The 57,671-nt window shown below is 53.2% G+C and carries 40 protein-coding genes and 1 pseudogene (1 of these 41 running past the window's edge); 21 read left to right on the top strand and 20 right to left on the bottom strand.

Going from position 1 to position 57,671, the window contains the following annotated elements; all coding sequences use genetic code 11:
* On the top strand, positions 1-78 hold the end of the coding sequence (gene gltS / locus JIN87_RS19795) for a sodium/glutamate symporter (protein WP_200357349.1). Its footprint begins 1,137 nt before the window's first position; the window shows 78 of its 1,215 coding nt (coding positions 1,138-1,215); the start codon falls outside the window, past its left edge; it ends in the stop codon at positions 76-78.
* Between the two features lie 369 nt (positions 79-447).
* On the opposite strand, the gene JIN87_RS19790 is transcribed toward gltS, so the two are convergent.
* Both JIN87_RS19790 and JIN87_RS19785 read right to left on the bottom strand, forming a co-directional pair.
* Positions 448-969 carry a hypothetical protein gene (locus tag JIN87_RS19790; RefSeq protein WP_200357348.1) on the bottom strand — a complete coding sequence of 174 codons (522 nt, stop codon included), beginning with the start codon at positions 967-969 and terminating at the stop codon, positions 448-450.
* 46 nt (positions 970-1,015) lie between these two features.
* On the bottom strand, positions 1,016-2,137 hold the full coding sequence (locus JIN87_RS19785) for a hypothetical protein (RefSeq protein WP_200357347.1): 1,122 nt from the start codon (positions 2,135-2,137) through the stop codon (positions 1,016-1,018).
* Between the two features lie 162 nt (positions 2,138-2,299).
* On the opposite strand from JIN87_RS19785, the gene JIN87_RS19780 reads away from it, so the two are divergent.
* From JIN87_RS19780 to JIN87_RS19755, 6 genes are all read left to right on the top strand, one after another.
* The gene (locus JIN87_RS19780; RefSeq protein WP_200357346.1) at positions 2,300-3,367 is read left to right on the top strand and encodes a CNNM domain-containing protein; all 1,068 of its coding nucleotides are present in this window, start codon (positions 2,300-2,302) and stop codon (positions 3,365-3,367) included.
* Between the two features lie 183 nt (positions 3,368-3,550).
* Positions 3,551-6,175, top strand: coding sequence for a glycoside hydrolase family 2 TIM barrel-domain containing protein (locus JIN87_RS19775; protein WP_200357345.1), 2,625 nt, complete (start codon positions 3,551-3,553; stop codon positions 6,173-6,175).
* A gap of 123 nt (positions 6,176-6,298) precedes the next feature.
* Positions 6,299-6,829, top strand: a complete 531-nt coding sequence (locus JIN87_RS19770; RefSeq protein WP_200357344.1) for a sigma-70 family RNA polymerase sigma factor — start codon at positions 6,299-6,301, stop codon at positions 6,827-6,829.
* Positions 6,826-8,154, top strand: a complete 1,329-nt coding sequence (locus tag JIN87_RS19765; RefSeq protein ID WP_200357343.1) for a discoidin domain-containing protein — start codon at positions 6,826-6,828, stop codon at positions 8,152-8,154. Before JIN87_RS19770 ends, JIN87_RS19765 begins: the two co-directional genes overlap by 4 nt.
* Positions 8,155-8,201: 47 nt before the next feature.
* Positions 8,202-11,123 carry a PSD1 and planctomycete cytochrome C domain-containing protein gene (locus tag JIN87_RS19760; protein WP_200357342.1) on the top strand — a complete coding sequence of 974 codons (2,922 nt, stop codon included), beginning with the start codon at positions 8,202-8,204 and terminating at the stop codon, positions 11,121-11,123.
* An 18-nt stretch (positions 11,124-11,141) separates the two neighbouring features.
* Complete coding sequence (locus JIN87_RS19755; protein ID WP_200357341.1) at positions 11,142-12,566, top strand: DUF1501 domain-containing protein; 1,425 nt, start codon at positions 11,142-11,144, stop codon at positions 12,564-12,566.
* A gap of 50 nt (positions 12,567-12,616) precedes the next feature.
* Here the strand turns inward: JIN87_RS19755 and JIN87_RS19750 are convergent, their stop codons facing one another.
* From JIN87_RS19750 to JIN87_RS19730, 5 genes are all read right to left on the bottom strand, one after another.
* The gene (locus JIN87_RS19750) at positions 12,617-14,227 is read right to left on the bottom strand and encodes a sulfatase family protein (protein WP_200357340.1); all 1,611 of its coding nucleotides are present in this window, start codon (positions 14,225-14,227) and stop codon (positions 12,617-12,619) included.
* Between the two features lie 218 nt (positions 14,228-14,445).
* The gene (locus JIN87_RS19745; RefSeq protein WP_200357339.1) at positions 14,446-15,243 is read right to left on the bottom strand and encodes a ThuA domain-containing protein; all 798 of its coding nucleotides are present in this window, start codon (positions 15,241-15,243) and stop codon (positions 14,446-14,448) included.
* Positions 15,244-15,297: 54 nt separating this feature from the next.
* Positions 15,298-16,194 carry a c-type cytochrome domain-containing protein gene (locus tag JIN87_RS19740; protein WP_200357338.1) on the bottom strand — a complete coding sequence of 299 codons (897 nt, stop codon included), beginning with the start codon at positions 16,192-16,194 and terminating at the stop codon, positions 15,298-15,300.
* A gap of 115 nt (positions 16,195-16,309) precedes the next feature.
* Positions 16,310-17,599 (bottom strand): DUF1501 domain-containing protein, encoded by a 1,290-nt coding sequence (locus JIN87_RS19735; RefSeq protein WP_325176400.1) that lies wholly within the window; start codon positions 17,597-17,599, stop codon positions 16,310-16,312.
* 20 nt (positions 17,600-17,619) lie between these two features.
* Complete coding sequence (locus JIN87_RS19730; RefSeq protein WP_200357337.1) at positions 17,620-19,725, bottom strand: DUF1549 domain-containing protein; 2,106 nt, start codon at positions 19,723-19,725, stop codon at positions 17,620-17,622.
* Between the two features lie 325 nt (positions 19,726-20,050).
* Between JIN87_RS19730 and JIN87_RS19725 the strand changes: the two genes are divergently transcribed.
* From JIN87_RS19725 to JIN87_RS19710, 4 genes are all read left to right on the top strand, one after another.
* Entirely contained in the window at positions 20,051-21,430 is a 1,380-nt protein-coding gene (locus tag JIN87_RS19725; RefSeq protein ID WP_200357336.1) for an FAD-binding oxidoreductase, read from the top strand.
* Entirely contained in the window at positions 21,423-22,718 is a 1,296-nt protein-coding gene (locus JIN87_RS19720) for a (Fe-S)-binding protein (RefSeq protein ID WP_200357335.1), read from the top strand. The genes JIN87_RS19725 and JIN87_RS19720 overlap by 8 nt, the downstream gene beginning before the upstream one ends.
* A 100-nt stretch (positions 22,719-22,818) precedes the next feature.
* Positions 22,819-25,734, top strand: a complete 2,916-nt coding sequence (locus JIN87_RS19715; RefSeq protein WP_200357334.1) for a hypothetical protein — start codon at positions 22,819-22,821, stop codon at positions 25,732-25,734.
* A gap of 73 nt (positions 25,735-25,807) precedes the next feature.
* A complete protein-coding gene (locus JIN87_RS19710) occupies positions 25,808-27,343 on the top strand; it encodes a sialate O-acetylesterase (protein WP_200357333.1) in 1,536 nt (511 codons plus the stop codon).
* A gap of 85 nt (positions 27,344-27,428) precedes the next feature.
* Here JIN87_RS19710 and JIN87_RS19705 read toward each other — a convergent pair whose 3' ends face one another.
* From JIN87_RS19705 to JIN87_RS19695, 3 genes and pseudogenes are all read right to left on the bottom strand, one after another.
* Positions 27,429-28,649 (bottom strand): hypothetical protein, encoded by a 1,221-nt coding sequence (locus JIN87_RS19705; RefSeq protein WP_200357332.1) that lies wholly within the window; start codon positions 28,647-28,649, stop codon positions 27,429-27,431.
* Positions 28,650-31,975: 3,326 nt separating this feature from the next.
* Positions 31,976-32,479, bottom strand: a pseudogene (locus tag JIN87_RS29085) (TonB-dependent receptor plug domain-containing protein); the annotation flags it as partial.
* 576 nt (positions 32,480-33,055) lie between these two features.
* Entirely contained in the window at positions 33,056-34,873 is a 1,818-nt protein-coding gene (locus JIN87_RS19695; protein WP_200357330.1) for a sulfatase-like hydrolase/transferase, read from the bottom strand.
* A 521-nt stretch (positions 34,874-35,394) separates the two neighbouring features.
* Between JIN87_RS19695 and JIN87_RS19690 the strand changes: the two genes are divergently transcribed.
* Positions 35,395-36,333, top strand: coding sequence for a TIM barrel protein (locus tag JIN87_RS19690; protein WP_200357329.1), 939 nt, complete (start codon positions 35,395-35,397; stop codon positions 36,331-36,333).
* Here JIN87_RS19690 and JIN87_RS19685 read toward each other — a convergent pair.
* The 6 genes from JIN87_RS19685 to JIN87_RS19660 form a co-directional block, all read right to left on the bottom strand.
* Positions 36,330-38,756 (bottom strand): TonB-dependent receptor plug domain-containing protein, encoded by a 2,427-nt coding sequence (locus tag JIN87_RS19685; protein WP_200357328.1) that lies wholly within the window; start codon positions 38,754-38,756, stop codon positions 36,330-36,332. The two genes, JIN87_RS19690 and JIN87_RS19685, sit on opposite strands and share 4 nt — an antisense overlap.
* A 161-nt stretch (positions 38,757-38,917) precedes the next feature.
* Complete coding sequence (locus JIN87_RS19680) at positions 38,918-39,790, bottom strand: 1,4-dihydroxy-2-naphthoate polyprenyltransferase (protein ID WP_200357327.1); 873 nt, start codon at positions 39,788-39,790, stop codon at positions 38,918-38,920.
* Between the two features lies 1 nt (position 39,791).
* Positions 39,792-40,433 (bottom strand): HAD-IB family phosphatase, encoded by a 642-nt coding sequence (locus JIN87_RS19675; protein WP_200357326.1) that lies wholly within the window; start codon positions 40,431-40,433, stop codon positions 39,792-39,794.
* 102 nt (positions 40,434-40,535) lie between these two features.
* Positions 40,536-40,787 (bottom strand): type B 50S ribosomal protein L31, encoded by a 252-nt coding sequence (locus JIN87_RS19670; protein WP_200357325.1) that lies wholly within the window; start codon positions 40,785-40,787, stop codon positions 40,536-40,538.
* 27 nt (positions 40,788-40,814) lie between these two features.
* Positions 40,815-40,940 carry a type B 50S ribosomal protein L36 gene (ykgO, locus tag JIN87_RS19665; RefSeq protein ID WP_083794514.1) on the bottom strand — a complete coding sequence of 42 codons (126 nt, stop codon included), beginning with the start codon at positions 40,938-40,940 and terminating at the stop codon, positions 40,815-40,817.
* Positions 40,941-41,037: 97 nt separating this feature from the next.
* On the bottom strand, positions 41,038-41,601 hold the full coding sequence (locus JIN87_RS19660) for a YqgE/AlgH family protein (protein ID WP_200357324.1): 564 nt from the start codon (positions 41,599-41,601) through the stop codon (positions 41,038-41,040).
* Between the two features lie 152 nt (positions 41,602-41,753).
* Between JIN87_RS19660 and JIN87_RS19655 the strand changes: the two genes are divergently transcribed.
* From JIN87_RS19655 to aroQ, 3 genes are all read left to right on the top strand, one after another.
* Positions 41,754-42,509, top strand: a complete 756-nt coding sequence (locus JIN87_RS19655) for a Nif3-like dinuclear metal center hexameric protein (protein WP_200357323.1) — start codon at positions 41,754-41,756, stop codon at positions 42,507-42,509.
* An 87-nt stretch (positions 42,510-42,596) separates the two neighbouring features.
* A complete protein-coding gene (locus JIN87_RS19650) occupies positions 42,597-43,421 on the top strand; it encodes an RraA family protein (protein WP_200357322.1) in 825 nt (274 codons plus the stop codon).
* A gap of 51 nt (positions 43,422-43,472) precedes the next feature.
* On the top strand, positions 43,473-43,901 hold the full coding sequence (aroQ, locus tag JIN87_RS19645) for a type II 3-dehydroquinate dehydratase (protein WP_200357321.1): 429 nt from the start codon (positions 43,473-43,475) through the stop codon (positions 43,899-43,901).
* On the opposite strand, the gene JIN87_RS19640 is transcribed toward aroQ, so the two are convergent.
* From JIN87_RS19640 to JIN87_RS19625, 4 genes are all read right to left on the bottom strand, one after another.
* The gene (locus JIN87_RS19640) at positions 43,898-45,178 is read right to left on the bottom strand and encodes a hypothetical protein (RefSeq protein WP_200357320.1); all 1,281 of its coding nucleotides are present in this window, start codon (positions 45,176-45,178) and stop codon (positions 43,898-43,900) included. The two genes, aroQ and JIN87_RS19640, sit on opposite strands and share 4 nt — an antisense overlap.
* A gap of 138 nt (positions 45,179-45,316) precedes the next feature.
* A complete protein-coding gene (locus tag JIN87_RS19635) occupies positions 45,317-47,122 on the bottom strand; it encodes a hypothetical protein (RefSeq protein ID WP_200357319.1) in 1,806 nt (601 codons plus the stop codon).
* Positions 47,106-48,077, bottom strand: coding sequence for a S1C family serine protease (locus tag JIN87_RS19630; RefSeq protein ID WP_200357318.1), 972 nt, complete (start codon positions 48,075-48,077; stop codon positions 47,106-47,108). The genes JIN87_RS19635 and JIN87_RS19630 overlap by 17 nt, the downstream gene beginning before the upstream one ends.
* On the bottom strand, positions 48,074-50,230 hold the full coding sequence (locus tag JIN87_RS19625; RefSeq protein WP_200357317.1) for a hypothetical protein: 2,157 nt from the start codon (positions 50,228-50,230) through the stop codon (positions 48,074-48,076). The genes JIN87_RS19630 and JIN87_RS19625 overlap by 4 nt, the downstream gene beginning before the upstream one ends.
* Before the next feature lie 303 nt (positions 50,231-50,533).
* On the opposite strand from JIN87_RS19625, the gene JIN87_RS19620 reads away from it, so the two are divergent.
* From JIN87_RS19620 to JIN87_RS19595, 6 genes are all read left to right on the top strand, one after another.
* A complete protein-coding gene (locus JIN87_RS19620) occupies positions 50,534-51,628 on the top strand; it encodes a hypothetical protein (protein ID WP_200357316.1) in 1,095 nt (364 codons plus the stop codon).
* 232 nt (positions 51,629-51,860) lie between these two features.
* Positions 51,861-53,975 (top strand): elongation factor G, encoded by a 2,115-nt coding sequence (fusA, locus tag JIN87_RS19615; protein WP_200357315.1) that lies wholly within the window; start codon positions 51,861-51,863, stop codon positions 53,973-53,975.
* Positions 53,976-54,086: 111 nt separating this feature from the next.
* Positions 54,087-55,106 carry an aldo/keto reductase gene (locus JIN87_RS19610; RefSeq protein WP_200357314.1) on the top strand — a complete coding sequence of 340 codons (1,020 nt, stop codon included), beginning with the start codon at positions 54,087-54,089 and terminating at the stop codon, positions 55,104-55,106.
* A 152-nt stretch (positions 55,107-55,258) separates the two neighbouring features.
* Positions 55,259-55,951: a FadR/GntR family transcriptional regulator gene (locus JIN87_RS19605; RefSeq protein WP_200357313.1), complete on the top strand. Its 693-nt coding sequence runs from the start codon at positions 55,259-55,261 to the stop codon at positions 55,949-55,951.
* Positions 55,952-56,024: 73 nt separating this feature from the next.
* Positions 56,025-56,879 carry a fumarylacetoacetate hydrolase family protein gene (locus JIN87_RS19600; protein ID WP_200357312.1) on the top strand — a complete coding sequence of 285 codons (855 nt, stop codon included), beginning with the start codon at positions 56,025-56,027 and terminating at the stop codon, positions 56,877-56,879.
* The gene (locus tag JIN87_RS19595) at positions 56,872-57,639 is read left to right on the top strand and encodes an SDR family NAD(P)-dependent oxidoreductase (RefSeq protein ID WP_200357311.1); all 768 of its coding nucleotides are present in this window, start codon (positions 56,872-56,874) and stop codon (positions 57,637-57,639) included. Before JIN87_RS19600 ends, JIN87_RS19595 begins: the two co-directional genes overlap by 8 nt.
* Positions 57,640-57,671: the final 32 nt, after the last annotated feature.

Here is a 57,671-nt window from a genome sequence, read left to right as displayed (position 1 = left end):
GCCTTCTTCATGGACCTCATCAACGCCCTCGTCATCAAGTTCTTCCTAGGACTCCCCATGATGCAAGGCGTCATGTAGATTATTCATCACCACTTTGCGAGCAGTCGCGCGTCCTAACAACAGCGTACAAAGCGATGGGGAGCGCTCTCCCTGAAGTGTCCGTTGCGCGCCTCGCCGAAGCTTAACGCGAAGGCGGGTCCCCAACGGACACATGCCCGCGAAAAAAGCAGGCTCTACCTGCTACCTGCATCCGCAACCTGCCACACCACAGTTCCACCACTGCTCTTGGCGATGAACCCAAAAAACGTCTGCGCAGTTTGCTACGTAACGTTACGTTCAAAACTGCGCAACCTAATCAGCACGCAACAACCCCAACGGCCACAATCACATAGCGTCCCCAAAAGAAAAAAAGGGCTTCCCTCTGCAAAAAGGAAGCCCGCGTCACGACTAGTAAGTCGCGCTTTCCATAATCTCGGTCAGCTTGGTCGGAAAAGCTGGCATCGCTTGCGCGATCTTCAAATCAATGGCTGAATCGATCACACGGTCGATTTGCATGAATCGCGTCGCCTGAGCCGCGTCGAGCTCAGTCGAGATCTGCGCGTAGTACTTGCGGCGAATCTTCAAACGCTGCTCCGTCAGATCAAAGGCTCTGATCGTCAGCTCTGTCGCCGTCTCACCAGTCGTCTCAAACTCCAAGTCGGTGAAATAGTCCTTAATCAGATCGATTCGCGCGTTCTGTATCACGGCCATCTCTTCGATGTATTTCTCATAAATCGGCCAAAACACAGCCGCCTCATGAGGCTCGAATCGCATCGACTCGGAAATAACGATAATCCGGTCCTTCTTAACCGTTTCCCGAACCACATCGACGAAATGCTCTACATCGATATCCTCCTGAGCTTGTAACGAAACATTCGAAAGCAAGGAAGCTAACATTACTACTAACAAGACAACTTTGTTCTTTTTCATTTTCTACTATTTTTTGGATACATTTTAATCAATTAACAAAATAGAGTCACTGCTCCGCCTCCTGCTTTTCCTTCTCAATGTCCTCCAGGATGGCACGCTCCATCACCTCGAAGCTCCGAAGCTTCTGGATGATCTCACGCTTGCGCTTTTTCTTCGTGCGGATGAAATCGTAAAATTCGTCGATGTAGCGGATGGCCCCCTTCAAATCAGCCCCCTCCAGCAATCCCGAATTCTGCCAGAGGTCGTATATCTCATCCTTCTTTCGATCGTAGTGGATAAGCGTATCTTGGAGCGTTTCACGCGAAACGCCCATTCCGCGATAATGCCGATCCCTTACCGAAAGATTTGGAAAGTGCGGATCAACAATCGCATAAGGAGTATTCACAATTCCTGACAAATCAAAATCGTACGGAACAGGGATATACTCATCATCCTTTCCATTCGGGATAAACACCTTCCCATTGTGGCAACATTCCTCTTCCCCTGTGAAAAAGCTGAAGTCCGTATTGCCCACGAAAAACTGAAACAGCTCCGCTCGACAAAGGTCCTCATGCGACACCTTCGAAGGCAAAACATGCCGCCCTTCAAACATCGTCGCATCCATGCGCTCTCCCAGCGAGTCGTTATGCTCGATGAAAAACGCGACATGCTCGTCTACCTTCTCTTTCTTTCGCTCAGTATCCAGATACTCGATCCGAGCTAATCGAACCCGGAAACTGCGATCCGTTATGATATTGTAGGTGCGATAGCAGAGGTACTCCTTGTAAATGTAGTTCTCGAACGATGAAAAGCCATCGCGGCAATGCGACACGATCTTCACCTTGTCCAGGCCATCGAAAAGCGTCCCTTTCACCTGGGACTTCTTGAAATTTACCCAATAAGGCGGGAAATGACAGGTCGAGCGCAAGCGACGATACTTCCCCCGCGCTCGGATCTTCACATCCGTTGACTGAGCAACTCCCGCCTCGTCCTCCCATCGAACCACCCCCTCCAGCCACTCAAGATCGTCCCCACGCTGCTTTTTGAGCGAGGTAAGCGGAGCTTCCAAACGGATCAGCACCTCTTCGTGCGAACCGAAGAATTCGTAGTTCGGGGCTTGTGCAGCAGCCGACAAGCCCGAAATAAGCCAGAAAGCCGCCAAGCAAGAGACAATGGGTCTAGAGTACATAGAATTTAAATCCTAGACTCAACCTAGCACACAAATTGCAAAATGGGAAATAGGACTAAGGTCCTACCTCTAGAGCGTAGCAAAGGACACAAAATCGGGACAAAACCGCACCTCTCACTTTGAGTTGCCGAAACCCGGAGCTATATTCTTAGTAATAACTCAGTGATTGCTCTATTCGGATTCTTGATACTCGCCCTAGGCGTTTCCTTCCTTTGCTCCATCCTCGAAGCCGCGCTTCTTTCAATGCCTCCTTCCTTTGTCGAAACCGAGGAACGAAAAGGGACCGCATACGGTAAGCGGCTCGCTCAGGTAAAACGCGATATCGATCAATCGCTCGCAGCCATCCTCACGCTCAACACGGTCGCCCACACCGTCGGCGCCGCCGGGGTCGGTTCCCAAGCAGTCGCCCTTTTTGGCGAAGCCTATTTCGGTGTGATTTCAGCAGTGCTCACCTTGCTGATCCTCCTGCTATCGGAGATCATTCCCAAAACGCTCGGAGCCCAGCACTGGCGCTCTCTCTCCAAATTCACCACCTACACCTGCCACACGATCGTGATCCTTACCTACCCGCTGGTAGCCCTTTCCAAGCGGATCACCGCCCTGCTCCAAGCAAAAGGAAAAGAAAACGTCAGCGTAAGCCGCGATGAAATTGTAGCCCTCGCTCAACTCGGAAAGACCGAGGGCGTCCTCGCCGACAACGAATCCCGCATGATCCGCAGCCTCATTCGCTTCCGCGATCTCCGCGTAGAGCACATCATGACCCCGCGCACCGTACTGGGCAGTCTTTCAGAGGACGTCACCTGCCAGGAAGCCATGGACAAGCCGCAGATCATGAAATTCACCCGAATCCCGCTGTATTCGACCAATAAGGACAGCATAACCGGCTACGTCCTAAAAACTGACATCCTTCAACAAATCGCCACCGGAACCCCCGAAACCCAACTCAGCAAGATAAAGCGGAAAATCCGTTTCGTATCCGAATTCGACACACTCTCAAAACTCTTCGACGAACTACACGTGCAACACGAACACCTCGCCATCGTCGTCGACGAATACGGAGGCACCAGTGGCCTCGTCACTCTAGAAGACCTCATCGAAACCCTCCTCGGCCTCGAGATCGTCGACGAGTCCGACTCAGAGGTCGACATGCGAGAGCTCGCCCGCAAACGCTGGGAGAAGCGCGCCCTGGAAATGGGAATCATTTCCGAAGAGGAAACGACTTCAGATTAGTCACGGTTCCGCCAGGAGATTAAAGCTGCCAATGAGCATGCGAAAACTCTCCATCTCGCAACGGTTGCGTTTAAAAGAATAACTTAAAATCTACAGACGTAGATGTGAATAAAGTACTAGGATCAGTCATCATCCTAGAGGTCGCTTCCGCCTGTTCTGCTATGTTGCAAGCCATTGAACACTATGCACTCCAACAAAACGCTTCTCACCCCAATCCTGGCCTCCCTTCTCGCAATGATCATCGCCTCCGCCGCAATCTGCCGTCAGATTTCCGATTTCAACTACGACTGGAAGTTTCACCTCGGTGACCTTGAGCAAGCTGAGCAGAGCAATTTCGACGACAGCGAGTGGCGCTCTCTTCGTCTCCCACACGACTGGAGCATTGAAGAGGGTTACGCGCCCATGCTCGATCTCGAGGAAGACCAAAATCTCTCAGTCGAAAAATCAGAAAACGACAATAACCTCCCGACCGGAATCGAATCGCAAAAAGGCGACGTGTTTCGACGCACCGCCGCAAGCACCGGATTCGTTCCAGGCGGAATCGGATGGTACCGCAAGACCTTCGAAGTCGATAAAGCAGATCAAGGAAAACACATCAGCATCGAGTTCGATGGCGTCTACACTCGCTCCAAAGTCTGGATCAACGGGCATCTCTTGGGCTATCGTCCCAATGGATATATCAGCTTCACATACGATCTGTCTCCATACTTAAACTACGGCGGCAAAAACGTCATCGCCGTGCGTGCCGACCATTCAAACTACGTCGACTCCCGCTGGTACACCGGCTCGGGTATCTATCGCAACGTACGTTTGGTCACGAAGGCCGCAACTCACATTCCCCAGTGGGGAGTAAGCATCACGACTCCTGAAGTCACCTCAGAATCCGCAAGTGTCGCTTTCGCAGTCGATACGTATTCAGAAAACACGCTCAACGACGCGACACTCGAGCTCATCATAACGGACAGCCAAGGGAAGAAAGTCGCCCAATCAAAAGCAACCGTGGCGTCCCATAGCGGTATATCCACTACAAGCAGCGCTTTAAAACTTTCCTCACCTAAACTCTGGAGCATCGATTCACCGGAACTCTACACCGCTCAGATCAATCTCCTCGTAGGCGGCAAGACGATCGATTCCACCACAGAAAAATTCGGGATTCGCACCGCAGAGTTCGACTCCAACAAAGGGTTTGTGCTGAACGGGGAGCAGGTTAAGATCAAAGGTGTAAACCTCCACCACGACGCCGGAGCAGTCGGGGCAGCCGTCCCAATCGACGTCTGGCGTCGCCGCCTCGAATTGCTGAAGTCCATCGGCTGCAACGCGATTCGTACCGCCCACAATCCCTACGCCCCGGAGTTCCTCGACCTCTGCGATGAAATGGGGTTCGTCGTGGTTGCCGAGTTCTTTGACGAGTGGAATGAAGCGAAAGACAAGAACGCGACCCAGCTCGGGTCTGTCGATGCTCCTGATAGCTGGGACAACGGGTATTCAGAATACTTCGACGAATGGGCGGAACGGGACCTGAAGGACAATATTTACCGCGATCGAAACCACCCTTCCATCATCATGTGGAGCATCGGCAACGAGATCGAATGGACCTACAAGTACTACACCAAAGCCTACCACGAGGTGAATGGGAAGGTGAAGTACTACGAATTCGAGCCAAACTACGATCCCGCTGCTAACAAGGCAGCCTTTGACAAAGTTGCGCCCGAGAACGACGAGCTCGTTCGCATCGCCACAATGCTTGCAAAGTGGACACGCGAAACTGATCCGACCCGAGCAGTCACCGCCGGCCAAGTCCTCCCCGTTGTAGGTTTCGCGAGCGGGTACTCACAACTCCTCGACGTAAACGGCTTCAACTACCGGAACACCGAATACGATGGAGCTCACGCCGCCTACCCCGACGCGAAAATAGTCGGAAGCGAGAACAACGGTAACTGGGAGGAATGGAAGGCAGTCGCAGACCGTGACTTCGTAGCAGGCATCTTTACTTGGACAGGATTCGCCTACCAAGGAGAGGCGGGCCCTTACCCTAAGAAAGGTCTCAACATTTCCTTTTTCGATTTCGCCGGGTTTAAAACAGCTCGCGGGCACTTCTTCGAATGTCTCTGGGAGGAGGACCCTAAAGTCTACATCGGCACCTGCCCGCTCGCGGATTCAGAATTCCGATACGACGAAGAAAAGGGCTTCAGCGTAGAACTCGATACCTTCTGGCTCCGTCGCTGGACCTGGTACGATACCCGCGACTCCTGGAATTATGAGCCCGGCGAGAAGGTGGTCGTACAAGGCTACAGCAATTGCGAAGAAGTAGAACTCTTCCTCAACGGAAAGAGCTTCGGCAAACAAAGCGTTTGGGATCACGAAGACCACTTCGCGAAGTGGCTCGTGCCTTTCCAATCGGGAGAGCTCAAGATCGTCGGCTACAACAACGGAAAGATCGCCGACCAGTACACCTTGGAAACGGCCGGAGCGCTGAGCCAGATCACCCTCTCCGCGGATCGCAAATCGATGGATGCGAACCAAAACGATGTCGCACATATCGAGCTCGAGCTGCGGGACAAGAATGGCGTTCGTATTCCCAACGCCGACTGCGAGGTCACATTCGAGTTGTCCGGTAACGCTCAACTAATCGGCGTCGACAATGGTTCCGAGTACAACGTCCAAAACGCTAAAGCCGACAAGATAGAGACTTACAATGGCCGGGCGTTGGCCATCATCCAAGCGGGAAGCGACGCGGGCAGCGTTACGATCACAGCAAAAGCCAAGGGAATAACGTCCAACGAAATTCAGATCAGTCTGGCCGAATAGGACCTCCCGGGGCTGCTTCAGAGACCTCGCTGCAAGCGCTCCGCAAACACCTTCTAATCCCGTTTATTAGAAAACTTAAAATCACTGCGTCATATTCGCCGGCATTAGGGTATAATCCAGAGAATGAGTTTGCCCGACCCCGATTTTGACGAGTCCTTCGTCACTGAGATTACAGAATCTCAAAGCCTGCTGCGTGCCTACATCCTGAAACTTGTGGGATGCCGGCAGGCTATGAAGGATATTCTTCAGGATTCAAACGTGGTCATCTGGCGCAAACGCATGGATTGGGATCCGCAAACCCCTTTCCTGAAATGGGCCTACAGAATCGCTTACTTTCAGACCAAGGCCTGGCTGCGGGACCACCAACGTCAACGGCTGCGCTTCTCCAGCAAAACGCTTGAATTGCTGGCAAACGAGGAACCCAATCCCGAACGGCACGAAGACGTTTTTGACGCCCTCGAACTCTGTCTCTCGAAACTCAACGCCTCAAACCGCGAGATCCTCCTCAAACGCTATCAGGGGACCCATACCGTAGAAGAACTGGCCATTCAACACGAACGGTCCCCCAACGGCTTCTCGCAGCTATTGCGACGCCTCCGCACCAAACTGGCGCAATGCATCGAAATCCAACTTAACCAAGCAGCCCAATCATGAGCGACAACTCCGAGCCCCGATTCGATACCCTTGTCTGGAAGTTTCTGGACAATGAAATGACTGAAGAAGAACTCGCAGAGCTTGAGACCTTGCTCGTAGAGAATCCGGACCTGCGATCGCGCTACCAATCGCTCGTATCGATTCACGATGGACTCGACTCAATAGCGCTTCCTGAGACTGAGCCGCTCGAATTCGAAAATGCCTCCGAATCCAAAACCTCCAATCGGTGGTCTCCGCTCGTCACCTTCGCCCTGGGCGTTGCTGCGAGTCTCGCTATCGTATTTCTTGTATCCAATTTTACTGAAGAGGAGCTAAGTTCTGGTGTGACACTCCTTGCCGAGGAAAGCCCAAGGTGGAGTGGGTACGAAGTCGAAGTAGGAGAAATCGTAAACTTCAAGACGATGAACCTGCTTCAAGGTGCGGTTACCTTTCAGTTCCCAGGCAACACGCAGGCGACAATTGAAGCACCGGCGTCTTTCCAACTGCTAGACAACGAAACGATCGAGCTCCAACTCGGCACTATAACCGCTATACACAACGGTGAGCCGGGCACATTTAAAGTGCAAACCCCTCTGGGGCTCTTCACCGATCTCGGTACTGAATTCGGCGTCTCTGTCGGAAAAGGAACCCTCAACTCTATCGTCACCGCTGAAGTTTACGATGGAGAAGTCGTTCTCGAAACGAAGGAGACCACTGATCATATGCTCAAGGGAGATGCGCTCGCTCTTGTCGGCGATAACCTAAGCATCCAAAAATCCGATACCCTTTCCGGAAAACCTGTAAAGGTCCGCCAACGCTTCGCCCTCTCACCAGATTCCGGCAAACTTAGTCCAACAGTAAACCTTGCCCTCGGCAAACCTGTCACCGCGAGCAGTTTCTACAATCGCCCGAGCAACGGGGAATCTTTTTATCCGACCGCTGTCACCGATGGACGACTCGCAGATTCGGGAAGCCCGGGTGATTGGTCCTTCTGGCTCGCCGAGAATCACCAATCCGGAGAGTTTACAGTTGATCTGGAATCGATAGAGACAATCCACCGTATCGAACTTCAAAATACGCGTAACAGATGGCACAACGACCGAGGGACAGACACCTTCAGAATAGAGACATCCGTTGACGGCGAAAACTTCACCTACCTACTCGAGGGACAGCTTCAATCCATCGTCTCCTACGATCCGTCTTCCTATGCCTTCGAAAGCTTCACGTTCGAAGCAACACAAGCCCGTTTCGTCCGATACATCATCACCAAACATATACCAGATCCAACCCCTAACCCGGGACTTTCCGGTTCAAGCGGTGGCCTAAATGAAATCCGAATTTTCTAAAAAGCTTTAAGTCCTTCTTACCCGTGTTGCCAAATTTACCCCAACCTATGTCAAAAAGACTTATCCCCCTCATCGCCCTTTCGGCGTGCTCTAGTGCCTTCGCGAACCTAGATGAGATCAATTTCAACCGCGACATCCGCCCTATCCTTTCGGATAAATGTTTCTATTGTCACGGCCCGGATGAAGAAACCCGCGAAGGCGATCTGCGACTCGATATCAGAGAGGACGCAATCGAAGCCTACGCCATCGTTCCAGGCGATGCAGAGGATAGCGAGCTGGTCTATCGCATCTTCACTGAAGATCGCGAGGACATCATGCCTCGCCCCAGCAACAACAAGCAGCTTAGCGAAGACGAAAAGCAGCTACTCGTGCGCTGGATTAATGAAGGGGCGAAATACGAGGAACACTGGTCCTACGCAGCAATCGAAAAGGTCGCGTATCCAAGTATCGACGACATTGTTAAGAACGAGCTCGAAAATCGAAATCTCTCCAATTCGCCTGAAGCTGACAAAAACACTTTAATCCGACGCGTATCACTCGACCTCATCGGGCTTCCTCCTACTCCCGATGAAGTAAAGGATTTCCTGGCAGACAAATCCCCCAAAGCTTACGAGAAACTCGTCGATCGCCTGCTCGCATCACCGCACTATGGAGAGAAGATGGCAATCTCATGGCTGGATGCGGTACGCTATGCAGATACTGTCGGGTACCACGGAGACCAGGAACGCGATGCATCGCCCTTCCGCGACTACGTCATCGAGGCATTCAACCAAAACAAGCCCTTCGACCAGTTTACCATCGAACAACTCGCAGGCGACCTTCTCCCCAACCCAACGGTAAAACAAAAGATCGCAGCGAGCTATAATCGCCTCAACCAAATCAGTGCGGAGGGCGGGATCCAAAACAAGGAGTACATCAAGAAGTACCAAGCCGAACGGGTTCGCACCACTTCAACCGCCTGGCTCGGCTCAACACTGGCCTGTGCGGAATGCCATGACCATAAGTTCGATCCGTTCACGGCAAAAGACTTCTACAGCATGGCCGCATTCTTTTCCGATATCCTGGAAAAGGGAGCCTACACAGGGGACGGTTCCTATCAAGAGGACATCCAGCAGTATCTAAATTCTGTCTACGACTCCGATAGTTCATTCGGCCCGGAACTCACAGTCCTCAACGAAACCTTTCACCAAGATCCCGAGTCAGTTAAAAAACGCATCGCTCAAAGCGAGAAAAAGCTAGCAAGAGGATCCGCTAAAGCGAAGGCGGAGTTTAAGTCATGGCTACAATCGCAAGCGGAACTCCATAGCCGCAATGTCCTCGATTCGTATCCACTCTCGGATGACTCCAAAAATGTTCAGGCCAAACTAGACCTTCCAACCGACTTACCTCCTCTCTCGGACTGGGCTTCACTACACTTCGAGGCCAAAGCAGGAGGATCCGCTCCCGCTATCGGGTTGAAGATCGACTATCAAGTTGGAGAAGAGAGTTTGACCAAGGGCTATACTTGGGGACCGACCTGGCTCATCAATTCTCAAGGGGCCGCCCTTGAGCAAGTGGGTGAAAAGCTCCGAAGAGGAATGTGGCTTCCGCTGGAACTCTCCGTGCGAGATATGGGCCTTCCTGAAGAAGCGATCGTGCTATCAATCACTCCGCTTCGTCCTTATCAGGGTGCCGTCAAAAACCTAGCCCTGAGGACGCAATATCTTGGCTCGATCGATGAGAGCTTAAGCCCTGAGGGACAAGAGACACTGCAGAACCATTTGGAAGGCGAAAAGGTCGATACCTCGAAGCTCCGAAGAGAGTTCTTCTTAAACCACTCGCAGGAGCTCAAGGAACAACGCACCGAGATCGCCGCTTGGAAAGAGGAACTCTACGGCGAGCGCTACACACCTTTAACCATTAGCGCCAAACCGAGAGAGGTTAAAGTCCTGCCCAGGGGGAATTGGATGGACGAAAGCGGCGAAACAGTCCTTCCGGCCAGCCCCACTTTTCTCCCCAACCCAATCTCATCTACAGACGACAAGAGGCTGACTCGTCTCGACCTGGCCGAGTGGATCGTTCATCCAGACAATCCCCTCACCGCCCGTGCGTACGTCAACCGTCTTTGGGCTCTGTTCTTTGAGAACGCTCTCTCCGCAGCTCCCGAAGATCTCGGCTTGCAAGGCGTATACCCAACGTATCCAACTCTTCTAGACTGGCTTGCCGCAGAATTCATCGAATCAGGCTGGGACGTGAAGCACATCGTCCGCGAGATCGTGCTTTCACAAACCTATCGTCAATCCAGTCGAGCAACTCCCGAGGAAGCGGCAGCTGATCCAAAGAACGAACTTCTAGCCCGGCAAACCCCAATCCGACTGTCTGCCGAAATCATCCGTGACAACGCCTTGCGAATAAGCGGCCTTCTCAATCCACAATTCGGAGGGAAGAGTGCACGACCGTACCAACCAGATGGATACTATGACAATCTGAACTTCCCCAAGCGAAGCTACATAGCCGACCAAGACGATTCCCAATATCGACGCGGAGTCTACATGCACTGGCAACGCACCTTCCTTCACCCGATGGTATCCGCCTTTGATGCAGGAGGACGAGACGAGTGCATCATCAAGCGAAACCAATCGAACACCCCACTGCAAGCTCTGACCTTGCTCAACGACCCAACTCAAGTGGAAGCGGCTCGAGCCTTCGCCGAGTCTCTGGTCAAAGAACGGGGTAGCGAAGAGAAACGAATAGAGACAGCCTATCTACGCGCCCTAGGCCGCGAACCATCGCCCTTGGAGATTTCAACTCTAAAAGAATTCCTCAACCGGGAACGGGAAAGATTCGAAGCAAGCCAGAACGATAGCACTCCCTTCCTCGAAATCGGTCTCAAAGCAACGAACGAAAGCGACAGTCAAACTGAGCTTGCCGCCTACACCAGTCTTTGCCGGGCGATCCTCAACCTGCACGAAACCATCACACGCTACTAACCCCTAAGCCTGATCAAGATGTCCTATTTCCACAACTACGCTCCGCACCTAAACCGTCGCACATTCCTGAAGAATTCACTGTCCGGAATCGGCCTTCTCGCCCTAGGCGATCTGCTTGGAGGAGAAACGATCGCTTCGGCCAAGCTCCCGAAGATCGAGCACGGCATGCACCACCCCGCAAAGGTGAAGCGCATCATCCACCTTTGCATGGCTGGCGGTCCATCTCACTTGGAAACGTTCGACTACAAGCCGATCCTAGAGAAACTTCACGGTCAAGCGATGCCGGAGTCCATAACAGCCGGCCAACAAATCGCCCAGCTGCAAGGCAAAGAGCTCAAGGTTAAAGGCCCTGCCTACGGATTCCAACGACATGGCGAGTGCGGCATGATGGTCAATGATCGCTTCCCGCACATTGGTTCCGTAGCGGATGACATCGCGGTGATTCGCTCCATGTACTCCGAGCAGATCAACCACGACCCTGCCCACACCTTCATGAATACTGGGTCGATTATCCCGGGGCGTCCAAGCATGGGAGCCTGGACCCTCTACGGACTCGGTAGCCTTTCGTCCGACCTTCCTGGATACGTCGTTCTCACCTCTGTGGGAGGCGGCCAGGGTCAACCCATTTCCGCACGCCAGTGGCACAACGGCTTCCTTCCAAGCAAACACCAAGGCATCCAGTTCCACTCCAAAGGCGATCCAGTTTATTACGTTAACAACCCGCAAGGAATCAGTCGCGAATCCCAGGGAGACCTCATTGAAACGATCAATGGCTTAAACTCCCACCTTGCCTCGCAACGCCATGATCCCGAGATCGCAACCCGCATCGCCCAATACGAACTCGCCTACCAAATGCAGGCCTCGGTTCCCGAGCTCGCGGATTTCTCCCAGGAGCCTCAGGCGGTTCTCGATATGTACGGTTGCGAACCGGGCGACGGATCATTCGCCTCTAACTGTCTCATGGCACGCCGTCTGGCAGAACGAGGGACCCGTTTTATCCAGCTCTATCATCGTGGCTGGGACCACCACAACAACTTGCAAAAAGGGTTCGCGACCGCAGCCGAATTGACAGACCAAGCGACCGCTGCACTCATCAAAGATCTCAAGATGCGAGGCATGTTCGATGACACACTGATCATCTGGGGTGGAGAGTTTGGACGCACTCCTATGTCACAAGGCGCTGATGGCGACGGACGCGACCATCACATCAAAGGCTTCTCAATCTTCCTCGCCGGTGGCGGCATCAAAGGTGGAACTGTCTACGGATCAACTGACGAATTTGGATACAATGCCGAAGAGAATCCAACCTCAGTACACGATCTCCATGCAACGATGCTTCACCTCCTAGGCATCAACCACAAACGGCTCACCTATCGTTATCAAGGCCGCGACTTCCGCCTCACCGACGTACATGGTCACTTGATAAAGGGCATACTCGCCTAGCTCCAAGCTAGATCACTTAGAGCCAGCGTCGCAGCGTCCGGAAGTCTTGCCTACTTAGCCTTTTTCATTCGCTCCCGAGCAGCCTTGCGTTGCTCCTCGGAGTGATAGTGCCGATCCACCGTCGTCAAATCCTGGATGGTGTTCTCCGGCAATTCGAAAGTCTCGCGCAATCCATCCAACTTGGCATGCATCGCTTTCACAACCTCCGCGTATTCGGGATTGTCATACTCGTTGCGCATTTCCTTCGGATCAGTTTCCAGGTCATACAGCTCCCACTCGTCCAACTCGTAGAAACGCATCAGCTTGTAGCGCCCATCGTAAGCGCCTTCGTGCTTATGGATCATATGCCAGCCTGGATACTCGTAGTAATGGTAATAGTGAGCATCACGCCAATCGGCAGGAGTCTTGCCCTTGAGGATCGAGACAAGGCTGCCCCCTTGCATATCCTCCGGAGCAGCCACGCCTGCCATCTCCAAGAACGTCTCCGCAAAATCGAGATTTGAAACGAGGTCCTTGTTGACGCTTCCGGGCTCGGTCACTCCTGGCCAGCTAACGAGGAGCGGCGTCCGGTAGGATTCATCATACATGAAACGCTTATCGAACCAGCCATGTTCACCGAGGTAGAACCCCTGATCTGAAGAGTAGATGAATACCGTATCCTCGGCGAGGCCGAGCTCCTCGAGATAGCTGCGCAACACGCCAATGCTCTCATCTACGGACATGATGCAACGCATATAGTCCTTAACGTAACGTTGGTACTTCCAGCGAACAAGATCATCCCCTTTCAACTTTGCCTTCAGAAAAGCTTCATTCTTCGGTTGATAGGCTGCATCCCATTGCTCTTTTTGCTCTGGCGTCATACGCTTATGGATACGATCCGCCAGTTGACCTCCAAGGTCGCGTTCCAGAATCTTCAAATCCCTGCCGAGATCCATTGTCTTCGCGATCGACTGATCTTGCTCCCGAGCAGCGGTGCCACGGCCCGAGTAATCATCAAAAAGCGTATCGGGTTCAGGCAAGGTCACACCGTCAAACGTATTCAAGTACTTCAAGGCAGGCGACCACTCGCGATGCGGGGCCTTATGCTGCACCATCAGCATGAAGGGCTTGCTCTCATCGCGTTGCTCCTTCAGCCAGTCTTTGGCTTTGTCAGTAACGATTTCCGATACGTAACCATTCACTCGATACGTACCATTCTCATTGATAAAGTCCGGATTGTAATAGTGTCCTTGTCCGGGCAAAATATCCCAGTAGTCGAACCCAGTTGGCTTTGAGCCGAGGTGCCACTTGCCGATAATCGCCGTTTGGTATCCCGCCTGACGCAAGAGTTTCGGGAAGGTCTGCTGGCTGCCGTCGAACTCGCTGGTTTCATTCGTCATGAAACCATTCAGGTGACTGTATTTTCCGGTAAGAATCGTGGCTCGACTTGGGCCACAGATCGAATTCGTAACCATGCACCGATCAAATCGCATACCCTGCTGGGCAAGCTTGTCCAAATGAGGGGTCGGGGCGACATCTGCCAAAATCCCGCCATAAGCGCTAATCGCTTGAGTCGCATGATCGTCCGAAAAGACGAAAACGATGTTCGGTCGCTTCGCTCCAAACAACGAGCTCCCTAAACCGATGAAAATCCCCAGTAATACGATTTTTCGAAGTAGCATATCGATAGATGATAGAAATCAGCGAGCAAGGTTCTCATGCACGCACTCAGGTAGGTAACAAATTACGCCCAAAACAAAAGGCGCACAAGCGCGTTCAATCAAGCCCCATGAGGCTGCTTTACCGCGGATTTCAGATCATACATAAGCGTGTTCCGCCTCTTCCCTTGGAACACCGGATCTCCCCCTCCCTCACTCGTACTGTAGAGTAGGTTCGCGACTCAACGAAACCCAGCTTCACCGTCGGCGTGCACCGAACCACCCTTGAGTTCTATCGTCTCAGGAGCCTTCTCCACAGGAACGTTAGGAGCATCCATCACGCTGGTCCAGCGGCTCGGGTTGTATGCCCACTTAACTGCATTGTAGATCACGCGATGAATCGTCTCGTTGTGATAGATCGGGTACGTCTCGTGCCCAGGACGGAAATAGAAGATTTTTCCATTGCCGCGATGCCAGCAACAACCGGAGCGAAAGACCTCCCCTCCCTCAAACCATGAGATAAACACCTGCTCATCCGGAGCTGGAATCCCAAACGGTTCACCATACATCTCCGTATTCTCGAGTTCGATACACTCGCCAATTCCTTGCGTGATCGGATGACCGTGATTCGTCACCCAAAGCCGTTCACGCTCTCCCGCCTCACGCCATTTCAGAGCACAGGAAGTCCCCATCATACGCTTGAAGATCTTCGAAAAATGCCCGGAGTGCAGGACGATCAACCCCATCCCCTGAAGCACACGTTTCTGAACACGATCGACCACTTCCTCCGATACATCTCCATGAGCCCGATGCCCCCACCAAATAAGTACATCGGTCTTTGCGAGACGTTCTTCGGTAAGCCCATGCTCTGGCTCTTGCAGGGTCGCAGTTGAGATGCGGAGTTCAGAATCCGTATCCAAACTCCCGATTCCCTCTGCGATCGCAGAGTGAATGCCATTTGGGTAAATGGAACGAACCAGCTCGTTCTCCTGCTCGTGCACGTTCTCGTTCCAAATTACGACAGAAATCTCTTTGCTCATAGATGGAATCCGAGACTAGCCACAGCACCTCAACAAGCGAGCCCACATTTCCAGCTAGTGAACAATCTTCAAGTCCGGGATCGCCTTTTGGAGCGAGCGAATCCCCGCCGTAGTCACCTGAGTCCCACGCACGTAGAGCTGCTTCAAGCCAGCGAACGAGCGCAGGCTTTTTAGTCCTGCATCACTCACATCAGTCTCAAACAAGTTCAGATACTCAAGCGATTCCAATCCCTCGAAATGGGCCAAAGCTTCATCCGTTATTCGGGTTCTCCTCAGGTCGACATAGCTCAGAGCTTCGAATCCATTGATCCCGATCAAATCCTGATCTCGAACCTTTGAGCGACCGTAGTTAAGCTTCACCACAGACGACGCGATAGGATCCAGCTTCCGTAACGCATAGGCTTCCCGCTCATCCGCATAGGTGTAGGTCAATTCAAACAACTCTGCATCGTGGTTAACTGTATCCACTCTTAAGCCCAACTCTTCCAGTGAATGCACGATCCCAACGACAGAAACCGAATACTCGTAACTGGCTGGAGGCAAAGGCAGCTCGTCTGTGTACTTGCTGGATACCGATTCGGCAACTGCACTATCCATCATCGAGCCACCCATCACATCGCCAAAATTCGCTCCTTCCGCGATCCAACGCCTTAACAATTCTTGCTCGGCCTCGGTTAGGCCATCGCCTTTTGAAGGCATATAATCCGGATCGTCCTCCGGATAGGTCGTCATGTAATACACAGGACTCTCATCTGGATCTCCCGGAATGACTACATCCCCGTTTTCGCCTCCTTGCATGATCCAAATCGGAGAATCCAAACGGAGGTCACCCTTCTGCTTTTGCGAGCTGTGACAACGGAAACACTTGTCCTCGAAAATCGGAAACACCTCTTCGTGAAAGTTCACCGTCCCGTTGGCGTGAAGGGAAGCTACCCCCAACACAGCTAGCATGACAATAGCTGTAGGGCTGGCGCTTGCGCCACGCCGCCGGGCCCTACTCACTGTGCACTTCGGCGCGACGCAAGCGTCGACCCTACATTCCGAAATCTTAACCAATCCCATTCTCCTACCCAAACAAATCCATCACCGGACGTCCTTTGTCCGCCACGCGGAAAGGTCGCCCCGTTGAAGAAAAGACAGTCTTCTCCGTCGGCAGTCCCAATGCATAAGCGATCGTCGCGTTGAAATCCGGAACCGTTACCCGGTTCTCGATCACATTCTTACCGCTTTCATCCGTCTTTCCGTAAACCTGCCCGCCTCGAATCCCCCCACCTGCAAGCACACAGGAGAAGGCGGTAGGAGAATGATCTCGTCCATCGTTGCCGTTAATTTCGGGAGTACGCCCAAACTCTGTCGCTAGAACCACCATCGTTTCCTCCAGCATACCGCGAACTTCCAAGTCCTGCAAAAGTGTGGACATTGCCTGGTCCAGGACGGCCGCGTTTTCCTCGACTCGCTCGAAGTTGTTGGTGTGCGTATCCCAATTACCGAGGGTTACTTCTACGAACCGTACGTCATGCTCAACCAAACGCCGAGCAAGCAAGCACCCTTGTCCAAAGGCGTTCCCACCGTAGGAGTCACGAAGCTGCTTCGGCTCTTTATCGATTTCGAATGCGGCAAGGTCCCGACTTCGCATAAGCTTGAGAGCGTCGTCGTACATTTCCGAATACGCTTCCACTTTTTTGTGACTATAGCGATTGTGAAACTCTGCATCGAAGGCTTGGGTGAGCGACACTACATCTCTAAATTCGTCCTCGCTCACTCCTCGACGGCGTTTGCTATTCTGCAAACCCGCTTCCGGATTTCCAATCACCAGAGGAGCGAAACGCTGTTCCAGGAACCCGTTGCTGCCGCCAGGATTGGAACTACCAATATGTACAACCCCCGGGAGATTCGGGTTACGGTTTCCATCAAACTTAACGAGCCAGGAGCCAATCCCAGGATGCTTGATCGTCCCGCGTTTCGTGTAGCTCGAGTGCATGAAGTAGCGGCCTTCTTCATGAGCTCCCTGATTCGAGAACATGGAGTTAACAACTGCAAACTTATCCATGTGCTGGGATAGTTTCGGCAGATAGCCGCTCATCCTCAGGCCCGTGACATTTGTTTTAATGCCACGCGTTGCCCCTTGAAACTCGGTGCCAGGTTTCAAGTCGAACGTATCCAGGTGGCTCATACCACCTGCCATGTAGAGATAGATTACATTTTTCGCCGTAGGTCTCACGATCGGGTTCGCGCCCGCTAAGGGCGTGCCTCGAATCGCGGCAGGCATCAAGCCCACCCCCAGAAAGGCCTTGGCAGAATATGCCAGGAAGTCCCGGCGATCCATCTCACTGATTTTCGTAAATATCTCCTTCACTGTTTTAGCCCTCCTTCTCCCTATTGGATAAAACGAAACTCCTGCGAATTCAGCAAAGCCAACATCACTTGCCGATAACCTTTGCTATGCCCGTAAGCGTCAATCTGCTCACCGACCAGCTCCCGTTCCCGATCTGTTGGCGAGCGTCCATAGAAGCTCTTGAATACGACATCCATACGCTGCTTCCCTTCCAAGCCTCGCAGTTCGCGGCTGAGCACGGAGCTCTGGTTACTGATCATGTAGTACAAATTGCCATTCAGAAGGGCAAGCGCCTGAGGGATCGCCGCCTCATCCGTGGAACTCTCGATGATCTCCCGATCCGATTCGCCAAACTGGCGCAAGAAGTGGCCCGCTGGAGCCGGAGAAACGACCTCAGAAGCTCGGACCAAATTGCGACGGGCCTTTTCGAGCTGCCTCGCTTGCTTTCCCTTTCGGCGGCTCGTCGAGCTAGACATCATCTCATCATTCATCTCGACCATCGCTTCTCTACGATCAAAGACTTCGGAGCCGGAAACCTGCGCCAACAACGCATCCATCGCTTTGTTCTTCTGCAGGCGGATCTCTCTAAATTGCGACCGAAGCTCGTTTCGTTCCCGGTCCGTTCTCGCAGCGTTGATCTGAGTCTGGAAGAGCTTTTCCGCTTCCAAGTACTTTTCCTGAAGAGCTCCCAATCGGCGTACGATCGCGTAAAGCTCACGTCCATCGAGCTTCTGCACTTTCGCGACGTGGTCCTTCATCTGCGCTTCGTTTACCCGAAGGTTCTTTGTCTGCACATCGCCCCCCAGTTTCTGGTCGAGGTCCGGAACTGACATAGTCAGCACAGAATCCCAAAGCTGCTCCGCGCTCATGCGGCGTAGCGTCGGCCCCGGAAAGAAGTAAGGCTCTCCGGCAACTGGCTCTTTATCGTAAGCGAAACTTTGATACGTCCGCGTACTGAAGATCGCCTTCAAAAAGCGCTTCATATCGTAATCGTACGAAACCATCAGGTCTTCGAGAAAACGCATGAGTTCAGGGTGGGACGCAACGGTATCCTCCTTAATATCGTCTACTGGCTCGATCAGCCCGACGCCCATCGCTTTCTTCCAAAGGCGATTCGCAATTGTCTTGGTGAAGCGAGGATTCTCGGGAGAAGTCAGCCATTTCGCGTACACTTCCTGCGGATTGTCTCGCTTGCCCACTTTCGCCTCCGGACCAAAGGGAGTTTTCGCCGCCATCTTCTGATTCGGCTTCGCATCCTCGTATTGATAATCCTTTGGCAACTTCAGTGGCTTGTTGTTCACCGTCACTTCCGTACCCAGCGGCTCAAAGATATCCCGAATCACTCTTCGCTCGTTTATCGTACCGCGACGATTATTCCCCTGGGGACCACCATTCGCTCTAAACTCCGCCCTGCGTATGAAGCGAGCAGCCTCTTGAAACTCCTCAAACTCGGGAATGTTCCGGTAACCTCGCGTCGCTGAATCAACGCCAAAAGTATAGGCCGCCATGTGGTAATACTCCCTCTGCGTCCATCGATCAAAAGGATGGTCGTGACACTGGGCGCATTGCATCCGAGTGCCGAGAAACACCTGAGCGGTGTTGGACATGTTATCGAGCGGCATCCCCGCATCACGCAAATAGTAGCCCACGGCAGGCTCATCCCACACAAAGCCACTCGAAGAAATCAGCTCCCGAACGAACTCATCGTAGGGCATATTCTCTCGCAACGACTCCTTAACCCAGTCCTGGTAGGAGACCATCACCGTCCGCCGTCCACGCGACTGGATTCGCAGCACATCCTCCCAGTAATTGTAAAAGTGGCTCGCATACCCGCTGGAATCGAGGAGCTCGTCAATCAGCCGCGCACGCTTCTCAGTCGAGAGCGACTTTTCAAAGCGAGTCAACTCGTCGTAAGTGGGTATACGCCCGACAATGTCCAAATAGATTCTTCGAGCAAAAGTAGCGTCATCAACTTCCTCATTTCGCTCCAGTCCCTTTTCCTCGAGAGTCTCTCGGATATAGCGATCTATTTGAACCGCAGCCTCCGATGTGGGCAGCCCAGCTTGCTTCTTCTTGGCCAACGCCAAGTCGCACAGGGCCAAAGAGGATAGAAACGTAACAATAAGAGAGACGTGTACTGCCTTCATAGCGGGGTGTAATTTGATTAGGGTTTCGACTCGCCAACACACACGACTCGACGCGAATCATCACTAGCGGCAAAGGCTTTACAAATTCGCGTGAGCGTAACTTATACGACCGATTAGAGGCTGAAGACAAATTCAAATCCCCGCAAAAACCCTTATATTTCGCCCTTTTCACGTGATTCCCCCATCACGCAGCATGGACGCGTAGGACAAATGACCGACAAGCCCAAAACCGCGATCCTCTATCCGATTGAACCAGATCAAAAACAGCAGGACGACGTTCCTTATCGCCTGATCTTCGCTTTGTCCTCAACTTCGAACTATCAAAATGGTAGCCCCCATCCCACAAGCCCTCGAATCGCTGCTTAGCCCGGAACAAATCCTTAGCTCCGCCGAAGACCTCATCGTCTACGGATACGATGGCACGGCCGGACTCAAGCAGCGACCTTTAGCAGTCGTCTTCCCGGAATCCGCCGAAGACGTATCCAAGGTATTACGACTCGCGGCGGAACGCGACATTCCAGTCACAACCCGCGGTTCAGGGACCGGATTGAGCGGTGGAAGCATTCCCTCCGAAAATGGGATCGTGCTTTGCCTTCAACGAATGAACAAGATCTTGGAGTTCGACACAGCAAACCTCACCATTCTCGTCGAGCCAGGCGTCGTTACGGAGACAATCAATCAAGCCGTATCCAAAGAAGGCCTACTCTATCCACCCGATCCAGGTTCAATGAAAATCTCCACAATCGGAGGAAATGTAGCCAATAACTCTGGAGGGCTTCGCGGGCTCAAATACGGCGTCACGCGCGACTATGTCATGGGAATGCAAGCCGTTCTCCCAAACGGCGAAACAATCTGGTTGGGCAACAAGTGCGTCAAAGACGTTGCCGGATACAATTTGAAGGACCTATTCATCGGTAGCGAAGGAACCCTCGGGGTGATCACACAGATTCTACTCAAGCTCGTGCCACGCCCCGTCGCTCGCCGCACCATGCTTGCGCTTTTTGACTCAATGGAAGACGCAGCAGCGGCAGTCTCGAAAATCATCGCGGCTAAGATAATCCCCTGCACCCTGGAGTTCGTCGATCGATTCACTCTCCAATGCGTCGAAGACTTCGCTCAAGCCGGCCTCCCCACTGATTGCGAAGCAGTGCTTCTGATCGAGACAGATGGGCACCCGGCTCAAGTCGAAGAGGAAGCCGAGCAGATTCAGAATATCCTTGCCCAATCCAACGCTCGCGAAACGAAAACAGCCAAAAACGAGGAGGAAGCCAACCAACTCGCCACCGCCCGGCGCAGCGCCTTCGCCGCTCTGGCCCGCATTCGACCCACTACCATTCTCGAAGACGTCACCGTCCCTCGCGACAAACTAGCGGAGATGATCCGCTTTGTGCAAAAGACCGCGGAAAAACACGATCTAAAGATCGCGAGCTTTGGACACTTTGGCGATGGGAACCTGCACCCCACAATCCTCGCAGACGAACGTGATGCAGATGAAATGAAACGCGTGCATCAAGCCCTTGAAGACCTATTCGAGAAGACTCTCGAACTAGGGGGTACCATCACCGGTGAGCACGGAGTCGGACTCGCAAAAAAGGCTCATCTTCACGATCAGTATCAAGATTACAGTTACACGCTCTTGAAGCAGATTAAGAAAACCCTTGATCCTCAAAACCTCCTCAACCCGGGCAAAACCTTCGATGTCTAAGCTTCGCCTAGCTGAAATGGATTACTCCGTCCTGCAACAGTGCATGCACTGCGGGATGTGCCTTCCGAGCTGCCCGACATACAACACGACAGGACTCGAACGCAACAGCCCTCGTGGACGCATCGCCCTTATGCGATCAATCGCAGATGGAGAGCTTGAGCTAAAGGAGGCGTTCGCCGAAGAGATGAACTACTGTCTCGGTTGCCTAGCGTGCACTTCGGCGTGTCCAGCGGGAGTCGAATACGCAAGTCTCTTTGAGGCATCCCGAGCAGACATCGAAGAGAATAGAATTTTGGATACATCTGAACGTAGATTCTGGCGATGGATCACCATAAGAACTCTCTTTCTTCACCCGAGGCTCCTTCGGCTGACGGGACGCGCGCTTTGGATCTATCAGAATCTCGGGCTCGAAAAACTCGTCCGCGCCTCCGGCATCCTTAAACTTCTACCCAAAAAACTCCGAGAACTCGAACCACTCGCTCCTCGAATCCGCGAATCCTTCACTCATGAGTTGGTTGCGGAATCCGAATCGCCTCCCGAGAAGCCACGATACCGTGTGGCCCTTCTTACCGGTTGCGTCCAAGACCTCATTCTAAGCGAACTGAATCGCGATACGGCGGATGTTCTGCTGGTCAATGGATGCGAAGTATTAACGCTACCCAACCAAGCATGCTGTGGGTCGCTACACAGTCATAACGGCGAAGAAGAACTGGCCAAGCAACTCGCGCGGAAAAATATCGACAGTTACGATCTCGAGAATGTAGACGCCATCATTAGCAACGCCGGCGGTTGCGGCAGCCACTTAAAACGCTACGCTCATCTTCTGTCTAATGATTCTGAATACGCTAACAAAGCAAAAACCTGGGACTCAAAAGTGAAAGACATTCACGAGTGGCTCTGCGAGATCGGCTTCTGCCCTCCTGGTCCACTCCCCGTGGCGAAACAAGTAACCTATCACCCCTCCTGCCATCTCAATCACGGACAAGGAGTTCGCCAACAGCCGGTCGAAATCCTCAAAGCGATCCCGAATCTAACCCTCGTTCCACTTACCGACGCAGACACTTGTTGCGGCAGCGCTGGCATCTACAACCTGACTCAGCCCGAGCAGGCGGGCCAGCTGCAATCGCAAAAAGCGAGCCACATCAGAGATACTCGAAGCGATATCGTCGCCACTGCAAATCCCGGCTGCCACCTTCAAATCCAGAACGCAGTTTTCCCAAAAATCGAAGTACGACACCCGATTTCCCTCCTCGCCGAAGCATACCGCAATTGCGCGATTTCGGACTGAAGAAGAACTGCAATGACCTGAATACTCCCCCTATATCCGAAAACTCTCCATCTAATTCGGGTTGAACCTCCCGAACGCGAAGCGGCTATAATAAGGGCTCATGCAGCCTATCACAAACCGCCCCTCCCCCCTTCGCTTCGCACTGTCCTGTTGTTCTATCGCCAGTTTAACTGCGTCTTTGTTCGCAGCCGAGGTAACGATTGACCTAACTACCAAACGCTACCTGAGCGACGTCTCAGAGCTTGATCGGGCTAAGTACTTCAACATCCACACAACCTGGGATACCCGCCGGTTGGAAGGAGAATGGCGGGAATGGGCTGAGGACATGAACATCAATTTCGGCCGCGGTTTCTGGGGCCCCTACGGAGAACACAAGACGGGTGTCCCGTATCCAAGCGAAGATGACGCGAAAACCGCCGGTGCCGCCGCGATCGCCAATTCCCGCAACGCATCAAAATATCCCTATCGCACCAGACGAAACGTTCGCACCCAACACCCAAGAGACGCCTTCAAACTTGACGACGACTTCGCCGCCGCGGGCGAATGGGCAGCCAACTATTTCAAGTACTACTTCGACGACGAGTCTCGCCCCGAATTTTTCGAGCCCATGAACGAACCCTTCGTTCACGCCGATGAGTTTGGGACGAACGACCAGGTTAAGGTCCGCGAACAAATGGCGCAGCTCTTTGCAGAGGTGGGTAAAGCCATGCACGCGAAAAACGTCCCCACAAAAGTGGTTGGTTACTCCTCGGCATGGCCTTCTATGGAGAAGTGGGACTTCGACCATTGGGAAACTCGCATGAAGATGTTCATGGACATCGCGGGAGAACACATGGACGCTTTTGCCACCCACCTATACGATGGCATTAATGTACAAGGGCAAGATTCCCAGCGTTCGGGCAATAACTCGCGCGCCATTCTCGACTTGATCGAAACCTACAGCTTCCAGAAGTGGGGCATCGTCAAACCGCATGCGATTACTGAATACGGAGGTATCGAAGACGGCTACCCGGACGCCTACAGTCCAGAGAAGAGCGCCCAATCGTTACGTTCAATCAACCACATCATATTCGAGCTCTTCAACCGGCAAGACCGACTTGAGATATCGATCCCCTTCATTACGGGATTTGCGGAATGGTATTTAGCCGCTCCCAACTTCCACCCATACACCCCCGCTCTCTGGCGCCCCGTTCCCGAAGAAATTCAGGTAACGAAGGACAACGAAGGAAATATCACCTCTTTCACCGTCGGCAGCTTCCAGCTAACCGAAAAAGCCAGGTTCTATGAACTCTGGCAGGATGTGCGTGGCAAGCGAGCGTTCGTCTCCTCAGACAATCCCGACGTGCAAGTAGATACGTTCGTCGATGGCGACACTGCTTACGTTTGCCTCAACAATCTGGACGACGAGATCGAACACACTATTTCACTTTCAATACTCAAATCAGTAGACGACTTCGAAAGCGTCCGAATCAAGCAACTTGAAATTTACGACCTGGAGGCTCCCGACTACTCCGATGAAACTTCCAACACCGCTCCCGGTTCGATAACACTCTCGCCTCACGGGACCGCTGTATTGGCATACAAATACAGTGCACCTATCCGTTTTGAAAAAAAGGTCACGGTAAAGGAATATCACCCGAACTCCTACCTTCAGCCAATCTCCACGAATCAAGCGATCACATTCGAATTCGATGGGCTCGAAATCGACGAAGGGACCGCATCACTACGCATGGGAATTGGGCGACCACACTCCCGTTCCAAAAAACCAACGATCACCCTAAACGGAAACGCCCTCACCGTCCCAGATAATTACGCAGGCTACGATCAAACAGGACGCGATGACTTTTTTGGCGTAATTGAAATTCCAGTACCTTACAACACACTCATCCAAGGAACCAACACTCTCGTTGCGAGATTCCCCGATACAGTCGGTCACGTCAGTAGCATGATCCTAAAAGTGAATACGCTCGGGGACTATGACCCGACACTCAACCTCGGCATAGCTGACAAATCAGGACAACTTGAAGTCCAAGCCCAGGGCCCCGAGGGTTTGAGGGTGAAGATCGAATCTTCAAACGATCTGGAAACCTGGGAGCCACGAGCCATAGGGCACATATCTGATGGCAAGTTCACACACTCGGCAGAATCTGACTCCAAATTCTTCCGTTCCTCCGACGCTGGCCCCCGCGAAGAAGTTCCGCACCCCCAAAGCGCAAACCTTCTCTACGCCACCTTGATCTCACAGAGGAGCCAAATTCTCCTCGAGTACACTCACGAAATTGACAACCCAGCACAGGAAGCCGCTGCCCTTGAAATCATCATTGACTCACAGCCCGTCACCATAGACTCAATCGGACGCCAAGAAGACGATCCCCAAACGATCCTGATCACCCTCCCTGCCCAAGTAGAATCCGGGAAGGAAATTCGGCTCAGCTACACCCCGACTCTCAAAACATCAGACGGCGGAGACATCGTTCCCATTTCAGATTGGCCAATCCCCAACCCGATTATCGTAGACGGAAACCGTATCAAAGCTTCGAGCAATCACGACGGAGAGCGAGGCAACGGCTCCGGATGGACAGTCGACGGAGATGCCAGCAAAGTCTCAGCCTCATCGACTGTCGTTCGCGAAGGGGACCATAGTATTAACATAACGTTTCCAGCAGGCTCTTCTCTTATCAACCTTCGAAACGAGGGTGGCACGTTCAACATACAGGGCGGAGAAACGCTCTCATTCACCGCCCACCACCGAGCCGCCAATATGAGCGGAGGAGACTCCTACCAAACCGAACTTTCGATCTACGATGCCGACAGCCACCAGGTCCTGAACGGCAAGCGCGCGTGGAAACGCACCGATACCGATACGTGGAACACAACCGAGGCGGAATACACTTTCACCTCTGGGGAAGCCGGCACCTACTACCTCGGGTTCCGCATCTATGCATCAGCCAACGAAGGTAACCTCACCTACGACCTACACATAGACGGACTCAGAGCGGAAGCTGTCGATCCTTAAGCAAGAGCGCAATTTCCGTTGTCAGTTCCGGGGGGCGTGGACTAAGTCGAGTTTAGAAAACCCACTCCCCCCTATGAAACCGACCATTTCGCTCATCGCAGCCTCCTTTTTACTCACAATCCCGGCGATCGCTGACATTTCCCTACCCAATGTCTTCACCGACCACATGGTCATTCAACGCGATCAGGAAAACCCGATCTGGGGGACCGCTGAGGCAAACGAGAAGATAAAGATCTCAATCGGCGGAAAAAAAGTATCCACAAAAGCGGACAAGGAAGGCAACTGGCGGACCGAACTTCCAGCATTTCCAGCAGGTGGTCCCCATACCATAACGATCAAAGGCAGCAGCACTGTATCCATTGAAGACGTGCTCGTTGGCGAAGTCTGGTTCTGCTCCGGTCAGTCAAACATGGAATGGCCAGTGCGCCTATCTTACGGAGCAGAGGTCGAGGCAACAGCTGCCAACCACCCTAAAATCCGTTTTCTTCACGTCCCCAACCATGGGACCGACCAGCCTCAAGACAATTTCGAAGGGCAATGGGAAGTTTGCTCACCTGATACCGCACCACACTTTTCCGCCGTAGGTTACTACTATGGCCAAACCCTTCACGCTGCCCTCGGAGTCCCCATCGGACTGATCGACAATGCCTGGGGAGGTTCAGCGGCCGAGGCTTGGGTACCACGAGAGAAGCTGGAAAACGATGGTCGCTTCGAGGAAATGCTGAACCACTGGGATGAGCGAGTAACAAACTTCGATCAAGTCGCCTACGAGGATTACGTAAAACGCTATAACGAGTGGGCCGCTTCTGGCTTTAAAGGGGAGCCCATGGAATGGAACAAGACAGTACACCCCATAACTGGCCAGCACCGTCCTTCAAACATCTACAACGGCATGGTACATCCATTATCCGGATACGGAATCCGTGGAGTAATCTGGTACCAAGGTGAGTCAAATGGAGACAGAGCGGAGCAATACCGCCATCTGTTCCCACTCATGGTTGAAACATGGCGAGACAATTGGGGGCAAGGCGACTTCCCCTTCTACTGGGTTCAACTCGCTGATTGGCAGGAAGAAGTCGATACTCCAGGAGATAGCGGCTGGGCCGAACTCCGCGAGGCTCAAACCCTCTCGATGGACGTGCTCCCGAACTCCGGTCAAGCTGTAATCATCGACATCGGAGAAGGCCGAGATATCCATCCAAGAAACAAGAAGACGGTTGCGAGCCGACTCGTTCGTTGGCCGCTCGCAAATATTCACGGACACGACATATCGTATCAAAGCCCTAGATACAGCTACTCCGAGATCAACGGAAACCGAATCCGCGTCACACTCGATCATGTGAGCGGAGGCGGTCTTTGGGCCTTCGACACTCAAGAGATCAAAGGATTTTCAATCGCTGGCGAAGACCAGAGCTTCGTCTGGGCCCAAGCAAAGATCATCGACCAAAACACAATCGAAGTTTGGAGCGACGAAATCGAGCTGCCAGTAGCCGTCCGCTACGGTTGGGCTCAAAACCCAGTCATAAACCTCTTCGACCGCAACGGGCTCCCCGTCACCCCCTTCCGCACCGACGACTGGCCCGTAACGTCGACAGGCAAGGTCAAGTAACACCGACCGCAAAAAGGTTTGGTCTAGAAGGTCGCGAACACTGTCTCAATTGTAATTGAGTTGAGGCAGAACCTTATGCACTGCACTAGAACGAGCAACCTGCATAGAAGCGAAGATCACGGCCCCAGCCGTCTTCAATGACAGCATCGTCGAAGTTACGCTGACCGTATCCACCAAACAGAGCGAACCATACATTGTTCTCGAGGACTCTGCGGATGACGAGGTTAGCCTCACTTTCATCCCGATTCACATGATCTGCGTGGATCAGCAAACCGTAGAAGACCCACCCCTTTTTCTTGTAAACGCCTTTCCAGTGGAACGAGTCGGTACCAACTTCGTACTGGTTCGTGTACCACATGAAGCTCATGTCGATCTCGTGCGATGTTCGGAAAGGAGCGAGGTAGGACGCGGATGAGCCAACATGGGTCCAACCTGCATTCCAGAAGTAGGAGTCTTTCTTGAAACCAACAGTAGCTTCGATCACCTCCGCTTCGTGCCCCGCCAGAAAGCCTCCTGAGTCCCCGTCTTGCCGATCATAGCGAAAACGGGCCGACCACTGTCCCTTCGCATTGTCAGGACTGAGGACACGTGAAACCTTGAAGCCGAAATTATTGTACAAGTCCTTCGCATAATAATCGTATGCTGTCAGTGAATACTTTCCAGCTTGATAGTCGGAAGACAGAAACTGGACTCCTGAATCGCCTCCACTTCTTCCCAAACGCTTACTGAGCGTAATGAAGTCACCATTTACCGGCGAGGGTCCACCTTCCCGACTCGACCAAGAACTGTAGCGTTCGATATGCCCAACATCGAGCGACAGCCCCTCTGCCAGATCAGTTTTCCAAACACCCCCTTCAAATGCCTGCACCTTGTGCCGAGCATTCTTGTAGCTGGGAAAGAAATCGTAGTGGTCTAGAATCCGACCGAGTTTCAACACCGAAGAACGATCCATCTCCGAACTGAAATCATACTTTAGGGACAAACCATTTAACACTGTTTCATCATCATTAGAAAGCCAGTAAGCGGCATCCGCTCGTCCCTCTTGATAGATCTGGTTCACTTGCACAAACTGTCCGTCCAGCTCAAGCCGTTCGGCAGGACGCCACCCGAAATCAACAGTCGCCGAAACGCTGCCACTTGAACCTTGGTTGTCGTTTCCAAAATCGCGCCCCATCACCAAAGCCTGCGTCGAGAGCTTCACCGTGTGTTCTCCAAGCTCTAAACCTTCGCTATTCTGCACTATCGGAAAAGACAGCAGCATGGCGGTCGCTAGAAAATAAATTCTAAAAGATGTTCGCGTATCCATTTTTCTATTCAAATTCCGGAGGGCAGAATTCAATCGAACAAAGTTCTCCCCAAACATAGGAGGACAAACAGCCGCTCTTTCACTCTACCTGCCTCAGTTACAAAATCAGTCTGCTAGTAACACGGCCTATCCTACGGAAAGTGTGAGTTTTGTCATGTCACCTAAATAAATGACTTTACCTCCCCACCAAGAATAGACAGGCCGTCCCCACGAACAGGAACGGCCTGGTTTTTACCACAACCCAAATCTACGTTTGGGTAATAGACTAGAACTTACGACTAGAAGTCGAAGGTGTTGGTGATCGACCAAGTGCGGTCGGACGGGATGCGGAATCCTGCTGGAGTTCCGTCCGGTTGAACACTCAACGGGATCAACTTGTCGTCAGCGAAGAGGTTACGAATGTTGAGCTGCATCTTCCAGCGAGTACCGTTCTTTAGCTTCTTCGTGTAGTTGGTGAAGAAGTCGATCTGCGTATCGTCTGGCCCCATGTATGGGTTATCCAAATCGTAGCTCAGGGAGCCATCTTCGGTCTCGATCGGAGCGTATCCAAGGATCGGATCATCACCCCAACGCACTGCACCACCAATGTTCAGGCCTTTCAGACGACCGTCCTTGAATCCATAGCGAGTCACCGCGTTAAAGCGCCACTCACGCAACTCGGAACTCGCAGTCGATTCGAGTAGCTCAGTAAGGGCATAGTTCGAACGGAACGCGCTTTGCCATGTCTGCTTGATAGACGGACCGCCACCGGACCAAATACGGATGTCGCCCGCGTTGGTTTCATTGAACCACTTATCCACGAACGCTACCCACTCGATCATCGCCTCACCCCCAACATTCTTACGAACAGCGTGTGTTTGGGCAGCGTTGAAGGTTAGGTTCCAGTTGTCGTTGATACGTGCATGGAATTCGTATTCCCGGCCCTTGGAAACTGCGTCCTGGGTGTAGGTCAAACCAGCCGGATCGATCGTGTGATAGAACTTCGGCTCGCCTCCCGGATCATCGAGACTCCAGGCCTCGGTATAATCAGGAAACTCGGTGTGAATCGCGTCAACGAAGTCACGCCAGTCTGCGATCGCCTTGTCCTCGAACTCCTGGTCGAAGATACCGTCTGGATTCTTCATGTTCCAGCGCCAAGCCTTCTTGTCTCCTACGCCGGCGAGCGTCCAACCATTGTCGATATTGTACTGGTGAACGTTGGCCCAGTTTTCACCCCAAGCAACAAAGCGTCCGACCATCCAAGTACCAGGGATGTATGAGGAGTTGCTGAGATTTGAGGTTGTCTCATAATCTGTAATCTTGAGGGAGTACTTGCGGTCCTTGGTAGAGATGCTGATCGCCTTGTCTACAGTGTCACCTGTTGGTACATCCAACGGATGCCCGAACATGTCTACGCGAGAAGCGGCAGGCTGGAAGTTCTCCGACTCGTTGTAGCTGAGGCTGACATTCACCGGCAACCAATCCATGCCAGGAAGCGCGTCGACGTGAGTCACGATGCTATAGCTGGTGGATGATTTGGAATCCTCACGTGGATCAGCGGTAAAGCGGTACACCTCAGGGCTCACGTCAACAAAGCCGACAGGCCCGCCAGCAATCGCTTCAGGCGAATCAGGTTCGATACGTGGAGCTCCAAACACATTGGAGGAAGTATCATCCGTTCTTACACCGTACATACCAACGATAGAGTCGTTGAGGAACCAACCTTGCCATACAGCGACTTCAGATTGGACAGTGAGTTCAGACAAATTCGCATTGCCCGTCATTGTATCCATGTTGTCCCCCTGGAGGGCATCGACCACGCCAAAGGAACGCGTAGTCCAACCGGCATAGTTATCCCAGTTTTCGGACTGAGTGCTAACATCGCCGTCAGGAGTGATCCACTCAGCGCCAGGATCAACATTGGCAGTCCAAGTTGTATCGAAGTAGCGAACATCCGCAGTGGATGGGAGCAACTGCATCCCGGTCAGATTGGAAAGATTCAAGCCAGCTGCAGAATCGTAATCAAACAAGGCCGGTCCGATGTAGTGGGTGGTGTTTGGCTGATTCGCATTATCTGACCAACGCACAGCGCCTGTGTACTCGTAGTAAGCCTCTTCCATGCGGTAGCGATGGAAAGAACGCGTATCCGTAAATACATTCTCCTCCGACTTCACTGCATTGACGCGATGCTTGCCAAAAATACGAGCTAACCAACCTTCAGAGTGATCTCGGAAATCGTATTCGGCGAACGCGGTAATACGGTAAGAATCACGATCCTTGGTAGCGAATCGGTTTCCACTTTGGAACGCATCCGAGATAAACGGGCGTCCAGCATTCGGGTTTACCGATCCATCTGCCAAGTGGCTGTTTGTATCCACATAGATTGCGTCCTTAGTGCTGAGGCTCACACGACCTTCAGTGTACTGCTGATCGTAGTAAGATATTTCGAAACCTACCTTATCGTTCAGGAAGGTTTGCTCCAGGCTGAGATTCAAAGCATCCCAATCAGACCACTCGTTCTTGTTGGGACCATCGATCAACTTGTTGTAGAAGTTGAAGATCGATGGATCACTCAAATGGTAGTCTTTGTAGAGTCCGAATTCGTATCCAGGCAGTTGAACGTTGTTGGCATAGCCACCGTATCCACCAATCGAGGTCATTCTCGTGTACGGGTAATTGTCGAAGGCGTCATCAACTTCACCATCAGGACCAAGAGCTCCACGGAAATGTGGCTCGGTTATGAGAACGCGATCAAGACCTCCTCCTGGAGTGTCGTAGACGAAGAGAGGTCCACCAAAGAGCTGAGCGTAGTTTCCAAGAACCGGAGTCCAGTAAGGATTCAGCATATCCTCGCCATTTACGTTCACTTCCTTGTTCAGCTGACCATGCCCCAGCTCATCGAGCTCACCCAAGCGAACGAGAGCAGGGTCAAAGACTCCCTTTCCTACGCCTGGAGTCGCCGGATAGTTGCCATCTTCATCACGACCAACCGGATTGAAAAATGGCGTGATGTGGTCCTTTGGCGTTAGGACACGCGGACGGTTACTTCTTACGTTACCGTGCTCGAAGTTCCCCTTCAAAGAGAAGCGTTTACCGTCGCCGTTCAAGAAGTTCGGCTTCCACTTCGCAGCAAGATAGATTCGCTCACGATCGTCGAATGCAGGATCCTGACGGAACTTCTGGCGATCACTGACGACAGCGACCTTGGCTGCCAGCTGATCCTCGATAAGAACGAAGTTCGTACGAGCCATTGCTCGCATGCTACCGTACTTGCTGAATTTCAGCTCCAGTTTTTTCTCATCACTGAAGTTCGCATCTTGTGTCGTGGCGTTGATGACACCTGCTGGGCTACCGAGTCCGAAGAGGATCGCACTCGGACCGCGCGACATGTCCACACGATCGACAACGTATCCATCCCACGGTACATCCGAGAGGAAGAAGTTCCTTGTATTGTCAGCACGAGCCAATCCACGGACACGAGTGTTTCCGTTCGGATTGTTGAACGTGTCACGCTCGCTCAAGTTGCTATCGCCGCTAGCGCCACTGAAATTTCCGTGGGTACCGCCAACTTCCATACTTGGCGTGTAGGCGAGCAAAGTCTCGTTATCGACAGCGCCAAGATCATCAAGAAACTCCTTGGTGATAACGGTGACAGCTGCGCCGACGTCCTTCAGATCAGTTCGAATACGTGAACCAGCAAGAGTACTGGTAGCACGGTAGCCTTCATCTTGAGAACCATCTACAGTAAATGGAGAGAGTTCGAAGACCTCTTCCTCTTCATCCTCTTGAGCAAGAAGAAGCGAGGGAGCAATGAGCGCCGCTCCGAGTGAGACCGAACCGATTCCACGCATAATGGATCGACTCCGCACACTATTAGGGTGGGTTTTTCTAGTCATGGTTTTGGGTTAGTTCTTGTTACCGAGTTACCCCCAAACCACTGCAATGCAGACACGATGAAGTTGGGCACACATGGCGCCTGCATAAGGGATGCATGTTGGGGTAGTTTTTCTTAACTCAGTATCGAGACTAACAAACCCCCAGCTTTCTCTCAATGAGGCTGATTGTCGCTCAATTGTGCTAATTTTCGCACCAATTCTCATTCTTTAATTTTCACACCTAAATTTAGGAGTTTTTGCGACAGGCCCCCACAAGACTCCTGAAATCTCCTTTCCACATTTTTCTAAGCAAGAAAAGGCCCGTCCTCGGTTACTCGAGGACGGGCTAAGCAGTCTAGCTACCGCTAGTTAGACAACCTAAAGCGACTCGCAGCCCGTTACTAAATTGAAAGAATCGAGCAAAGTTGGAAATCGTCATATTATTAGAGCAAAATAGCGAAAAGACAGGCATGCCACAATGATACCCATTACCCTTAAATTGAGTTATTTTCTCGCTCAGAGAAATCAACCTGCGCTCAACCATCAATCACTCTAGAAGGAATAAAAAGCGCCCTGCGTCGCCCCGTCCCCGATAAATTCAATCGCCTTAAGCGACTCGAACACCCCACCATCCGCAGAAAGAGACTTCAATACACAGCTCAAGACGCCATCTCCCTTCGCCAAATAAATGCGGCCAAGCTTGGTGCGATTTCCCTCCGTCAAATCTCCTACGAGACTCGACTTTCCGACCTCGATCTTCACTCGAGCCCCTTTCTTTCCCCCTGCCACGTGAAGAATCACCGAGAACCAGCCCTCTTGAACGACATCGACACGATGCGCCTGCCCATCGCCCACCCGAGCCCACCCCGTCGTGGCGTGGCTACCGTATTTGACTGACCCATACAGCTCGCTCGGAGCGCATGCGAACACGAAGCTCGCCCGGTCTTCATCCACCCCGATTCGAAAAACCGGGGCTTGGAACGCACGTCCGGAGTCACGGATGGATTCAAACGTATCCAACAGTTGGCGACTCATCCGTTCGCTCACCTCCGGCTCGACCTTTGAAAGATCCCTCAACTCGCTCGGATCGTTCTCAATGTCAAACAACTCGATCCTCCCGCCACGCCTAACAAGCTTTCGATTTCCCTCACGCAAAGCCAAATCCTGCACTTCACCCTCTAGCAACTTAGCGCTACTCAAAAAGTCGTAACGATGACGCCCACCGGGAACCTGAGCATGGTCAGAAGCGATGAACAAAGAGCGAGGGGGCAGCTCCGCCCCATGCAGCATAACAGGTAGCAGAGAGTGACCACGCAAAGGAGCGTCCCCCTTCCGCGCATCCGGCCTTTCCCCAGCCAGCTCCAGAAGAGTCGGAAAGATGTCCACCACATGAGAGAGTTGCGTCGACTCTCCTGCACGAATCCGCCCCGGCCAACGTGCGAACAAGGGCACTCGAACGCCATTCTCATAAACCGTTCCTTTGTTTCCCCTCAACTGGCTCGGGTTTCGCAGTTCCCAATCCTTCCCCACATGATCCGCCATGTCCTTGCGACCCGAGTTCATGATCGGACCATTGTCGGAAAAGAAGAGAACAACCGTATCATCAGCCAATCCCGATTCATCCAACGCTTCCAAAACACGCCCAATGTTCCCATCGAGCTCCTCGATCATTCCCGCAAACTCGGCTAACGACTTCGAGTATCCACGTTTCCTATACTTCGTTACCCTCTCCTCAGGAGCATACCATGGCCCATGCGGAGCCAACATTGAGAGATACAAGCAAAACGGACGGCCATCCCCGGCCTTCGAGCGAGCTCGCAAATACTGCGACGCCTTTTCCGCAAGGGACCGCCCAGTCCACCCCTTTGTACGCACCTCCCCCTCTCGAGTGTAGAAGATGCCATTCTCATGCCTGTAAAGATGGGCCAACTCCCCTTCCTCAAAGCCCCTATCCCAAGGCAAGTAACCATCAGTCTTCCCGCTATGCCACTTGCCATAAAAAGCTGTCGCGTAACCCAATTCCAAGAGCCGTTCGGCGAAGGTAGTCTCGTCAAGATTCAGATAGTCCTGGCCCCCATGCACGCCCCACACGCCCGTCTCCAAAAAGTGGCGCCCCGTCAACAAACTCGCCCGAGTCGGCGCGCAAGTCTGGTTCACGTAAAACCGGCTGAACTCGAGCGACTGGGAACGAAGCCTGTCCAAGTAAGGCGTTTCATAGACATACGGATTTCGATAACCGAAATCATCTCGCCCCTGGTCATCAGTCAGAACGATCAAAATGTTAGGACGCTCCTTCGCCACACACACAGGAGCGTAGGATAGCAGAAAAAGAATGGGGCCGACAAACAGAGCTCGGTAGAAAGGAGTCACAACAGCAGATGGGGTTAACGAAGACAAAATATAGAACAAAACTATATTCTCAAACACCGGACGCCACAATTAGACTATTGGTCAGAACTTTGAGCTCATTTTCGAAACGAAGGAGAAGGAGCTAACTTACCCAAAAACCAAAAACCCGCCGACGCGCTCGGCATCGACGGGTCAAGAAGTCTAGCTACCGCTAGTTAGACAACTAATGTGACATCAGCAGATATACTGACTGACCGCTGACTTGATTTAGGAAAATTAGATCGAGAGCAAACCATTAGAGAAGTATTTCTCACTAGCCCCGTTAAACAATTCGCCTTCTCGAACATATCCTCCTCATGAATCGCGACTTACAAAACAGCTTCTCAAACTCGATTTTCTCGCCCTTCCTTGAACATTCAGCGGAACAAAAGCGCACTATTTCAGGTTTCGAGTCTTTTTCGAAGCGCAACCGGGAAACTGAGGCAGCTTCCAACGACTCAAATCTTTACCCGACGCACCTGATCGCCTTACGCTAAAAATCGATGATACCCCAAAATCGCCGATCCTTTCTCAAGACAGGAGCCTTGCTCACTGCCGCCTCGATCCTCCCCTCCGCAAGTCGCGCGGCCAAGCACAACAGCCCCCCAAAACTGAACCTTTTCTCCAAGCATCTCCAGTTTCTCGACTACCAAGAGATGGCCAAAGTCGCAAAAGAGATCGGGTTCGATGGGATCGACCTAACAGTTCGCCCCCGCGGCCATGTCCTTCCTGAAAAAGTGGATACGGATTTGCCTCGAGCAGCTGAGGCAGTTCGAGCAGAAGGGCTCGACCTAAAAATGATGACGACCGCCGTGGACGACGCGTCCAAGCCACTCGACCGACTGGTCCTCAAAACCGCTGCAAGCGAAGGAATAACCCACTACAGGATGAACTGGTATCGGTACAACAAAGAGTCGCCCCTCCCCGAGACACTCGAACGTTGCCGACAAAAGATTGTCGCCTTAGGCGAGCTCAACAAAGAACTGGGGCTTACCGGTTGCTACCAAAACCACTCCGGGTTCCTTGTTGGAGCCTCCATCTGGGAGGTTTGGAAAATCCTTCAAGGATCTCTTCCCAGCCACATGGGAGCTCAGTACGATATCCGGCACGCCACAGTCGAAGGAGGCCGCTCCTGGCCAAACGGCTACCGCCTCATATCCCCACGCATCCGATCCATCGCGATCAAGGATTTCAGATGGGAAGGAAAAGGCAGCAGTACTAAACTTTTCAATACACCGCTGGGAGAAGGCATGGTAGACTTCAAAAAATACTTCCGCCTTCTCAAGACCTCGAACATCGAAGTCCCCATCTCCATGCACTACGAATACGATCTCGGAGGAGCGGATAAAGGGAAACGAGAACTATCCATCAGCCGCGACGCAGTCTACGAGGCAATGAGAAAAGACATCGCCACATTCAAACGCCTCTGGAAAGAGGCTTAACGATAACGAACTGAAACCCGCAAGCCAACACTCGTGGGCTCCTCAACGAACACTGGGCGTGATGGGTAATAATTGCTCGAACCGGTGCTAACATGATAGCGCTTTTCCTCGCCAAAGAGATTTTCCACAAAGAGCGATGCGACTAACTCCGACGATTGCTTCAGGTCCCAGCGGTAGCTTAGGGATGCATTGAAATGAACGTCACTTTGGTAAGCGTCCTCCGCATCCAGAAAGCCCCGTTCTCGCTCGAACTCGGTCCGTTGTCTCTCGAACGCAACCAAGTCGTCTGCGTCAAGACTCGAGGTATCAAAAGTGTCATACGCTCGTTGATACATCTCAATCTCGTCATATGATCCCTCATAGTCCCAGTTCATACGTGCCGACAACCTTACGATCAATCGATCATCTAGGAATTTCGAAGTGACGATCAGACGCGTCGAATTGTTAGACCAGTTATTCAAGCCACTACCGTAGCTTTCCAATAGAATGGGAACGTCCCCTCCAGTGTAATAGAAATAGTCCGAGAACGAAATGTTGTTACGATTTTCTCCCGTCTTTAGCTCCGGGTTCATAGCCATATCGAGCAAGTCGATATACGAATGATTGACTATAAGCTCTGTGTTTCCCCACTGAAACCGCCCCTGCAACTCAACACCCCACAACTGCAAATCGCCAAGAAACTGCAAATCCTGTCCCGTGTAGCCAACAGTGTCAGAATCGTTGTAAAACGCATTCACATCCAACAGGAAGGAATCACTTACTAACTTTGTGAACGCGACCTCCAAGCTATCGAGCGACTCATGATCTCGACCTGACATCGATTCAGATCGGTCGTATTTATCAAACAAATACTGGGCCCGTAACGGCATCATTCGCAAAGACCGCTGTGCACTAATGCGAAGCGTGCTCTCCTCAGAGAAATCTGCTATCCAAGACAATCGCGGAGCAAACATCGTATCCGAAATCTCTGGAAAATCCAAACGGTGGGCATAGACGATACGCGCCCCAGTTCGGAGGTCGTAGGTGACTTCGCTCAACTGTGTAAAAGTATCAAAGTCCAATCCGCCACCAACCTCTTCCAGAGCATCCAGAGAGGGACGTCTCGACGCATCAGGATACTGGAGGTAAATGCTCGTATCCGCATCACTCACCAAATGTAGACCTTCCCGTACCCAAATGTGGTCAGAGTTCTTTCCCCAAGGAGCATGAACGCCAGTCCGGTTATACTCGAAGCCCGTCGCCACCTTCAAAGACTCACCGTCATCATAATCAAATAAAGCGGAGGCAACAAGCCGCTCCTGAGAAAACGCGTAGTCTCGAATATTGTTAGGATGGTCCTCTGGCCAATCTACATTCCTGAAGTCGTAGCGAATATACTCCTGCGCATCCAAGCTGGCTCGAAGCGTCAATCCCCACTTGTCGTTTAGTTCCGATTCGTACTCTGGGCTCACCACGAAATTCCGAATAGAGCGTTTTCGCGTCGGCGTATCCGAAACGAGATTACCGTCCTTATCCGAAAAAGCAGAATACGTAGTGAATGTATGCGATTGTCCGGATTCGGTGTAGCGCGCCCAAACCCTAAAATTTCTCCCATCATCCAGATCTAAGTGTAATTTTACCTGAGGCTCGTCCAAAGTGTCTCCTAGGTACGGCTGCGGCCCTTTAACATCCGTGGGTCGCTTACCAACGTAACGAATATCGGAGGCCGCATCTGGTCTCAGTTGGAAATAGTCTGGGTTCTGCAGTCCGTCCGACTCGCGGACGGAACCAAAAAAGTAAGAGCTCCAGCTGCCAAGTTGCTTAGCCGCCTGAAAACTGAATCCCTTGCCGTGATACTCCGGCACATAGGAGACACTCCACTCGCTTACACCGGAGACTTCCCTCGCCGATTTTGTGATGATGTTGATCACCCCTGCTATTGCGCCAGATCCATACGTGACCGAACCAGGACCTCTCACAACCTCGATACGCTCGATGTCACCAAGCTCCCATTGATCCAGCTCCATCATCGCGCCTTCGTAAACGTTGTTGGTAACGTTCACCCCGTTCACAAGCAGCAGCAACTTGTAGTTCTCAGCGGCAATTAAACCGCGAATCCCAATCTTGTCTCCAGCTGTGTGCGTCATCAGCATCATTCCCGGCACATGCTCCTCCAAAACCCCGGCAATGTTTCGGGCCGCCGAGAGCTCGATTTGCTCGCGTTGGATCGTTGTGATCGCAGAAGGCGAATGCTTCGCAACAAAATCAGTCAGGCTGCCCGTTGTAATCTTTACGTTCAGCAGTTCTTCGAAGCTAAGATCGAAGAGGTCCTGAGCATCACTAGCGGCAAGACAGAAGGATCCGCCTACGAGCGATATGTACACAGCAAACAAGCGCCGGACATACAGCGCCCCCCCATAAATAACTGTTCTTCCTACAAGCATCGGGATTCGTCGTTACTCCAAGCAAAGTCGCACAGACTCGCCGATATCGATCGAAGAAACATCTAGCGATTTCGCTCAGAAGCTTATCAGTCTATCTACGAATCCGAAATCAACAAGGCTCGGAAAACAATCCGATGTGAAAATCCTGTTAGATTCTTAAGCTAAACTCCCGCAACAATCGATCCCGCGCTGAGCACTCCGTACAACAAGAGAAACGCGGCAGTTTTGGCCAAGACCCCGTTCAGCGCCTTTCCTTCTGTCGTTTCCAAAGCCGCAGCAAGCCGCAGCCCCAAGGGAAGGATCAACAATGGCAAAGCATGCCAAGGTTCGCCCGTCGAAGTCACATAAAGAGCTAAACACAAGTAAGCTCCCACCAACTGCACACGATACTGGGCCAAGCCAAAGTTAGCCCCCCAGCGAGCGATCAAGGTCATCTTGTTCGCCGCTTTGTCAGTATCTCGATCACGGTAGTTGTTCACCACCAAAATGTTGTTCGCTAACAGGCCCAATGAGAGACCGAGCAGCCCCGCCTGCATGGTAAGTTCTCCCGTGATGACATAGACCGCCCCCATCGTGGCAACGAGACCGAAGAAGAAAACCACAAAGACATCACCGAGCCCCTTGTACGCCAGCGGGAATGGGCCACCCGTATATCCGTATCCAAAAACAATAGACACGATTCCAACCACTAACAACTCCCAGCCTCGATAAGCGACAAGATTGAGTCCAATCAGAAACGCGACGAGGAACACCAAAAGCGACACGATCAACATCGCCCTAGGCTCGATCCTTCCGCTCGCAACCAATCGCTCAGGCCCCAGCCGATCCTTCGTATCCGCTCCACGGATATGATCGTAATAGTCGTTCGCCATGTTGGTGGCGATTTGCACGAGAACTGAAAAGACCAGGCAGATTACAACCGGCCACCAATCGAAAAATCCCATTCGCTTGGCTTCCGCGGTTCCCATCAAAACGGGCACCACCGCAGCCGGCAACGTCTTGGGGCGAGCAGCGTCTATCCAGTCCTTAAGCATCCTAAGGGAGCAACGCTGGGATCTCGCTCAACTTGTAAACGAACTGCTTGGCTTCCGCCTTCACCTTTGTCCGCTCCAAGTAGCCGCCGTAACCGATAAAAAGGTCCACAAATGGCTGCGTCTCCAAATCACTGGAACCATCCCCTACCATGACCGCGACCGATTCGGCATACTCCGCACGATCCGCATCGATCACCTTCATCTTGCCGCCCATGCGAGAAGTCGGGCAATTTCCGTCAAATCCGGCATAGTTGCCGTCAGCATCAAAGATCAAATCAACCGCTCTCACCTTATCGATCCCAAGGAACTTGGCGAAGGGAGCGATCGCTTGGGTTAGGCCGCCACTGACGATGATCGGCTCCCAGCCATCCTCGCGAAGCTTGGCCAAGCACTCAACCGCTGTCGGTTCAACCGTATCTATATAGAGCTGCCCCATCTTCTCGCACTCTCCAGCCGTCGGCTTGATGAGATCCAAACGAGCGCCGTAAACGTCTTCGATCGCGATATGGCCGTCCATCGCCCGGTTGGTCATGTTCTCGCACTCGCGAAACGTATCTTCACCGCGAAAACGGGCGAGTTCGTCGATCCCTTCGATCGAGCTGAGCGTGCTATCACAGTCTATGAAAATGAGTTTCTTCGGCATGGCTGAAATTTCGGGCTAAGACATCAGTAGATGCTTCGCGCGAGACAACAAAAAACCCCCGAGAAGCTCTCGAGGGTTTTGGAAATTCTATGTTCGCGGCTATTAGCGACGGCGGCGGAACTTGTTCTGGAACTTTTCCACACGACCAGCGGTGTCGACGAAACGCTTTTCGCCAGTGTATACCGGGTGGGAGTCCATAGTGATGTCGCGGAATACCTTAACGCACTCTACGCCGTCAACAGTCTCCGTTTGGTGACCCTTGGCAGGGATTGTGGAGTTCGTTACGAACTGCTTGCCTGTCGATACGTCGACGAAGACGGTTGGGTTGTAATCTGGATGAATACCTTTTTTCACGGCGAAAATTGAGCGGTTAGAAGCGAATTAACCCTGACGGGCCTTGAAACGCGGGTTGGTCTTGCAGATCACGTACAGACGGCCCTTGCGACGCACTACCTGGCAGTCGGGGTGACGTGTCTTGGCGGACTTAAGTGAGGACACTACTTTCATAAGGGGCGTAAAGAGAACGAGTCGGTTCCAACCTGTCAATAGAGGAATCGTGAAATATTCCCTCCCCAGGAATCTCCCCTAGAATCGGTCGAACCAGCTAATTGCTGCCCGGATCCTCCGGCACGGAGGCCGACAGCCCCAACTCAGGATTTACCTCCGTAATAAGATGACGCCACAAATCCGGACCATCCCGCTCCGAAATCGACTCCGCATCCACATCCGTCACGACCCAAGCGTTCGATTCGAGCTCACCCATCAGCTGCCCCTCCGACCAGCCCGAGTACCCCTTAAACGCGCGGAACACCAGCTCCGGGTCAGCCTCCCGTTTCGATTGAGCCACCAAAGGCTCCATGCCGAAGTACAACTGAAACTGCCCTTGCTCGGGAATCAGTTTCCAAGCCGCCAAGATAATCTGGTTCTGAGCAACCGGACCGCCCACGTAGACCGGCACATCCCCCAGACCACAATCAGAAAACTCGGAGCTCAGCTCCTCCAGCCGCTTGCCCGTGCTCTGGTTAAGCACCACACCTAGCGACCCCGCATCTTCATGCTGCGTCAGAAGCACCACCGAACTTGCGAAATTCGGGTCCTTCAACTGCGGGTGCGCCAGCAACAGCGAGCCCGCAAGGGCCTGAGATTCGTCATGGGTTTCATCGTACATAGCGTCGTCGTCCTAAGCCAACCAGACTCCTACGAAGCGGGATTATTGGCGACCAAAAAGTTCCTTTGCGAATAACTGTTCCTTGCTCTCTCAGAGTGCAAACGCTTCCCTTTCCCCTCCTCTATTTTTTCTTCCCTAATTCCAGATCCCACATGATCCAGCTTTCGGACATCGTCTCCTTCTGCGACCAACGCGCCAACACCCACCAAGTCAAAGATTTCAGCGGAGCCCTCAACGGCCTGCAATTCGCCAACGACGGAGTCGTCACTAAAATAGGAGCCGCAGTCGACGCCGGACTCGTCCCCTTCCAACGAGCAGTCGAAGCCAAAATCGATTTCCTCATCGTGCACCACGGCATGTTCTGGAGCGGGGCCAAGCGTTTCGTCGGCCCCGAGTACGACAAAATCCGCACTCTCGTGGATGGAAACCTCGCCGTCTACTCCTGCCATCTTCCCCTCGACGCCCACACCGAGATCGGCAACAACGCCATCCTCGCCAAGAAGCTCGGCATCGAGCCCGCAGACTCCTTCCTTCCATACGAAGGCACCGACATCGGTTTCATCGGCAGCTGGAAAAGCACCCGAGCCGATCTGCGCGCCGCGCTCAAAGGCCTCTTCGGCCAGAAATTCTCCGCCATGGAGTTCGGCTCCCGCGCCCCTACCCGCATCTGCGTCCTTACAGGCAGCGGAGCAAGCGCCATCGAACAGGTTAAGGCTACCGGAGCGGACACCTTCATTACCGGAGAACTCCGCCAGCATCACTACAACTACGCCCAAGAAGCCGGACTCAACGTGTACGCCTGCGGTCACTACGCCACAGAGACCTTCGGCATTTCCGCCCTCGCCGCAGAAGCCGCGAAAAAGTTCGGACTCCAGTGGGAGTTCATTAAAACCGACTGCCCGCTCTAACCATACAGTAAGCGTTGGCGTCACGTTTGATAACGCCGAATTTCTAGCCATGATTCGAAGGGTACGAAACGATTACCGCATCGAAGCATGAACAGAAAACTCACTCCCCTCTCCCTCGTAGCATCCTGCCTCCTCCTACACGCATCCTTGGCGGCAAGTCCCAAGGGACAGCCGCAAAACTATATCGAAACTGAAACCTTCTCCCAAGAGGAGAACGACCAGATTCTCAAACTCTACGCCAACCTCCGGGTCGCCGATGTCTCCGACGGCATGGACTCCCTCGGTTTCGTGGATACCGGACTCGTTGATCCTGCAATTCACCCGGACTGGGTCGATCGTAGCGACCTAAGCCACATCATACGAGGCATCGCCGTTACCGCCCGTTACGTCCCAACACAGCGTCGAGCGTTCCCAGAGGAAGGCCAGAGCTTCACCGAATGGCGGGACCAGTTCTACGGAAACTACTCCTCAGAGCCCTTCACCGACCATCTCTTCCCTGGGTCCGTGGTAGTACTCGACGATGTAGAATCAGCCGATGTTGGCTCAATCGGATCCAACAACATCATGATTTGGAAAGAGCGAGGAGCCGTAGGAGTCGTCACCGACGCGAGCGCTCGCGACACCGACGAGGTAGCCATCCAAAAGATCCCGCTCTACCTCCGCCAGAAAGGCCGCGGCATCCGCCCAGGCCGGAACGAGATCGAATCCATCAATCGCCCCATCGTCGTCGGCGGCGTTCTCGTGATGCCAGGCGATGTCGTCGTGGCCGACGGAGACGGTGTGATCGTCGTTCCTCGCAAACACGCTCGGCAAGTGGCCGAACACGCGCACGGCGTCCTTGCAACCGACAAGGCAGAACGACGCAAACTCTACGAATCACTCGGAATCCCCATCGATTCCACCGTCGACTAAAGAAAATTTCAGCATGTACAAAGCGGCTCTTCTCTAGCAAAACCCTTCACTATGAAGAAGATCGCAGTACTTAACGGACCCAACCTCAACCGACTCGGCAAGCGCGAGCCGGAAATCTACGGTTCAAAAACGCTCGACGATATCGCCGACGAGTTGCGTTCAGCCTTCCCGGATGTCTCCTTCGATTTCTTCCAGTCCAACCACGAAGGAGCCCTAGTCGACAAATTCTCCGAGCTCGCCGACTCCGATTGCCAGGGCGTGGTCTTCAATCCCGCCGCCTACTCCCACACCAGCGTCGCCTTGCGCGACGCGATCAGCGGAGCTGGCCTCCCCGTGGTCGAAGTCCACATCAGCAACATCCACACTCGCGAAGTTTTCCGCCACCACTCGTTCACGGCCGAAGTCTCCCGCGGCGTGATCACCGGACTCGGCACCGACGGCTACCTGCTCGCCACTCGCTCGTTACTCGGCAAAGCCTAGCGACCCACCTGGTCGAAAACCTGCCAGCCATGGTGCCTTAAACGCATTTTGGCGATAGGCGATACGGTTCCCGAAACCCAAATCTCCCGCCTCTCAGCCTTGAGCTCTTCATCCAACAGAGCCTCGTAGACCAATGGCGTCCAGTGCAGATAATCGACCGCAAAGGGATAGATCTCGTAACCGTTAATCGAATACGCGTAGATCATTCCACGCTTGTCACCCACCGAAACAAGTCGCCCCACCTGGTTGTGGTAACGGATGAGCAACTCGACAGTGTCCAAAAACAAAGTCGCATCCTCCACGCTCTCCACCTCCAAAGCGTACTTCAGCCCCGTCGTGGCGGCACGGTCCGACTCGAACTCGCAAAACGCCAAGCACAGCTCCAGCTTTTCAGTCAGAGAAAACATATCTGCATCCCGAAACTCCTGTATCAGCTCCTTGCTAACACCATCCTTTTTGAGCATGCCTACCATCTCGCGCTCGATCTGATATCCAGGCCGATCCCAAACCAGCTCCCTCGCCTTCCCCGCATAGGAAAAAACCTCATGAGAGGGCACTACAAAATCATCCGCGAAGCCTCCTAGACTCGACGCCCAAGCGATCCGACCTAGAGCCTCCTGCAACGCTTCGTTGTTCGAATAAGGGTCGACGCCTAGACGGCGCGCCCACTTGCGCTTGGCATTGTCATGCCCCAAATGCTTCCGACTCAACCGACCTGCCGATTTTCCCAGCCCCTCCTTCTCCTCTTCGACCTCAGCCTGCTCCTCCTCCAGCTCCGAGTCCTTGGTCCGAAACTCCTTCACCTTTTCCATCACTTTGCCAGAACCGCGACGCACCTGATAAACCTTACCGCCGAGGTAACGCACCATGCCACCCGGCAAACCTGTGATCGAACGCACCGGTCGTCGGGCCACCCCATAGGTCGTCATCACAGGCTCCGTGAAACCATCGGATAAAGCGCTCGCAAACGCCTCCCCTTGGCTCACTCGATTAAGCTTTTCGATCGCCTCGATCTCCCTCAAAAGCTCGCCCAGCCCATCGCGGCCGCGAGCCCGAAATTCCCCATACAACGAGTTCACCCGAAACTCGTAGTCAAAGCCGACCACCTCGACCAACGGAAAGACCGAGTAAAGCTCCGTTTTCAGCGGCAGATCATCCACCAGCTCATTAGCGAAAAAGACCGGGGCCCCTTCTACCGGCTCCTGATCCACAGCACCGCCCTCCTCACCGCAAAGCAGGGAGCAGAAAAGCAAGAAACTGAGGAGAAGAGAGCGCATGGGTAGCGTTACCTGAGAACGCCTGATACCGATAATGGTTCCGACATTCTAATCGTCGATCCTTCCTTTCTCACAAAGAAAAAAAAGCCGCCCCTCCAAAGAGAGGGACGGCCTAGGTAAAGTTTATCAGCGGACAGGCTACTTATACTGGTTGATCCCTTCGAGGACGATACCCGCGTCGTTGTAGTACATCCGACTGAAAGTGATGCCGAGCAAGCCCTCGAGCTCCTCCTCCTTAGGCAGGAGATTAACCAAATCATCCACCAATTCACCGGCGTCTTCTCCCGCCGCCGTGCTCATCGTATCGGAAAGGGTCTGGAAAACCGGGACAAGATTCTTCAACACCTTATCGCCCTGGGAGTAGCTAAACATAGTCCCTTGCTTCACGCCCGCCTCGGAGAGGTAGTCGCGCAACTCGGAATTGCCTGCCAAGGCATCCTCGCCCTCCGGAACAGTGGTCAATGTCGAGAAAATCCGGCTCGAAGTATTGTCGGTGCCAATCGCGAAAACGAGCTTCCCTAGGCCATGAGCAATCGTGACGCTTCCTTGACCTGGCTGCTTCATGCGTACGCCCGAAAATCCCATCTCGTCCACCAGCTCGAAACCGCTGGCCGGATTCTGCGCCATCGCGCCGATCATCGCCATGCCAGCCTGCAAAATCTCCGGACGCGTGAAGTCCATCACGATCGCTTGAGAGCTTTGCGGGATGTCCACGTTATTGCCTTCGCCAACATCAACCGATACGAGCTCGATCGGATACTCCAGCATGTGAATCCGAGTACCAAACGAAGACAGCAAAGTCTCGATGTCCGTTTGCAAGCTCATCTGGAGCTGGGCATTGACCATGCCAAGCTGTTGCTCCACTTGCTCCGGCGGAGCGAACTTCTTAGCCGTCTCCAAAGCGAAATCGTAGAGCTTCATCATATCGAAAGAAGCGGCAGTGTAAGTGTTGACTGAGCTCGGCACCCAAGCCGGTGGCTGGAATTCGAAAAACTCGTTCTCAAACAGCTTTGCCACTCCCTTACGTGGAGCAGGCGCTCCGAAATAGAGAATCGAACGCTCCTCCATGTCGACGAAGCCACTCCAAACACCGATCTTGTTGAAGTCATTGATATCGAGCGACTCCACCATCTGGCGATTTTGTGGAGGCACGAAATCGAGCAATCTCTGCACGTCACCCAGCAACTCCAAACGCGTCTCGTAAGAAGGACGGACCGAGCTCACCCCAGCATCAGCATAGAAATCGCTGAGGAATTCTCCGCCCCCTTCGAGCTGAGCAGTCATGAACAAGCCGAGAGCCTCAAGCTCCGCCTCTTCAAAAACCCGAGCAGCCTCCATATCGGCGATCTCTTCGCGTACGTTTCCGATCGCGAAAAGGAAACGGTTCTCAATCTGAGCGACCAAGAATGAAGAGCCATCCGCGATTTTCCGGATACGAGCCCCCGGCCCTCCCGGTAGCTCCAAGTCCGTACGCTCAATTCCTTCGTTCTCGGCAGAGCCTTCTAAAACGGCCTGAAAAGCTCGCTCAGCCACGCCGTCACTCATTTCAGCCCAAATCAAAATGGTAGGCATCGAGAGGTGCCCCGGGACCGGATGATCCACCACCGCCCCACCGATATGGCTCGTCGCCATCTCGTACAAATCATCGAGCTCGAGCCCCACTTCCCCCAGCTTTTGGATAAAGTTTCCTCCCGCCTCTTCAGACTCGATCAGCTTTTCGATGAAGGCCTTGTACTCCGCGATCTTCTCGTCCGAGAACAGAAGCTGCCCCATCTTGGTATTGTCGACGTACTGCTCGAGGGTTTCGGGGGAATTATCGAAGCGGAAAGCTGCGATCGTCTCTGCTGGAAGAGACTCAAATGGGGAATTGAGAGCACCAAACGAACTGGTGGCTAAAGCGGCGAAGGAGACGACACCGCTGAGAAACTTATTTCTGTTCTTCACTAGATTGGGAGTTGGTAGGTTCGGGTTCTTCCATGGATTCACGGAAAGGAGGAGCAAGGTACTTAACTCCATTTTGAGGGAAAGAGGCGTCGTAAAGGTAGGTCTCCTTGTTCTCCAAGAAGCTGATCAATTCCTGAACTGGAATGCCAAAGGCCAAACCGGCAAACATCGCATGCCCCGCGCAGGCGACTCCGATGACTTCGCCCCGCGCATTGAAAAGAGGACCTCCAGAATTGCCTGGATTGATAGCGGCATCCGTCTGGATGAAGCGCAAGTAGCCGATCGAGCGCGTGCGCGAAGAAACGATTCCCTGGCTCACCGAACGCTCGAGCCCCAGCGGATTGCCGATGGCGAAAACGAGCGAGCCCACGTCGACTCCGTCGCCTTCCGCAAGAACAACTGGCTTGATAGCCACGTCTTCCGCTTCCTCTTCATCAATTTGCAGCAAAGCCAAATCCCTAACCGGATGCAGAGCCACGATTCTGACCTTCTTCAGCTCCTTACGCTCGTAGCCCGAATCCGTCTTATTGAAGATACTAACCGTCACCGCCGTCTCACGCTCGATAACATGGTAGTTGGTTATCAAATACCCAGACTCGCTGATAAAAAATCCGCTACCCAATCCACTCGGAGTCTTCACCATCACCACCGAATCGCCATAACGCTTCACAAGCTCGTTGACCGGCGCCGCATTGAGACGCCCCGTCGCGTAGAGCGCCGTGCCCGTCGTCTGTTCCACACGCTCCTCAGGGTCAGCCTTTTCGATCGTCAAAACTTGCTCGGAAGGGATCTTCAGCACGTCAAACCCCAGATCAAGCACCACAAACTCGTCATCCTGCTTGAGGATCTCAGCTACGATCTCCGTCCCGTTTTGAAAGGTGAGCCGATCAAATCCAACCGCGGTCAAATTTGTTGCGATAACGATAGCTGCCATGGCAGCGAAATACTTCCTCATGATTCTGGGTCCCTTGCTAAGTAAATTAAAATACGGTCGTGGCTCGCCAAAACTAAATCCTGAATGGCGTCGCCATCCAAATCGAGCGCCAGCATACGGTAGGGATTTACGCTGTTGCGGCCATTATTCGTGTCCTGACCATATGGATACTTTCCATCGTCATAGACTTTCCAAGAAATCACCTCCTCGTAGCCATCGCCCTTCTCTCCATAGACGATGATATCGCGCTGCCCGTAGTCGACCGTAGCGATCTCGTCGATCCCGTCACCATCGACATCGACGCTGAACAAAGTACCCAAGGTCTTCTTTTCGTAGTCGCGCCCCGCATGCTCATTAGGGTCGATTTTGGAGCTGAGCACGAGCTGCTCCGAACTGCCAGAGGAAGGAACATTTATCGAGTTCGCCCCGATCAAGGTCAGACCCAAAACCGAGTCAACGGTGACTCTCAAAGTGTTCGGCACCAAATCGCGGCTCACCGTCTGGAAAATGCCAGACTTATCCATCTTCAAATGGTGGATGTGCTCTCCATCGGACTCCAAAGCATAGGCTTCGGAGCGTGACACAGGAGCGAAGGAGCGAATCGAATAGTCCCCTTCCAACATGATCTGGTCGATCACGTCCAAATTCTCGTCCAGCTTCTGCACGACTCCATTCTCCGCGAGATACAGCGTACCATCATGCAGACGAATCCTGCGAATATCCGCCCCCTTGAATCGAGAGGTGGCGAGCTTGGCCTTTCCATCCTCCCCGAGCGAACAGATAGAGGTCGTCTTCGAAAACTTCTTTTTCACCAGCAAACGCTCGCCGCCCAGCCAAACGCAGCTCTCGTAGTCTCCGTCGAGTCCGGAAAACTCCAGCTCGCGCGGCTCCTTCGCCTTCGAGTTCCAAACCGAAAGCACCAGCGACTTACCGCGTTGCGTCACCCACCAAGTGTCCGCCCCAAACTGGTCGAACGCCAAAAGCTTCCAGTCACCAGAATCCTCCGACGGATCCCCCACCCGCTTGGGAAACGAAAAACGAGCGCCGTCCCAGCGGCTTTGATAAATATGCCCCTCGTCCTCCACTCGGAAAAGCAGGGTCCTCGCCTTGTCGCCCACAGAGCGAATCGCCTTCACGTCCTGCAGCACCGGAAACGACTTCACGAAACTCCAAAATCCATCCGTCTCGGAATAGACGTTGAGGATAGGCTTGTTTCGGCCGAGCTCCACGATCGACTTTTTGCCGTCGATTTTCACGGTCGCCCAACCACCGGAGTCCGGCTGCGTGAGCGGCAGCAAATTGCGTTTCCCAAAACGCGACTTCTCTCCCTTGCCCAACTCGTAAAAACTGATCGTATTCGCCTGATTCGCCCCTAGAAAAGCGATCTTCGGACCTTCGCTCGTACGCATGGCGCGAGCTACGTTCGTATTGGTGATCTCCTCAGAAATGCTGGCCGCTGGGCGAAACAATTCGTCTTCCGATTCATACCAGCGAATCGGCGCGTTCACCGTGTTTCGCGCTTCGATAACATCGAGATCCTCGTCCCCGTCCAAGTCGATGAGCCACCAACGGTTTCGTTCGATCTCGCGCTCGCGCGGCTGCAGCCACTCCACCTCTTCCGGCGTATCGTAATCCAAGATTTGAATACCATCGCTGAAGCTAATCAGAATCTGCAGATCCTTCTTGAATTTTCTCACCAAAATCGGGCGATGCGTGCTCAACTCCGAAGAAGACACCTCCCATTCCTTGATCGACTCCCATTCGCCCTTCTTCGACTTCTTCAAGACAACCAGCTTTCGCGGGTCTGACTGGATCAAGAAAATCTCGTCGATTCCATCGCCCTCGACATCGTAGACCGACGCCACCTGCGGCAAACGAGGTAGAGGCAGCTCCTCCTTCTCAAAATCCTCCGCCATCGGCAGATAGTTGGGATTCTCTACACTCGAGAGGTCCAAGGCATCCCCCTTGCCCACGTAGCGGTAGAAATCGAGCCGCGACTGGCGTGTCTCCACCACCAGCAACGAGTCGCCTCCATCTTTGCTCTCGCGGATCGGAAGCATCTTGTAGGCTCCGTTATCGACCTTGATAACTCGGAGCCCTTGCCAACCCGGAAAATCGCTCGCGACCGCAAACACAGCGGTGGCCAGAGCAGCCAAAAGGAAAAAGGGCTTCATAAAACGAAAATATATCACAAGACGAATATCGCAGTACTGCGTAGAATTCCATTGGGGATGCCTAATGCAACCATCAAATCCAGCTTCTCGATCAGCTCGTTCCAAGAAGCAGGCGAAATCACACAGGACCCAAGGCACCCAGACAACGTTCCCACACCGCAGGCAATTTAGGAAATTTTCGAACGACTCGATAAAAAAACCGCCAAACAGGAGCAGGGTACATGAAATTTCCGGAGTAAGATGTTAAATTCAATACCGAATCCGGTTCGTCGTTTAGTAATAGAACGTTCAACGCAAGACACCATGCCACACAATTGCCGACCAACAAAAATAGCCCTTTCACTCGCCTTGGTCGCCTTGCTTTGCTCCAGCCTCTTCGCCCAAGACGAAGATTGGAGCGAATTCGAGACCTCCGTCGAAACGACCGCTGCCTCACCTGAAGTCGATTCGACCACCGTCACCGCAAAACCCGAAAAGGCCTCGCCCTTCCGTCGCCGCATCATGCGTGAGGACGTGACCATCCGAACCAAGCCGCTCCGCCTCGACTCCGGAGGCAAGATCCGACTCGTCTACGGCGTGCCCAAAAAAGCGAAAAACGTTCCGGCGGTCTTCGTGCTCGACGTCGAATCGAACCGCATGGCCAACAACTCAAACCTCCGCCTAGCCGGGTTCTCGAAGGCGAAGATCAAAGAATTCCAACAAGCCTCCTACCTGCTAAAATCCCCCTTCGGCAGCAACATGCTCGGCAACGGATTCGCAGTCGCCTACATTGTAGCGGAAGACCTCGAAACCCTTCGCTCCGCGCGCTCAGCGGATTGGATCGGCATCTTCAACCGCGTACGCGACCTCAAACAGGTCGACCCCAACAACGTCTTTCTCTTCTCCACCCGAGAATACGCGAACCTCTCAGTCTACCTGACATCCCGCTACAACTTCTCGGGCTTCATTCTCGAAGAGCCGTCCTACCTGCTTTTCTCCTCCAAAACGTACCAGAGCGTGATCGACAGGAGCAATTCCCTCTCTTCTGAGGAGATCTGGAGCCGCACCGACCCCACCCGCGAGTACATGTACGAACAGGTTATCAGCCGCATCTCCACTCCCATCATGCTGATCCGGAATCCGGACTCCAAGGCCTACGCCCTCACCGAAAAAACGCTCATCCCGAAACTCGAACAGGCCAACGCCTACTACGAAACCGTCGAAATCAAAGGCCCCGGCCGCAAGATGACTGTATTCGGAGAGTTGGGAGATAGTGGCGTCCTCTCCGTTTCGCCCGAAATCGGCTACTACGCCCCTACAGTCTCTAAATGGGTAGACGAAATCATCGCCTACATGCGCATAAACTCCTCGGTCGATCCGATCGCGCTGAGAGATCCGAGCGAATTTCGTAGTTGGTAACGCTCAAACTAGCTCCCTACGAAAGACTTCCAAGCTAGCTTCACGCTCCCGAAAGGGCGTGAAGCCTTTTTGTAAACAGTTCTCAACAGACCTGTAAAACACCCCGAGATTTCCCTAGGAAAACGCGCCTTTTTCCCCCTCCCTCTATTATAGCATTGCCAAGGGGCAAAGAATCCATACGCGACTTCCTTTCCGCGAGCGCTTTCGCCGCCAAACTTTAAGGAATAAGACCATGGCAACAGACCTATCCAAGTATAGAAATATCGGTATCTTCGCCCACGTTGACGCGGGTAAGACCACCACAACTGAGCGTATCCTCAAGCTAACTGGCAAGATCCACAAGCTTGGCGAAGTACACGAAGGTGAATCCACCATGGACTTCATGGACCAAGAAGCAGAGCGCGGTATCACTATCCAGTCCGCTGCGACTACTTGCTTCTGGCCAGGCAGCACCCAGCAGTACGAGCCACACCGCTTCAACATCATCGACACCCCAGGTCACGTTGACTTCACGATCGAAGTTTACCGTTCCCTCAAGGTTCTCGACGGTGGCGTTGGTGTATTCTGCGGATCTGGCGGTGTTGAGCCACAGTCCGAAACCAACTGGCGTTACGCCAACGAGTCTGAAGTTGCTCGTATCATTTACGTAAACAAGCTCGACCGTATCGGCGCTGACTTCTTCCGCGTCGTAAAGCAGATCGAAGACCGCCTCGGCGCGAACCCACTCGTTATGGTTCTGCCAATCGGCAAGGAGTCTGAGCTCTCTGGCGTTGTTGACCTCCTCACTCGCAAGGCATGGGTCTGGGATAACTCAGGCGACCCAATGAACTACGAGATCCAAGACGTTCCTGCCGACATGGCAGACGCCGTCGAGGAATGGCGCGAAAAGCTCATCGAAACTGCTGTTGAGCAGGACGACGAGCTCATGGAAGCTTACCTCGAAGGTAACGAGCCATCCATCGAAGACGTTAAGAAGTGCATCCGTAAGGGTACTATCGCTCTCGACTTCTTCCCAACCTACTGTGGTTCCTCCTTCAAGAACAAGGGTGTGCAAAATGTACTCGACGCGGTTGTCGACTACCTCCCAAGCCCGACAGAAGTTAAGCCACAGCCAGAAGTTGACGCTGAAGGTAACGAAACTGGCGAAGTATGTACTGTTGATCCTAACCGTCCTGTTCGCGCTCTCGCGTTCAAGATCATGGACGACAAGTACGGCGCCCTCACCTTCTTCCGCGTTTACTCCGGAACGATCACCAAGGGCTCTACGCTTCTCAACACTTTCACAGGCAAGACCGAGCGTATCGGCCGTATCATCGAGATGCACGCTGACGACCGCTCTGAGGTCGATTCCTGCCAGGCGGGTGACATCGTCGCCTTCCTCGGAATGAAGACTGTTCAAACAGGTCACACCCTCGCGGACGAGAAGAACCCAGCGACTCTCGAGCCAATGGTGTTCCCGGATCCAGTTATCTCCATCGCCATCACTCCGAAGGACAAGGCCAACGCTGAAAAGCTCGGTGTTGCACTCGGTAAGATGGTTGCAGAAGACCCATCCTTCCGCGTTGAGACCGACGAAGATTCTGGCGAAACCATCCTCAAGGGTATGGGTGAGCTTCACCTCGATATTAAGGTCGACATCCTCAAGCGTACTTACAACGCAGAGGTTGAAGTTGGTAAGCCACAGGTTGCCTACCGCGAATCTATCACTGCTCCAGTAACCGACAGCTACACTCACAAGAAGCAGTCCGGTGGTTCTGGTCAGTACGGTAAGATCGACTACACCATCGAGCCAGGCGAGCCAGGTTCAGGCTTCCAGTTCGAGTCTACAGTTGTTGGTGGTAACGTTCCTAAGGAATTCTGGCCAGCCGTTGAAAAGGGCTTCGCGGCTTCCGTTGACCGTGGTCCACTCGCTGGCTACCCAATGGTAGACGTTAAGGTTAACCTCCAAGACGGTGGTTACCACCCGGTTGACTCCTCTGCAGTTGCATTCGAAATCGCTGCTAAGGCTGCTTACCGTCAGTCCATGCCAAAGGCTGGTCCTCAAATCCTCGAGCCAATCATGAAGGTAGACGTATTCGTTGCTGAAGAAAGCATCGGTGACGTTATCGGTGACCTCAACCGTCGCCGCGGCATGATCAAGGAGCAGGACACAACTCCTACTGGCGTACAGATCAAGGCGGACGCTCCACTCTCCGAAATGTTCGGATACATCGGTTCTCTCCGTACAATGACTTCCGGTCGCGGTCAGTTCTCCATGGAGTTCTCGCACTACGCTGCGTGTCCAAAGAACGTTTCCGACACCGTCATCAAGGAAGCTCAAGAGCGCGAAGAAGCGAAGAAGAAGTAGTCGCTTCTCCAATACAAACTTTCAAAGCCCGGTTCACTCGAACCGGGCTTTTTTCTTCCCCGTAGCGCGGTGCTTCAGCCCGCGTCCTCTCACTTCAAAACCAAAAAAAATATGAACCACAACCGCATCGGCCGCACCTCCCTTTCAGTTAGCGACATCTGCCTCGGCACCATGACCGTCGGCTCGTCCTGCGACGAGAGGACTTCCTTCGAGATCATGGACTACGCAGTCGAGCAAGGTATCGACTTTTTCGATACCGCTGAAATCTACCCCGTACCACCAGAGGAGAAATGGGTTCACCGTACCGAGGAAATCGTCGGCAAGTGGCTCAAGACGCGAAAACGCGAGTCCATCACAATCGCCACCAAAGTAGCAGGAGCCGGCGGTGCCTGGTTCACTCCACCCATCCGCTCCGGCAAAACTGGCCTCGATCGCCGAAACATCAAAACAGCAGTAGAAGGCAGCCTACGACGTCTCCAAACCGATTACATTGACCTCTACCAAACGCACTGGCCCGACCACGACTTCGGCTACGAAGAAACGCTCACCGTGCTCGACGAACTCGTTCAAGAAGGAAAGATCCGCTTCATCGGCTCCAGCAACGAAAACGCCTGGGGCACCATGAAGGCCCAAGCCACTGCCGAACGTCTCGGCACCGCTCGCTACGAGTCCATCCAAAACAACTTCAGCATCCTCAACCGACGCTTCGAAGACGAACTCGCCAACATCTGCCGCCGCGAACAAACCAGCCTTCTCCCCTACTCGCCCCTCGGCGGCGGAGTTCTCACCGGTAAATACAACGTCGATCCTCAGCCCGAAAATGCCCGCTTCACCCAATACGCAAAAGGTGCCGGCGAACGCCAGCGCCAGATGGCCAAACGCTTCCTCAACGAGAAGTCCTTATCCACAACAGAAGCCCTCAAGCCGATCGCAGCAGACCTTGGCCTCAGCCTTGCCACGCTAGCCCTCATTTGGAGCAAACAACACGACTACGTCGCCTCCACCATCGTCGGAGCCAATACAGTCGAGCAACTCCAAGAGAGCCTCCAAGATTCAGACAGAACCCTCGACGCCGACACACTCGCCCGCATCGACGCCATCTCCGCCCAATACCCCTACCCAATGGGCTAAATTCCCTACCTTGTAGGGCGGCGCGCCGAGCCGCCTAACAACGCCCAAGCCCCATCACGATATCCCCAAATCCGCAGCCTACCAAAGGCGGCAGCCTTGCCACTTTTCACTTCAACCTTGCTTTTGTCTGACAATTAAGACTTTTCAGATAAATGCAGTCCGCAACTCCATCCAGTCTAGCCGCCGAGCTTGTCGAAAAGCTCGGCAAACCCATCGCCCGCGGAAAGTGGACCACCGACAGCCCCTTCCCCACCGAACAGCAACTCTCAGCCGAACACAACCTGAGCCGTTCGGTCGTTCGAGAAGCCATCAAAGTCCTAAAATCCAAGGGTCTGGTCGATTCCCGCCCTAAACGTGGGGCTCAAATTCTCACCCGCGAATCCTGGAATTACTGGGATACCGACGTCCTTCGCTGGATCGAGAAGGATCGAAAATTCTTCGAAGACCTCGCCGAGTTTCGCCTCAGCGTCGAACCTAACGTCGCATCCCTCTGCGCTGAACGAGCCACCTCCGAACAAAAAGAGCGGATTCTCAACTTGGCCCAGGATCTCAAAACGTACGGAGAAAATGCCCAGTACGACCGCTACGATGAAGCTGACTTCGACTTCCACCAAGCGATCGCCGACGCCTGTGGAAACGTCCTGATGCAACAAATGATGAAGACGCTCAATCCTCTCATCTCCCTCAATCGAGCCCGCACCCACAATCTTTCCGAAGGCGTGGACGCCACCGTCCCACTTCACCTCTCCCTCGCAACCGCCATCAACAAAGGTCAGGCAAAGAAGGCAGGCAGCCTCATGAAACAGATCATCGAAGAAGCCCGCCACTTCGCCACGAACCAATAACCCTAAACTGCAGGGCGGGGCGTCGACCCACCACCTCCCACCGCGGCCATTCCACAACCCGAATAAAACCACCATGAAACTCCTACGCATCCGAAAAGACGGAAATGTCATCCCGGCTATTCTCGTATCCGAAGAAAAACTACTCGATTGCTCAAGCATCACTGCCGACTTCGACGGAGAATTCTACGAATCCGAAGGCATCTCAAAACTTGAAGCAGCTCTCAAAGCGAATACCCTTCCCGTCCTGGAAGCATCCCCAGAAGATGCCGACTCCAGCATCCCTCGTCCCGGAAAAATAGTCTGCATCGGCCTCAACTACAGCGACCATGCCAAAGAAGCCGGCATGGCCGAACCGGATGAACCTATCATTTTTATGAAGGCCACCTCCGCACTCTCCGGTCCATTCGATCCGATTCGAAAGCCGCGAGCCGCCACCGAGCTTGATTGGGAAGTTGAGTTAGGAATCGTCATCGGAAAGACAGCACGCTACCTCGAAAGCGAGGAGGAGGCCTTGTCTCACGTTGCCGGATACACTGTCGCCAACGACGTTTCAGAACGTGCCTTTCAACTCAAGCACGGAGGCCAATGGACCAAGGGCAAATCCCACGACACCTTTTGCCCCACGGGTCCTTGGCTAGTCACCCCTGACGAAGCCGGTGATCCACAAAATCTGCAAATGACCCTCTCCGTAAACGGCGAGACCATGCAAAACGGCAACACCAAGACCATGATCTTTCCGGTTTCCAAAATCATTCACTACCTCTCCCAATACATGACACTCGAAGCCGGAGATCTCATTATCACCGGAACACCTCCCGGTGTCGGGGCAGGCATGGTTCCTCAGAAATGGCTACAAGTTGGCGATGTTGTTTCTCTCAGCATCGAGGGGCTCGGAACCCAAACCCAAACCGTGATCGCAGATGAGTGAACCCGTTATGAGTCGCTTCACAGGCCAATCCGCCCTCATCACCGGAGGCGCTGGCGATATCGGAAAAGCAATCGGCAAGCGACTAAGTCAGGAAGGCGCCCACGTTACCCTACTCGATCTGTCCCAGGAAGCTCTCGACCGAGCCCGCTTAGAGTTCATTGATCAGGCCCTAAGCTGCGACACGCTCACCTGCGATCTAAGCGAGCAATCCCAAGTAAACGAAAAGCTCTCCTCCGCGATCGAGCATCTCGGAAAAATCGACATCGCCGTTCACGCAGCAGGTATCGCCGGACCAACCGGCAAACGCATTGAGGAGATCTCAGTCGAAGACTACGACCGCGTGTACGCAGTAAACCAGCGAAGCAGCTTCCTCATCGCTAAAGCTCTTCTCCCTCACATGGAAAAGAACGGCTACGGACGCCTCGTGATGCTCGCGTCCATGGCAGGCAAGGACGGCAATCCCGGCATGGCCCCCTATACCTCAACCAAGGCCGCCGTCATCGGGCTCGTTAAAGGACTGGGCAAGGAGTACGCCCAAAGCGGCGTGACCGTAAACGGCATCGCTCCAGCCGTCATCCGCACCTCCATGAACGCCGACACCAGCGAAGAACAACTCGCCTACATGACCGCCAAGATCCCCATGGGCCGCCTCGGCGAGGTCGAAGAAGTCGCCAATCTAGCCGCCTGGATTTGCAGCAAGGAAGCCAGCTTCACCACCGGCTTCATCTACGACCTAAGCGGCGGCCGTGCCACCTACTAGCCGTAGCGCGGTGCTTCAGCCCGCGACCACAG

The sequence above is a fragment of the Pelagicoccus mobilis genome (assembly GCF_016595505.1).
In the GTDB taxonomy this organism is placed as follows: Bacteria; Verrucomicrobiota; Verrucomicrobiia; order Opitutales; family Opitutaceae; genus Pelagicoccus; species Pelagicoccus mobilis.
This window is presented reverse-complemented; position numbering and strand designations above follow the sequence as displayed.

Coding starts and splice junctions, on each gene's coding strand:
- JIN87_RS19650 (WP_200357322.1), top strand. CDS start 42,597: ATGAACAGAAAACTCACTCCCCTCTCCCTCGTAGCATCCTGCCTCCTC.
- JIN87_RS19630 (WP_200357318.1), bottom strand. CDS start 48,077: ATGAGGAAGTATTTCGCTGCCATGGCAGCTATCGTTATCGCAACAAAT.
- ykgO (WP_083794514.1), bottom strand. CDS start 40,940: ATGAAAGTAGTGTCCTCACTTAAGTCCGCCAAGACACGTCACCCCGAC.
- fusA (WP_200357315.1), top strand. CDS start 51,861: ATGGCAACAGACCTATCCAAGTATAGAAATATCGGTATCTTCGCCCAC.
- JIN87_RS19755 (WP_200357341.1), top strand. CDS start 11,142: ATGTCCTATTTCCACAACTACGCTCCGCACCTAAACCGTCGCACATTC.
- JIN87_RS19600 (WP_200357312.1), top strand. CDS start 56,025: ATGAAACTCCTACGCATCCGAAAAGACGGAAATGTCATCCCGGCTATT.
- JIN87_RS19785 (WP_200357347.1), bottom strand. CDS start 2,137: ATGTACTCTAGACCCATTGTCTCTTGCTTGGCGGCTTTCTGGCTTATT.
- JIN87_RS19770 (WP_200357344.1), top strand. CDS start 6,299: ATGAGTTTGCCCGACCCCGATTTTGACGAGTCCTTCGTCACTGAGATT.
- JIN87_RS19730 (WP_200357337.1), bottom strand. CDS start 19,725: ATGAAGGCAGTACACGTCTCTCTTATTGTTACGTTTCTATCCTCTTTG.
- JIN87_RS19660 (WP_200357324.1), bottom strand. CDS start 41,601: ATGTACGATGAAACCCATGACGAATCTCAGGCCCTTGCGGGCTCGCTG.
- JIN87_RS19640 (WP_200357320.1), bottom strand. CDS start 45,178: ATGCGCTCTCTTCTCCTCAGTTTCTTGCTTTTCTGCTCCCTGCTTTGC.
- JIN87_RS19675 (WP_200357326.1), bottom strand. CDS start 40,433: ATGCCGAAGAAACTCATTTTCATAGACTGTGATAGCACGCTCAGCTCG.
- aroQ (WP_200357321.1), top strand. CDS start 43,473: ATGAAGAAGATCGCAGTACTTAACGGACCCAACCTCAACCGACTCGGC.
- JIN87_RS19745 (WP_200357339.1), bottom strand. CDS start 15,243: ATGAGCAAAGAGATTTCTGTCGTAATTTGGAACGAGAACGTGCACGAG.
- JIN87_RS19710 (WP_200357333.1), top strand. CDS start 25,808: ATGAAACCGACCATTTCGCTCATCGCAGCCTCCTTTTTACTCACAATC.
- JIN87_RS19620 (WP_200357316.1), top strand. CDS start 50,534: ATGCCACACAATTGCCGACCAACAAAAATAGCCCTTTCACTCGCCTTG.
- JIN87_RS19725 (WP_200357336.1), top strand. CDS start 20,051: ATGGTAGCCCCCATCCCACAAGCCCTCGAATCGCTGCTTAGCCCGGAA.
- JIN87_RS19765 (WP_200357343.1), top strand. CDS start 6,826: ATGAGCGACAACTCCGAGCCCCGATTCGATACCCTTGTCTGGAAGTTT.
- JIN87_RS19655 (WP_200357323.1), top strand. CDS start 41,754: ATGATCCAGCTTTCGGACATCGTCTCCTTCTGCGACCAACGCGCCAAC.
- JIN87_RS19740 (WP_200357338.1), bottom strand. CDS start 16,194: ATGCTAGCTGTGTTGGGGGTAGCTTCCCTTCACGCCAACGGGACGGTG.
- JIN87_RS19715 (WP_200357334.1), top strand. CDS start 22,819: ATGCAGCCTATCACAAACCGCCCCTCCCCCCTTCGCTTCGCACTGTCC.
- JIN87_RS19610 (WP_200357314.1), top strand. CDS start 54,087: ATGAACCACAACCGCATCGGCCGCACCTCCCTTTCAGTTAGCGACATC.
- JIN87_RS19790 (WP_200357348.1), bottom strand. CDS start 969: ATGAAAAAGAACAAAGTTGTCTTGTTAGTAGTAATGTTAGCTTCCTTG.
- JIN87_RS19775 (WP_200357345.1), top strand. CDS start 3,551: ATGCACTCCAACAAAACGCTTCTCACCCCAATCCTGGCCTCCCTTCTC.
- JIN87_RS19690 (WP_200357329.1), top strand. CDS start 35,395: ATGATACCCCAAAATCGCCGATCCTTTCTCAAGACAGGAGCCTTGCTC.
- JIN87_RS19680 (WP_200357327.1), bottom strand. CDS start 39,790: ATGCTTAAGGACTGGATAGACGCTGCTCGCCCCAAGACGTTGCCGGCT.
- JIN87_RS19760 (WP_200357342.1), top strand. CDS start 8,202: ATGTCAAAAAGACTTATCCCCCTCATCGCCCTTTCGGCGTGCTCTAGT.
- JIN87_RS19685 (WP_200357328.1), bottom strand. CDS start 38,756: ATGCTTGTAGGAAGAACAGTTATTTATGGGGGGGCGCTGTATGTCCGG.
- JIN87_RS19705 (WP_200357332.1), bottom strand. CDS start 28,649: ATGGATACGCGAACATCTTTTAGAATTTATTTTCTAGCGACCGCCATG.
- JIN87_RS19595 (WP_200357311.1), top strand. CDS start 56,872: ATGAGTGAACCCGTTATGAGTCGCTTCACAGGCCAATCCGCCCTCATC.
- JIN87_RS19720 (WP_200357335.1), top strand. CDS start 21,423: ATGTCTAAGCTTCGCCTAGCTGAAATGGATTACTCCGTCCTGCAACAG.
- JIN87_RS19605 (WP_200357313.1), top strand. CDS start 55,259: ATGCAGTCCGCAACTCCATCCAGTCTAGCCGCCGAGCTTGTCGAAAAG.
- JIN87_RS19625 (WP_200357317.1), bottom strand. CDS start 50,230: ATGAAGCCCTTTTTCCTTTTGGCTGCTCTGGCCACCGCTGTGTTTGCG.
- JIN87_RS19750 (WP_200357340.1), bottom strand. CDS start 14,227: ATGCTACTTCGAAAAATCGTATTACTGGGGATTTTCATCGGTTTAGGG.